At 72.7% G+C, this 56,841-nt stretch carries 50 protein-coding genes and 5 tRNA genes; 24 read left to right on the top strand and 31 right to left on the bottom strand.

Annotated features, from left to right (window positions below; genetic code table 11):
• Positions 1-189: 189 nt before the first annotated feature.
• Entirely contained in the window at positions 190-720 is a 531-nt protein-coding gene (locus ACIA47_RS28260) for a DUF488 family protein (RefSeq protein ID WP_396711402.1), read from the top strand.
• A 1-nt stretch (position 721) separates the two neighbouring features.
• On the opposite strand, the gene ACIA47_RS28265 is transcribed toward ACIA47_RS28260, so the two are convergent.
• The 3 genes from ACIA47_RS28265 to bioB are packed head-to-tail and all read right to left on the bottom strand — an operon-like array spanning position 722 to position 2,425.
• Positions 722-1,228 carry a GNAT family N-acetyltransferase gene (locus ACIA47_RS28265; RefSeq protein WP_091400729.1) on the bottom strand — a complete coding sequence of 169 codons (507 nt, stop codon included), beginning with the start codon at positions 1,226-1,228 and terminating at the stop codon, positions 722-724.
• Positions 1,229-1,232: 4 nt separating this feature from the next.
• Positions 1,233-1,424, bottom strand: a complete 192-nt coding sequence (locus ACIA47_RS28270) for a hypothetical protein (RefSeq protein ID WP_112675545.1) — start codon at positions 1,422-1,424, stop codon at positions 1,233-1,235.
• Positions 1,425-1,429: 5 nt separating this feature from the next.
• The gene (gene bioB / locus ACIA47_RS28275; protein WP_196927769.1) at positions 1,430-2,425 is read right to left on the bottom strand and encodes a biotin synthase BioB; all 996 of its coding nucleotides are present in this window, start codon (positions 2,423-2,425) and stop codon (positions 1,430-1,432) included.
• A gap of 155 nt (positions 2,426-2,580) precedes the next feature.
• Between bioB and ACIA47_RS28280 the strand changes: the two genes are divergently transcribed.
• From ACIA47_RS28280 to ACIA47_RS28295, 4 genes are read left to right on the top strand one after another with little or no spacing between them, the layout of a single operon-like run.
• On the top strand, positions 2,581-3,717 hold the full coding sequence (locus tag ACIA47_RS28280) for an 8-amino-7-oxononanoate synthase (protein WP_396711403.1): 1,137 nt from the start codon (positions 2,581-2,583) through the stop codon (positions 3,715-3,717).
• Positions 3,714-4,439 carry a dethiobiotin synthase gene (gene bioD, locus ACIA47_RS28285; protein ID WP_091400737.1) on the top strand — a complete coding sequence of 242 codons (726 nt, stop codon included), beginning with the start codon at positions 3,714-3,716 and terminating at the stop codon, positions 4,437-4,439. The genes ACIA47_RS28280 and bioD overlap by 4 nt, the downstream gene beginning before the upstream one ends.
• 54 nt (positions 4,440-4,493) lie before the next feature.
• A complete protein-coding gene (locus ACIA47_RS28290; RefSeq protein ID WP_396711404.1) occupies positions 4,494-6,065 on the top strand; it encodes a sensor histidine kinase in 1,572 nt (523 codons plus the stop codon).
• Positions 6,065-6,742, top strand: a complete 678-nt coding sequence (locus ACIA47_RS28295; protein ID WP_396711405.1) for a response regulator — start codon at positions 6,065-6,067, stop codon at positions 6,740-6,742. Before ACIA47_RS28290 ends, ACIA47_RS28295 begins: the two co-directional genes overlap by 1 nt.
• A gap of 34 nt (positions 6,743-6,776) precedes the next feature.
• Here ACIA47_RS28295 and ACIA47_RS28300 read toward each other — a convergent pair whose 3' ends face one another.
• The 5 genes from ACIA47_RS28300 to ACIA47_RS28320 form a co-directional block, all read right to left on the bottom strand.
• On the bottom strand, positions 6,777-7,547 hold the full coding sequence (locus ACIA47_RS28300) for an ABC transporter permease subunit (protein ID WP_396711406.1): 771 nt from the start codon (positions 7,545-7,547) through the stop codon (positions 6,777-6,779).
• Complete coding sequence (locus ACIA47_RS28305) at positions 7,544-8,476, bottom strand: ABC transporter ATP-binding protein (protein ID WP_396711407.1); 933 nt, start codon at positions 8,474-8,476, stop codon at positions 7,544-7,546. The genes ACIA47_RS28300 and ACIA47_RS28305 overlap by 4 nt, the downstream gene beginning before the upstream one ends.
• Positions 8,477-8,565: 89 nt before the next feature.
• The gene (locus ACIA47_RS28310; RefSeq protein ID WP_396711408.1) at positions 8,566-9,414 is read right to left on the bottom strand and encodes a polysaccharide deacetylase family protein; all 849 of its coding nucleotides are present in this window, start codon (positions 9,412-9,414) and stop codon (positions 8,566-8,568) included.
• Positions 9,415-9,438: 24 nt separating this feature from the next.
• Positions 9,439-10,629: a cytochrome P450 gene (locus ACIA47_RS28315; RefSeq protein ID WP_396711409.1), complete on the bottom strand. Its 1,191-nt coding sequence runs from the start codon at positions 10,627-10,629 to the stop codon at positions 9,439-9,441.
• Positions 10,630-10,638: 9 nt separating this feature from the next.
• On the bottom strand, positions 10,639-11,307 hold the full coding sequence (locus tag ACIA47_RS28320; RefSeq protein ID WP_396711410.1) for a class I SAM-dependent methyltransferase: 669 nt from the start codon (positions 11,305-11,307) through the stop codon (positions 10,639-10,641).
• Positions 11,308-11,457: 150 nt separating this feature from the next.
• On the opposite strand from ACIA47_RS28320, the gene ACIA47_RS28325 reads away from it, so the two are divergent.
• Complete coding sequence (locus ACIA47_RS28325; protein WP_396711411.1) at positions 11,458-12,354, top strand: hypothetical protein; 897 nt, start codon at positions 11,458-11,460, stop codon at positions 12,352-12,354.
• A gap of 42 nt (positions 12,355-12,396) precedes the next feature.
• On the opposite strand, the gene ACIA47_RS28330 is transcribed toward ACIA47_RS28325, so the two are convergent.
• Positions 12,397-15,327 (bottom strand): M36 family metallopeptidase, encoded by a 2,931-nt coding sequence (locus ACIA47_RS28330; protein WP_396711412.1) that lies wholly within the window; start codon positions 15,325-15,327, stop codon positions 12,397-12,399.
• A 220-nt stretch (positions 15,328-15,547) separates the two neighbouring features.
• Between ACIA47_RS28330 and ACIA47_RS28335 the strand changes: the two genes are divergently transcribed.
• A complete protein-coding gene (locus tag ACIA47_RS28335) occupies positions 15,548-16,681 on the top strand; it encodes an alkane 1-monooxygenase (RefSeq protein ID WP_396711413.1) in 1,134 nt (377 codons plus the stop codon).
• Positions 16,682-16,695: 14 nt separating this feature from the next.
• Here ACIA47_RS28335 and ACIA47_RS28340 read toward each other — a convergent pair whose 3' ends face one another.
• Both ACIA47_RS28340 and ACIA47_RS28345 read right to left on the bottom strand, forming a co-directional pair.
• The gene (locus ACIA47_RS28340; protein ID WP_396711414.1) at positions 16,696-17,277 is read right to left on the bottom strand and encodes a TIGR03086 family metal-binding protein; all 582 of its coding nucleotides are present in this window, start codon (positions 17,275-17,277) and stop codon (positions 16,696-16,698) included.
• An 82-nt stretch (positions 17,278-17,359) separates the two neighbouring features.
• Positions 17,360-17,962 carry a TetR/AcrR family transcriptional regulator gene (locus ACIA47_RS28345; protein WP_091400759.1) on the bottom strand — a complete coding sequence of 201 codons (603 nt, stop codon included), beginning with the start codon at positions 17,960-17,962 and terminating at the stop codon, positions 17,360-17,362.
• Between the two features lie 387 nt (positions 17,963-18,349).
• Between ACIA47_RS28345 and ACIA47_RS28350 the strand changes: the two genes are divergently transcribed.
• From ACIA47_RS28350 to ACIA47_RS28360, 3 genes are all read left to right on the top strand, one after another.
• Positions 18,350-18,422: transfer RNA gene (locus ACIA47_RS28350), tRNA-Gly, on the top strand.
• 34 nt (positions 18,423-18,456) lie between these two features.
• A tRNA-Cys gene (locus ACIA47_RS28355) sits at positions 18,457-18,527 on the top strand.
• A 13-nt stretch (positions 18,528-18,540) separates the two neighbouring features.
• Positions 18,541-18,615, top strand: a tRNA-Val gene (locus ACIA47_RS28360).
• Between the two features lie 64 nt (positions 18,616-18,679).
• On the opposite strand, the gene ACIA47_RS28365 is transcribed toward ACIA47_RS28360, so the two are convergent.
• A complete protein-coding gene (locus ACIA47_RS28365) occupies positions 18,680-19,153 on the bottom strand; it encodes a winged helix-turn-helix domain-containing protein (protein WP_203125567.1) in 474 nt (157 codons plus the stop codon).
• Between the two features lie 177 nt (positions 19,154-19,330).
• Entirely contained in the window at positions 19,331-20,065 is a 735-nt protein-coding gene (locus ACIA47_RS28370) for a GNAT family N-acetyltransferase (protein WP_396711415.1), read from the bottom strand.
• A 118-nt stretch (positions 20,066-20,183) separates the two neighbouring features.
• On the opposite strand from ACIA47_RS28370, the gene ACIA47_RS28375 reads away from it, so the two are divergent.
• The 3 genes from ACIA47_RS28375 to ACIA47_RS28385 all read left to right on the top strand — a co-directional run bounded on the left by ACIA47_RS28375 (position 20,184) and on the right by ACIA47_RS28385 (position 22,925).
• Entirely contained in the window at positions 20,184-20,765 is a 582-nt protein-coding gene (locus ACIA47_RS28375; protein ID WP_203125546.1) for a TetR/AcrR family transcriptional regulator, read from the top strand.
• An 80-nt stretch (positions 20,766-20,845) separates the two neighbouring features.
• Positions 20,846-21,955 (top strand): Gfo/Idh/MocA family oxidoreductase, encoded by a 1,110-nt coding sequence (locus ACIA47_RS28380; protein WP_396711416.1) that lies wholly within the window; start codon positions 20,846-20,848, stop codon positions 21,953-21,955.
• Positions 21,956-21,968: 13 nt separating this feature from the next.
• Complete coding sequence (locus ACIA47_RS28385) at positions 21,969-22,925, top strand: NADP-dependent oxidoreductase (protein WP_396711417.1); 957 nt, start codon at positions 21,969-21,971, stop codon at positions 22,923-22,925.
• Positions 22,926-23,096: 171 nt separating this feature from the next.
• On the opposite strand, the gene ACIA47_RS28390 is transcribed toward ACIA47_RS28385, so the two are convergent.
• Positions 23,097-23,339, bottom strand: coding sequence for a DUF6458 family protein (locus tag ACIA47_RS28390; protein ID WP_091400768.1), 243 nt, complete (start codon positions 23,337-23,339; stop codon positions 23,097-23,099).
• 147 nt (positions 23,340-23,486) lie between these two features.
• Here ACIA47_RS28390 and ACIA47_RS28395 point away from each other — a divergent pair.
• Together ACIA47_RS28395 and ACIA47_RS28400 are read left to right on the top strand one after the other, a co-directional pair.
• Positions 23,487-23,559 (top strand) — tRNA-Gly (locus ACIA47_RS28395).
• A 26-nt stretch (positions 23,560-23,585) separates the two neighbouring features.
• Positions 23,586-23,660 (top strand) — tRNA-Val (locus ACIA47_RS28400).
• A gap of 86 nt (positions 23,661-23,746) precedes the next feature.
• Here the strand turns inward: ACIA47_RS28400 and ACIA47_RS28405 are convergent.
• The 4 genes from ACIA47_RS28405 to ACIA47_RS28420 are packed head-to-tail and all read right to left on the bottom strand — an operon-like array spanning position 23,747 to position 31,326.
• Positions 23,747-26,506, bottom strand: a complete 2,760-nt coding sequence (locus tag ACIA47_RS28405) for an ABC transporter permease (protein ID WP_396711418.1) — start codon at positions 26,504-26,506, stop codon at positions 23,747-23,749.
• Positions 26,503-29,667, bottom strand: coding sequence for an FtsX-like permease family protein (locus ACIA47_RS28410; protein WP_396711419.1), 3,165 nt, complete (start codon positions 29,665-29,667; stop codon positions 26,503-26,505). Before ACIA47_RS28410 ends, ACIA47_RS28405 begins: the two co-directional genes overlap by 4 nt.
• Before the next feature lie 7 nt (positions 29,668-29,674).
• The gene (locus tag ACIA47_RS28415) at positions 29,675-30,397 is read right to left on the bottom strand and encodes an ABC transporter ATP-binding protein (RefSeq protein WP_091400774.1); all 723 of its coding nucleotides are present in this window, start codon (positions 30,395-30,397) and stop codon (positions 29,675-29,677) included.
• On the bottom strand, positions 30,394-31,326 hold the full coding sequence (locus ACIA47_RS28420) for an ABC transporter ATP-binding protein (RefSeq protein ID WP_396711420.1): 933 nt from the start codon (positions 31,324-31,326) through the stop codon (positions 30,394-30,396). The genes ACIA47_RS28415 and ACIA47_RS28420 overlap by 4 nt, the downstream gene beginning before the upstream one ends.
• A gap of 245 nt (positions 31,327-31,571) precedes the next feature.
• On the opposite strand from ACIA47_RS28420, the gene ACIA47_RS28425 reads away from it, so the two are divergent.
• On the top strand, positions 31,572-32,564 hold the full coding sequence (locus ACIA47_RS28425; protein ID WP_396711421.1) for an NAD-dependent epimerase/dehydratase family protein: 993 nt from the start codon (positions 31,572-31,574) through the stop codon (positions 32,562-32,564).
• Between the two features lie 15 nt (positions 32,565-32,579).
• On the opposite strand, the gene ACIA47_RS28430 is transcribed toward ACIA47_RS28425, so the two are convergent.
• A complete protein-coding gene (locus ACIA47_RS28430; protein ID WP_396711422.1) occupies positions 32,580-33,554 on the bottom strand; it encodes an Acg family FMN-binding oxidoreductase in 975 nt (324 codons plus the stop codon).
• A 193-nt stretch (positions 33,555-33,747) separates the two neighbouring features.
• Here ACIA47_RS28430 and ACIA47_RS28435 point away from each other — a divergent pair, with 193 nt between their 5' ends.
• A complete protein-coding gene (locus ACIA47_RS28435; protein WP_030488585.1) occupies positions 33,748-34,386 on the top strand; it encodes a response regulator transcription factor in 639 nt (212 codons plus the stop codon).
• Between the two features lie 7 nt (positions 34,387-34,393).
• On the opposite strand, the gene ACIA47_RS28440 is transcribed toward ACIA47_RS28435, so the two are convergent.
• From ACIA47_RS28440 to ACIA47_RS28460, 5 genes are all read right to left on the bottom strand, one after another.
• Entirely contained in the window at positions 34,394-36,067 is a 1,674-nt protein-coding gene (locus tag ACIA47_RS28440; RefSeq protein WP_396711488.1) for a GAF domain-containing protein, read from the bottom strand.
• A 94-nt stretch (positions 36,068-36,161) separates the two neighbouring features.
• Positions 36,162-37,145 (bottom strand): Acg family FMN-binding oxidoreductase, encoded by a 984-nt coding sequence (locus ACIA47_RS28445; RefSeq protein WP_396711489.1) that lies wholly within the window; start codon positions 37,143-37,145, stop codon positions 36,162-36,164.
• Between the two features lie 172 nt (positions 37,146-37,317).
• Positions 37,318-38,226 (bottom strand): universal stress protein, encoded by a 909-nt coding sequence (locus ACIA47_RS28450; protein WP_238411997.1) that lies wholly within the window; start codon positions 38,224-38,226, stop codon positions 37,318-37,320.
• Positions 38,187-40,580, bottom strand: coding sequence for a phosphoketolase (locus ACIA47_RS28455; RefSeq protein ID WP_396711490.1), 2,394 nt, complete (start codon positions 40,578-40,580; stop codon positions 38,187-38,189). The genes ACIA47_RS28450 and ACIA47_RS28455 overlap by 40 nt, the downstream gene beginning before the upstream one ends.
• Positions 40,581-40,647: 67 nt before the next feature.
• On the bottom strand, positions 40,648-41,508 hold the full coding sequence (locus tag ACIA47_RS28460) for a universal stress protein (RefSeq protein ID WP_203126387.1): 861 nt from the start codon (positions 41,506-41,508) through the stop codon (positions 40,648-40,650).
• Positions 41,509-41,660: 152 nt separating this feature from the next.
• On the opposite strand from ACIA47_RS28460, the gene ACIA47_RS28465 reads away from it, so the two are divergent.
• From ACIA47_RS28465 to ACIA47_RS28490, 6 genes are all read left to right on the top strand, one after another.
• The gene (locus tag ACIA47_RS28465; RefSeq protein ID WP_030336062.1) at positions 41,661-41,897 is read left to right on the top strand and encodes an HTH domain-containing protein; all 237 of its coding nucleotides are present in this window, start codon (positions 41,661-41,663) and stop codon (positions 41,895-41,897) included.
• Positions 41,897-42,475: a Clp protease N-terminal domain-containing protein gene (locus ACIA47_RS28470; protein WP_396711491.1), complete on the top strand. Its 579-nt coding sequence runs from the start codon at positions 41,897-41,899 to the stop codon at positions 42,473-42,475. The genes ACIA47_RS28465 and ACIA47_RS28470 overlap by 1 nt, the downstream gene beginning before the upstream one ends.
• A 93-nt stretch (positions 42,476-42,568) precedes the next feature.
• Positions 42,569-43,573, top strand: a complete 1,005-nt coding sequence (locus tag ACIA47_RS28475; RefSeq protein WP_396711423.1) for a diacylglycerol/lipid kinase family protein — start codon at positions 42,569-42,571, stop codon at positions 43,571-43,573.
• Positions 43,566-44,567 carry a YihY/virulence factor BrkB family protein gene (locus tag ACIA47_RS28480; RefSeq protein WP_396711424.1) on the top strand — a complete coding sequence of 334 codons (1,002 nt, stop codon included), beginning with the start codon at positions 43,566-43,568 and terminating at the stop codon, positions 44,565-44,567. Before ACIA47_RS28475 ends, ACIA47_RS28480 begins: the two co-directional genes overlap by 8 nt.
• Before the next feature lie 70 nt (positions 44,568-44,637).
• Complete coding sequence (locus ACIA47_RS28485) at positions 44,638-46,128, top strand: phosphatase PAP2 family protein (protein ID WP_396711425.1); 1,491 nt, start codon at positions 44,638-44,640, stop codon at positions 46,126-46,128.
• Positions 46,129-46,139: 11 nt separating this feature from the next.
• Positions 46,140-46,949 (top strand): endonuclease/exonuclease/phosphatase family protein, encoded by an 810-nt coding sequence (locus ACIA47_RS28490; protein ID WP_396711426.1) that lies wholly within the window; start codon positions 46,140-46,142, stop codon positions 46,947-46,949.
• 197 nt (positions 46,950-47,146) lie between these two features.
• Here ACIA47_RS28490 and ACIA47_RS28495 read toward each other — a convergent pair whose 3' ends face one another.
• Together ACIA47_RS28495 and ACIA47_RS28500 are read right to left on the bottom strand one after the other, a co-directional pair.
• Complete coding sequence (locus ACIA47_RS28495) at positions 47,147-48,022, bottom strand: alpha/beta fold hydrolase (RefSeq protein WP_396711427.1); 876 nt, start codon at positions 48,020-48,022, stop codon at positions 47,147-47,149.
• Complete coding sequence (locus ACIA47_RS28500) at positions 48,019-48,981, bottom strand: TIGR03557 family F420-dependent LLM class oxidoreductase (protein ID WP_396711428.1); 963 nt, start codon at positions 48,979-48,981, stop codon at positions 48,019-48,021. Before ACIA47_RS28500 ends, ACIA47_RS28495 begins: the two co-directional genes overlap by 4 nt.
• Positions 48,982-49,356: 375 nt before the next feature.
• On the opposite strand from ACIA47_RS28500, the gene ACIA47_RS28505 reads away from it, so the two are divergent.
• Positions 49,357-50,718, top strand: a complete 1,362-nt coding sequence (locus tag ACIA47_RS28505) for a cellulase family glycosylhydrolase (RefSeq protein WP_396711429.1) — start codon at positions 49,357-49,359, stop codon at positions 50,716-50,718.
• Positions 50,719-51,055: 337 nt separating this feature from the next.
• Here ACIA47_RS28505 and ACIA47_RS28510 read toward each other — a convergent pair whose 3' ends face one another.
• The 5 genes from ACIA47_RS28510 to ACIA47_RS28530 form a co-directional block, all read right to left on the bottom strand.
• Positions 51,056-52,279, bottom strand: a complete 1,224-nt coding sequence (locus ACIA47_RS28510) for an RNA polymerase sigma factor (protein ID WP_396711430.1) — start codon at positions 52,277-52,279, stop codon at positions 51,056-51,058.
• Between the two features lie 42 nt (positions 52,280-52,321).
• Positions 52,322-52,723, bottom strand: coding sequence for a YciI family protein (locus ACIA47_RS28515; RefSeq protein WP_396711432.1), 402 nt, complete (start codon positions 52,721-52,723; stop codon positions 52,322-52,324).
• A gap of 104 nt (positions 52,724-52,827) precedes the next feature.
• Positions 52,828-54,963, bottom strand: coding sequence for an alpha-galactosidase (locus ACIA47_RS28520; RefSeq protein ID WP_396711433.1), 2,136 nt, complete (start codon positions 54,961-54,963; stop codon positions 52,828-52,830).
• Positions 54,960-55,874 carry a carbohydrate ABC transporter permease gene (locus ACIA47_RS28525; protein WP_203121068.1) on the bottom strand — a complete coding sequence of 305 codons (915 nt, stop codon included), beginning with the start codon at positions 55,872-55,874 and terminating at the stop codon, positions 54,960-54,962. Before ACIA47_RS28525 ends, ACIA47_RS28520 begins: the two co-directional genes overlap by 4 nt.
• Complete coding sequence (locus ACIA47_RS28530) at positions 55,871-56,827, bottom strand: carbohydrate ABC transporter permease (protein ID WP_396711434.1); 957 nt, start codon at positions 56,825-56,827, stop codon at positions 55,871-55,873. Before ACIA47_RS28530 ends, ACIA47_RS28525 begins: the two co-directional genes overlap by 4 nt.
• Positions 56,828-56,841 lie beyond the last annotated feature (14 nt).

A 56,841-nucleotide genomic window follows, 5' to 3' on the forward strand; every position in this document is an offset into this window, starting at 1 on the left:
TCCTACATCAGCCTCATCCACACAACTTGATCAACAACTCATGACACAACTATCGGGACTTCCCCTTGACACATGTCTCGGGACAGCACAGTTCCACCCGGACGGTAACTGTCCAAGATCTGCGGCGCCCGGCCTTCGCGGGCGGACTCGGGTGGGATAGGTCGGCGGGATTCCGGGCAAGCCACGGTGGTGCGAGAGTTGCTGACCGTTGGGCACGGCGCGGCCGATCGGGGCCGGCTGGGAGACTTGCTGACCGGGGCCGGGATCGGCCAGGTGGTGGACGTGCGGCGATACCCAGCCAGCCGCACCAACCCGGACGTCCGCCGCGAGGAACTCGAACGGTGGCTGCCCGAGTGCGGCATCGACTACCGCTGGGAGCCGCGGCTCGGTGGACGACGGCACGTCCCGGCCGGGGAGCCGGAGCCGGACACCTGGTGGACGGTCGCGGCGTTCCGGGCGTACGCCGCCCACACGCGGACGGCCGAGTTCGACGACGCGCTCGTCGAGGTGCTCGCCGAGGCGGATCGTCGGACCACCGCGATCATGTGCAGCGAGAGCGTGTGGTGGCGCTGCCACCGACGGTTGATCGCCGACGTCGCGACGCTGGGCAACGGAATCCCCGTGGCGCACCTGATGCCGGACGGCCGCCTCAGCCCGCACCGGCCGGCCGAGGGCGCCCGCCGACTGCCCGACGGCCACCTGCTGTGGGACGACGCCTGAGTCACTCCACCAGGTCGTCGGCGAGCAGGTCCATCAACAGGCCGTCGTGCCAGCGGCCGTCCGCGCCGCGCTCGTAGCGGCGCAGCACGCCCACCGGGCGAAAACCAACCTTCGCGTACGCCCGGATGGCGGCGCTGTTCGCCGCGGCCGGGTCGATGGTGAAGCGGTGGTGGCCGTACTCGTCGATCAGGTGTCGGGCCAGGGTGCGGATGGCGTCACCGCCGAGACCGGCGCCGCGCTCCGCCGGGTCGAGGAAGACGTCCAGGCTGGCGTGCCGGTAGTCCGGGTCCGCCTCGGCGTACCACTGGATCGCGCCGATCACCCGACCGTCGTGCTCGATCGCGTACACGTGCAGGTCGTCGTCGGCGAGGTCGGCGCGCACGGAGTCGGCCAGGTCGTCGCCGCCCCGCCACCACCGGCGTACCTCCGGGTCGGCCCGGATCGCGGCGAGGGCCGGCACGTCCGCGACCGTCGCCGGTCGTAGTGTCACCGCCCGCCCTCGCAGCACCGGCTCAGCCCCGGATCTCGCCGTGCTCGACGCAGACCGCCGACCAGCCCACCGGCAGCACCTGCACCTTCATCCGGCGACGGCAGCGGGGGCAGAACCGGGGCGGCTCCAACTGGCGGGCCGACGCGCAGCCCGGGTGAGCGGTGGCCGTCGCCGACTCACCGCACCGGTCGCACCACAGCTCCGTCGTCGTCATGGTCGTCACAGCGTGGCAGAGAGCGCCTTGACCGGCATCTTCAACTCGTCCAGCAGCTCCAGGTCGGCGGTCGCCGGTCGACCCAGCGTGGTCAGGTAGTTGCCGACGATCACCGCATTGATGCCGCCGAGCAGACCATCGCGGGTGCCGAGGTCGCCGAGGGTGATCTCGCGACCACCGGCGTACCGCAGGATGGTGCGCGGCATGGCCAGCCGGAACGCGGCGATGGCCCGCAGCGCGTCCTTGCCCTCCACCACCGGACGGTCACCCAGCGGGGTGCCGGGGCGCGGGTTGAGGAAGTTGAGCGGCACCTCGTGCGGGTTCAGCTCGGCGAGCTGTGCGGCGAACTCGGCCCGCTGCTCGACGGTCTCACCGAGGCCGAGGATGCCACCGCAGCACACCTCCATGCCGGAGTCGCGCACCATCCGCAGCGTCTCCCAGCGCTCCTCCCACGAGTGCGTGGTGACCACGTTGGGGAAGTACGACCGGCAGGTCTCCAGATTGTGGTTGTAACGGTGCACGCCCATGTCGACCAGGTCGTCGACCTGCTCCTTGGTGAGCATGCCCAGCGACGCGGCGACCTGGATGTCGACAGCCGCCTTGATGGCGGCGACGCCCTCGCGCATCTGCTTCATCAGTCGGGCGTCCGGGCCGCGGACCGCGGCGACGATGCAGAACTCGGTGGCCCCGGTCGCGGCGGTCTGCTTCGCCGCCTCGACCAGCGACGGGATGTCCAGCCAGACCGAGCGCACCGGCGAGGTGAACAGGCCCGACTGCGAGCAGAAGTGGCAGTCTTCCGGGCAGCCGCCGGTCTTGAGCGAGACGATTCCCTCGACCTCGACCTCCGGGCCGCACCAGCGCATCCGCACGTCGTGAGCGAGCTGGAGGGCGGCGGGCAGGTGCTCGTCGGGCAGGTTCAGCACGGCGAGGACGCCGGCCTGATCGAGGCCGACACCGTCACCCAGGACCTGGGTCCGGGCCTGGTCGAGGATCTCTGGCATGGCTCGTACCCTACAAGGCCTCCCGATCAGCTGGAATGCCCTGGCAGTTCGCGGACAGCTCGCACCGAGTGGAATCGTCGGGCCGGTGACGGCGGGTGGTAATTTCGCCCGGCGGGTGTCGGGCTGACCGGCACGCACAGCGGGGGAGGGTGACGGTGGCGGACTGGCTGGCGGCGCTCGACCGCCGTGCGGAGCTGCGGGCGAAGGCCGGGCTCACCAGGCGACTGCATCCGCGTCCGGCCGACGATCAGATGACTGATCTGGCCGGCAACGACTACCTCGGTCTGGCCACCCACCGGGACGTCATCGCCGCGGCCACCGCGGCACTCTCGGCGTACGGGCTGGGGGCGACCGGGTCGCGCCTGGTCAGGGGCTCCACCGACGCGCACCGGGCGCTGGAGGAGGATCTGGCCCGCTGGCTGGGCACCGACGGCGCCCTGGTTTTCTCCTCCGGCTACCTGGCCAACCTCGGCGCGCTGCGGGCGCTCGTCCAACCTCGGACGCTGCTCGTCTCCGACGCGCACAACCACGCGTCGCTGATCGACGGCTGCCGCATCTCCGGTGCGGAGACGGTGGTCACCCCGCACGCCGACGTCGACGCGGTAGCCGACGTGCTCGCCGCCGCTCCCGGCCGCCCGGCGGTGGTGGTGACCGAGTCGGTCTTCTCGGTCGACGGTGATCTCGCCCCGCTGGCTCGGCTGCACGCGGTGGCCCGCCGTTACGGCGCGCTGCTGCTGGTCGACGACGCGCACGCGCTGGGCCTGACCGGCCCGGCCGGCGCGGGCGCGGTGGCGGCCACCGGGCTGGCCGGCGAGCCGGACGTGGTGGTGACCGCCACCCTGTCCAAGGCGCTCGGTGGCGCGGGTGGCGTTGTCGCCGGCCCGGCCGAGTTCGTCCGGCATCTGGTCGAGACCGGGCGCACGTTCATCTTCGACACGGCACTGCCGCCGGCGGTCGCCGCTGGTGTGCACGCCGCGCTGCGGCTCGCCCAGGCCGGCGACGACCTGCGCGCCGAACTCTCCGACCGGGTGGGACTGGCGGTCGGTCGACTGCGGGCGGCCGGGCTGACCGTCTCCGCCCCGGACGCGGCGGTGATCTCGGTGACCGCTCCGGGGCCGGAGGCGGCGACCGCCTGGGCCGCGGACTGCCGGGACCGGGGCGTCGCGGTGGGCTGTTTCCGGCCACCATCCACCCCGGACAGCCGCTCCCGCCTGCGCCTCACGGTGAGCGCGGGGGTGCCCCGGGCGGCGTTCGATCGGGCGCTGGACGTCATAGTGGACACCGCCCCATGACCGGGTGGGCGGGGTCGGTGCTGGTTACCGGGACGGACACCGAGGTCGGCAAGACGGTGGTGACCGCGGCGATCGCGGCCGCCGCGCAGGCCGCCGGGCTGCGGGTGGCGGTGGTCAAACCGGGTCAGACCGGTACAGCCGGCGGTGAGCCCGGCGACGTGGACGCGGTGAACCGGCTGGCTGCGCCGCTGACCGGTCGGACCCTGGCCAGCTACCCGGATCCGCTCGCCCCGTTGGCCGCCGCGCGGGTCGCCGACCTGCCGCCGCTGGAGTTGTACGCGGCGGTGGACGCCGTCCGCGCGGAGGCCGACAAGCACGACCTCGTGCTGATCGAGGGCGCGGGTGGGCTGCTGGTTCCGATGGGGCTGCGGCCGTCGGGGGAGCCGTGGACGATGGCCGACCTGGCGGTGTCGCTCGGCGCGCCAGCGGTGGTGGTCGCCCGCGCCGGGTTGGGCACGCTCAACCACACCGCGCTGACCCTGGAGGCGCTGGACCGTAGGGCGGTGCCGGCCGGTGTGGTGATCGGCGCCTGGCCGGCCCGGCCGGAGCTGGTGCACTGGACGAACCTCACCGATCTGGTGCCGAACCTGCTCGGCGCGTTGCCCGACGGCGCGGGCGCGATGGACCCGGGCGTGTTCCGGCGGTCCGCGCCGGGTTGGCTCACCCCGGCCCTGCACGGCGTGCTCGACGACTGGCGGGTCTGGGCCGAGGAGAGCGGCTGAACACCTGACTTTCGTCGGTGTCCGCGCAGGTCGGGCGTGGGTAGCCTGACCGCCGTGCGGATCCTCGACTTCCCGCCGCCGGGTTGGCTGCACCGGCGGCGTCGCCTGCTGCTGGACGTGCTGCTTTGGGCGGTGGTGGTCGCCCCGGTCGGCTACGCCGAGGCCAGCCCGCCCTATACGCGGTACACGTTGCCGCTGCTGGTCGGCAAGCTGCTGGTGCTCAGTGTGGCGGTGGTGGCGAGTCGACGTCAGCCGTTGGTCGCCCTGGTGCTGGCGGTGCTCGGGTCGTTGGTTGATGGCAACTTCGTGTTCGCCATTCCGGTCTTCAGTTATCTCGCCGGGCGGCGCAGCGCCACAGTGGGTCCAGCGATCATGGTCTTCGTACTGATCACGGCCGGTGGCACGGCGCTCAACCTGGGGCTGCTCGGTGCCGGCGCGGCCACCTGGTTCCTGCTCGCCTCGGTGCTGCTCTTCGCCGCCGTGTTCCCCTGGTTGGTCGGCCGGTACCGCCGCCAGCAGCAGGAGTTGACCGACGCCGGTCGCCGGCACGTCGACGCGCTGACCCGCGAGCAGCGGGGCGCCGCCGAGCGGATCCGGCTGCGTGAGCGGGCCCGGATCGCCGGGGAGATGCACGACTCACTCGGTCACGACCTCAGCCTGATCGCGTTGCGCGCCGCCGCCCTGGAGGTCGCCGCCGACCTGGACGACCGGCACCGGGCCGCAGCGGGGGAGTTGCGGGCCAGCGTCTCCGCCGCCACAGAGCGACTGCACGAGATCATCGGGGTGCTCCGCGAGGAGGCAGGCGCGTCGCTGCGTCCCAGCGGGGAGACCGTCGCCGACTTGGTCGACGGCGCCCGGGAGGCCGGCATGGCGGTACGGCTGGACACCGCCCCGGTGGTCGCGGACCTACCGGCGATGACCGGTCACGCGGCGCACCGGATCGTCCGGGAGGCGCTGACCAACGCGGCCCGGTACGCGCCGGGCGCCCCGGTCGACGTGCGCCTCAGCCGCGACGGTGACCGGGTCGAGGTGACAGTCGTCAACGACGCTCCGCCGGCCGGGCCGCTGCCCGCCCCGCCGTCGCAGGGCAGTGGGCTGGTCGCCCTCGCCGAGCGGGTCCGCCTCGCCGGCGGGACGCTCGACGCCGGCCACCGGGCCGGCGGCGGGTTCGCGGTACGGGCGGTGTTGCCGGCCACCGCGGCGCCGCCGGAGGCGATCGGGTCGGCGGCCGAGGCCGGGCCGACGTCCTGGTCCGACGAGCGACAGGGTCCGGCGGAGCGGCCGGTGGACGCCGAGCGGCGGTTGCACGACGCCAGGCGGCGGGTTCGACGCAGCCTGCTGGTGGCGCTCGTCGCCCCGGTCGGTTTCGCCCTGGTGCTCTCGTTCGTCTACTACCCGGTGGCGACCGCCGGGACGGTGCTGGACCGGGCCACCTTCGACCAGATGCGCGTCGGCGCGGCCCGGTCCGAGCTGGTCGGGCTGCCCCGGCGGCAGTTGGAACGCCCAACACCGGTCGACCGGGCCGGCTGCGAGTACTACACCGACGGCAACTTCCCCCTCGCCGCGCCGACCTGGCGGCTCTGCTTCACCGACGGCCGGCTGGTCAGCAAGGAGTGGATCGCGTAGTGGACACCGACACGACGGGGGCGCCGCCGATCCGGGTGGTGCTGGCCGACGACGAGGCGATGATCCGGGCCGGCGTCCGGGCCATCCTCGCCAGCGATCCGGGCATCGAGGTGGTCGCCGAGGCCGGCGACGGGCACGCGGCGGTGGAGCTGGTCCGTGCCCACCGACCCCGGGTCGCGCTGCTGGACATCCGGATGCCGCGGCTGGACGGGTTGGCCGCCGCCGCCGAGATCCGCCGGGTCGTGCCGGACACCGCGACGATCATGCTGACCACCTTCGGCGAGGACGACCACGTGGCCCAGGCGCTCGGGCACGGTGCCAGCGGGTTCCTGCTCAAGGCCGGCGATCCGCGTGAACTGATCGCCGGTGTGCACGCCGTCGCCGAGGGTGGGGCGTACCTGTCGCCGAGGGTGGCCCGCCGGGTGATCGAGCTGGGGGCCGACCGGCTGGCCCGTCGACCCGCCGCCCGGGAGCGTGCGGCCGGGCTGACCGAGCGGGAACGGGAGGTGCTGGCCCTCGTCGGGGCGGGCCTCTCCAATGCCGAGATCGCCCGCCGGCTGCACCTCGTGGAGGGCACCGTGAAGAGTTACCTGACCAGCATCTTCACCCGGCTGGACGTCCGCAACCGGGTGCAGGCGGCGATCCTGGCGTACGAGGCGGGGTTAGTCGACGGCTGAGCGGGGGCCGGGGGCCCCGCTCAGCCGACATCCCTCACGCGTCGCGGCGGCGCAGTGCGGCCCGGCCCAAGAGCAGCGCGGCGGCGGCCCACCCGGCGAGCAGGAGCAGCCCGACCAGGGGCGGGTACGGCTCGGTGTCGCCGGCCAGGAAGTGCCCGCCGGCCACGCCGGGGAACACGTCGGCGATCCGGTTCAGCACGTCGATGTCCGGCTCCTGAAGCGACAGCGGCACGATCATCAGGGTGGCGAGGAGCACGGTGAGCGTGAGCACCGCGCTGCGCAACGCGGCGCCGAGGCCCAGGGCGAGCACGCCGACCAGCGCGAGGTAGGTCGCCACCGCCACGATGTCGCCGACCGTGTCGGCGGCCGGGGCGCTGCCCCACTCGCCGAGGACCGGCCGGGCGACCAGGGCGCCCACGCCGCCGAGCAGCAGCCCGAGCGCGAAGGTGACCGCCCCGGCGACCGCGGCCTTGGCCAGCAGTACGCGACCACGGGACGGGGTGCACTGCAACGTCGTGCGGATGGTGCCACTGGTGAACTCGGCGGTGATCGCGAGCAGGCCCAGCGCCAGCACCACGTACTGGGTCAGCTCGACCGAGTCGATCAGCACGCTGCCGACGGTGACGATCCCCCGGTCGTCGGTCGGGTCGTCGTTGGTGTTGTCGTTCGCGGCGTAGATGGCCAGCTGGCCGGCGCTCGCCGCCATCACCAGCAGCCCAGCCAGCGCCGTCCACCAGGAGCTCCGCACCGAGGAGAGCTTGGTCCACTCGGCGGCCACCGCGCCATGACGGGTGCTGACGCTCATCGTGACCCTCCTCCGGTCGTTCCGCCGGCGTACTCGACGCTGTCGGCGGTCAGCTCCATGAACGCCTGCTCCAGCGACGCGGCGTGCGCGCTCAGCTCGTGCAGTCGTACCCCCAGTTCGTGGGCCAGGTCGCCGACCTGGTCGGCGGTGGCGCCGGTGACGGTGAGTTCGTTACGGTCGGCCGCCTCGACGGTCGCCCCGGCGGCCGTGAGGCGCGCGGCGAGCGCGGCCAGCCCGTCCGGGTGCGGGCTGCGGACCCGGACCGCGACAGTGCCGCGGGCGATCACCTCGCCGATCGGCGAGTCGGCGAGCAGCCGTCCCCGACCGATCACCACGAGTTGGTCGGCGGTGAGCTGCATCTCGCTCATCAGGTGGCTGGAGACGAAGATTGTCCGTCCCTCGTCGGCCAGCGAGCGCATCAGCTGCCGCACCCAGCGCACCCCGTCCGGGTCGAGTCCGTTCACCGGCTCGTCGAACATCAGCACCGGCGGGTCGCCGAGCAGCGCGCCGGCGATGCCGAGCCGTTGGCCCATGCCGAGTGAGAGTGTTCGCCCCGGCTTACCGGCGGCCCGTCCGTCCAGCCCGACGGTGTCCAACACCTCGTCGACCCGGCGGGTCGGGATGCCGTTGCTGTGCGCCATGGCCCGCAGGTGTGCCCGGCCGGACCGGGCCGGGTGGATGGCCCGGGCGTCGAGCAGCGCGCCCACCTCGTGCAGCGGCCGGCGCAACTCCCGGTACGCGCGCCCGCTCACCAGGGCCTGCCCGGCGGTGGGACGGTCCAGCCCGAGGATCATCCGCATGGTGGTGGACTTGCCGGCGCCGTTGGGGCCGAGGAAGCCGGTGACCCGGCCGGGCGCGATGTCGACGGTCAACGCGTCGACAGCGACGGTCGACCCGAACCGTTTCGTCAACCCACGTAATGTGATCATGTGCTGACGCTAGGCGAGCGGCCTGCCACCCCGCCGCGCCCGAACGGCACCACCCACCCCTGACTTTCGTCAGGCCGGTGGCGGGCTGATCACCGTACGTACTGCTCCAGCAGCGCCGGGGTGAGCCCGGCCCGGTGGATCGCCTTCAACGCCGCGAGCAGGTCGTCCATCAGCGCCGGTCGGAAGTGCATCAACAGCACGTCGCCGGGTTGGACCAACTTCTCCGGGGTCTGGTAGCGCACCTTCCCCTCGTGGACGGTCTCGGTCCAGTGGAAGACCGCCTTCGCGCCGCAGTCGTGTGCGGCCTTCAGCGTGGTGCTGTCATGCTCGCCGAACGGTGGCCGGAACAGGGTGGGCCGCTTGCCGAACAGCTCCTCCAACCTGTCGGCGGCACCGCAGATCTCCCGCTTCTGATAGTCGTACGACCGGCCGGCCAGCGAGTTGTGCGTGATGGTGTGGTTCTCCACGACCCCGCCCACCGCCTCGATCTGCCGGAAGTAGTCGGTGTGTTCTGCCGCCGCCGGCGAGTTGAGGAACATCGTCACCGGGATGCGCGCCTCCCAGATGAAGTCGATCACTCCCGGCGGGCGGGCCAACCCCCCGTCGTCGATGGTGATGAAGGCGACCTTCTGGTCCGTCGGCAGGCGGTGCCAGAACGCCGCCGAACCGGTCGTGGGCAGCGTCACCGGTTGCGGCTGCGGTGCCTCGGGAAACGTCGGCACCTGGGACACGTACCAGGCCAGGCTCTTGAACGCGGGTTTCGCGGTCGGGGACGGCGAGGCCGAGGGGGTCGGTGCCGGTGCGGACGGAGTCGGCTGGGCCGCGGTGATCTGTCGAGCGTGCGCCGGGTGGCTGGGGCGGACTGTGCAGGCAGTCAACGCCAGCAGGGCCAGAAGCGTTACGACGACAGGGATCCGACGGGTGGGGATGGCTGACACGCCCGGAAACATACCGAGCGGATGTCAGGATCCGGGCAGCCCGGTGACCCTGGGGGAGCGGCGGACCACGAACGCGTCCGGCATCCGGAAGGTGAGATTGTCCGGGCACCAGGGCGGACGGAGCACTGTCACCCCGTCCAGCAGCGGCGCGGCCTCGGCCACCACGACGGCCGCCTCCATCCGGGCCAGCACGTCCCCGACGCAGCGGTGCGCGCCCGCCCCGAACGCCAGGTGTCGGCGTGATCCACGCTGGCCCGGACGGAACTCGTCGGGCGACTCGACGACCGCCGGGTCCCGGCCGGCGCGGCCCAGCCACAGCACGAGGCTGCTGCCCGCCGGCACCTGCGTGCCGCCCAGCGTGCTCTCCGTCGTCGCCACCCGCCGCCAGGTGACGATCGGTGGTTCCAGCCGCAACCCCTCCTCCACCACGTCGGCCACCGCGACCTCGCCGGTGCGCAGGCCGGCCCGGACCACGGGCTCGTTGGCCAGCCGGTGCAGGAGCAGGGTGAGGAACTGCGAGGTGGTCTCCTGCCCGGCGACCAAGAGGAAGAAGAGCGCGCCGACCACCACGTCCGGCGGGTGCCCGGCCGCGCGCAGCTCGGCGGCCAGACCGCCCCCGACGGCCGCGAAGTCACGCAGTACCCGGTGGAACCGGCCCACCTCGGCGGCGAGCGCCACCTGCCGGTCGGCGTCCAGTGGTGCCCAGAACAACTCCAGCGCGGCGCGGGCGAACTCCTTGACCGCGCCCACCGGCGCGTCCGGCAACTCGACCAGCCGGGCCAGCACCAGCAGCGGCAGGTCAGCGGCGAGGTCCGCGTACAGGTCGATCGGCGTACCGGCGTCGAGCGCCGCGCCGATCCTGGCCACCCGGTCCCGGACCAACGCGGTGAGCCACTGCCGCTGCGCGGCCACCCGGGCGGGGTGCAACGCCTCCGCGACGATCGCCCGGATCTGCGGATGGCTGACGCCCGAGTTGTTCGCCAGGGTCGGCGGCAGCCGGAACCGGTGCCCGGCGAGCACCCGCAGCGCGGTCACCGGCATCGGTGTCACCGCGTCCAGCGCGTTGTCCGGCCGGTAGGTGGTCGGGTCGGCGAGCACCTGGCGGACCAGCGCGTGCCGGGTCACGACCAGGTGGGTGCCGCCGACGTGGTCCGGCACCCGGGCCACGTCCGGCCATGCGGGGTCGGCCACCTGCGCCCAGCTGCGGAACAGCACCCGGACACGCTAGCCGGAGGCTCCCGGCAGCCCGGCCCGCAGCCGCCAGACGGTGGTGCGCTTCACCCGCACACTCTCCAGCGCCTCCGGCACCGGCACGTCGTACCCGGCCACCTCGTCGAAGCGGTCCCGGGGCAGGAACGCCCGGCCGGGGTCACCGACCAGCGCCGGCGCGCCGGCCCGGGCGGCGCGCAGCAGGAACCGCAGCACCCGGCGGGCCAGCGCCTCGCTGTAGAAGACGTCTCCGGCGAGCACCACCTCGGCGTCCCCGGCGTCGCCGTCGAGGATGTCGCCGAACTCGGCGTCGACGCGTACCCCGTTGGCCTCGGCGTTCAGGGCGACCGCCGCCACCGCCAGTTCGTCCACCTCGACGGCCCGCACGGACGCCGCGCCGGCGCGGGCGGCGGCGATGGCCACCAGGCCGGAGCCGGAGGCGAGGTCGAGCACCCGCCGGCCGGCGACCAGCTCCGGGTGGTCGGTGACGTGGCGGGCGAGGGCCTGCCCGCCGGCCCAGGCGAACGCCCAGAACGGCGGCGGTCGGTCGCTGGAGAACTCTCCCTCGGTCAGCTCCCACAGGCCGATCGGCTCGTCCGCCTGGTGCAGCCGCACCTCGGGCACGAAGGGGACCGGGGCCAGCCGGGCGTGCAGCCGGACGAACGTGCTGGAGAGCTCGGACACGGCGTGATTCTCGCAGCGGCCCGGCTCCCGGCGTGTCGCGGGGGAGTGGTGACCGGTTCATCACGGTCGGTGAAAACCCGCCCCGTCCTTGCCGTCCGGTGCGAACACACCCGTCTGGTCGGGCCGGTGCTCCGCTTCTAGCGTTGCGGGGTGGAGGCGACCGAACGGAGGACGGCGGTGGTGACGGTGTGGCGGTATGCGCTGAGGGCAGGGGTGGTGCTGGCCTGTCTGAGCGGGGTGGAGCTGGCGGTGGCCGCCCCGGCACAGGCGGCCTTCACCACCGAGATGAGCGGCCTGCCGGGACGGTTCACGGCCGGCGAGCAGGTGCGGACGATCTCCGCGGTGGTCTCCCAGACGGATCGACGCGCCAGGTGCGCGAAGGTGCGCTGGTCGATGGTGCTCAGCGTGCAGGGGGGCCTCCGGCTCGACCAGGTGAAGATGGACCGGGTGGAGGAGACCGGCGACTTTCCGCTGGAGATACGTACCGAGGGTGACGTGGCCCGGTTGACCGACCGGCAGCTCGATCCGGGCACGCTCTGCCCGGGCCGCACTGTCACGGCCCGCTACCGGGTGGCCTTCGCCGAGGACGTCACCCAGGGGCGGGTCACCCTCGCGGCCGAGGCGTACGACGCCAACCTGCGCCTGCTGGCCCGGCAGACCGCCACCCGCTCGGTGGTGGGGGCGGGCGGCGCTCCGACCAGTACGCCGAAGCCGACGGCGACCCCGCCGGAGCCCACCGAATCCGCGAGCGCGCCGGCCGAGGGCGAGAGTACGGCGACGGAGGAGCCGGTCGCGGAGTATCCGGCCGAGGCCGCGCCACCGGCGGCCAACCGCCCGGTCTCGCAGTCCGGTGCGTTCGGCGTCGTGCAGGTCGCCTTCCTGCTCGGCGGGCTGCTGCTCTTCCTCGGGGTGGGGCTGCTGCTGCGGCTGCGGCAGCTGACCCGGGCCGCGGCCGGGGGCGCCGACGAGGCCGACGACGACCCCCCGGTGGACCGGCGCTGGGAGCGTCCGGCCGCCGCCGATCCATGGCGCCGAGCGCACCGTTGATCGAGACCGTGGGGCCGGCGGACATCCGCCGGCCCCACGGTGTCACTTCGCGAACGCCTGGAACTCGGCGATCCTGACCTGGCTGCGGGCCGGGCTGGCGGTCGCGCAGTCCGTCGTCGTGGCCGGGTCGTCGTCCTGCTCGCCCGCGTAGTGCGGGCCGCCGGTGCACTGGCTCGCCAGCACCTCGAGGCGCAGGTGGGTGGCGAGGGTGGTGGGTACCGCGAACGTCCGGAGGTTGATGTCGCGGCTGTACGCCCGGTACGCCCCGCCGGGGAACGCGTCCCCCGCGCTGGTGTAGATGCGCTGCCAACGCGTCGGGTCCGCGCAGTCGGTGGTCGTCGCGTTGCAGGCGGACACCGCGAACGAGCGCAGGGCACTGAGCGCGTTCTGGGCGCCGGTGTCGGCGTCGCCGGTGATCGCCGGGCGCAGCATCGCGCTGACGTTCACCCGCTTGACCGTCTGTGGGGCGTCCCCCGGCAGCGCCACTGTGAGCTGCCGGCCGGCGACCCCGTCCAGGGAGGCCCAGTTCGTCGCCTCGGTGTCGTCGACGGCCCGGTCCAGGTTGACCCCGTCGCCGGTGACGGTGGCGCCGGAGGCGGTGGAGGCGAGGTTGCGGCTCATCCGCAGATCGATGTACCTGTCCTGACCGGCCTTGGCGACCACGCTGAGCCGCTGGTGCCCGAACCCGGGGGCCACGGCGAGCAGGTCGTACGTGCCGGCCACCATCTCCACGGTGTCCGGGATCGGCGTCGCCGGGTCGGTGTCGGCCACCGGCACGGCCCGCGCCTCGTACGCCCCCACGTACACCCGGATCGGCGCGTCGGCGCTGTCCCCGCGCGGGCGCAGGGTGAGCGTCGCGTTGCCACCGCTCGGTGAGGCGAAACTCGGCGTCGGGTCGGTGTCGCCGGCACCGTTGGTGGCGGCGTCCCGGCCCATGCCGGAGCGCGCGAACTCGGCCCAGATCAGGTCCTGGTTCGCGCCGCCGAAGCGGAGCAGGTCGGCGGTGAGCATGTTGTCCCGCATGTCGAGCATGCTGACCTGGCTGGCGGCCTGGAGCAGGAACGAGTCGAAGACCAGCTGCGACCAGCGCCGGTTGCCCGGGCACTGATCTGCCGCGACCTTCCCCTGTGCGCAGTTGAGCTGCCGTTGCGGTGTGCCGAGGCCGTACCGCTTGACCAGGGCGGAGCGGACCCGGAAGTTGGTGGCGCCCCAGATCTCCCCGTCGGCGTGCACCGCCGGGCCGGCCGTGTTGTAGCCGATGTCGGAGTAGTTGAGTGGGCTGCGGCTCAGGTCGTAGTTGCGGATGCCGCTGACCAGGTTGCCGGTGACGTAGCCGCCGGTGATGAAGGGCGTCTCGCCGGGCGCCCGCAGCCCGTGCTGGAAGAGGTACTCGGCGGCGAGCAGGTCGCCCCACGACTCACCCATCGCTCCACCCTGGTGGCCGCCGATCCCGCTGTCCGGGCCGGCGATCATCCGGTTGGTGATCGCGTGGGTGTACTCGTGGCCGATCACCGTCATGTCGTAGTCGCCGTCAACGCACGGCGGGTACGGCCCGCCCGCCTGCGGCTGCCAGAGGTACATGTTGGTGGTCGGCGGCAGCCCGTCGCGCGGGGTGCCCTGGTTGGCGTTGTTCCGGTTGCCGGTCAACGCGCCCTGCTGGGCACGGCCCTGCTCGGCGTCCCCGCCCAGCCCGGACGGGGTGAGGTTGACCGCCTGGAGGTTCCACGCCGACTCGGTGAAGCCCAGCTGGTACGACCAGTCGTGCATCCGGTTGTGCATGGCGAAGAGGTTGGCGATCGACGCGTCCGCGTCGTTGCGCTGGGCGGAGGTGAACACCCCCGGGTTGCACCGGGCCTGGTGCCACTGGTCGGTGAAGGGGTACTCGTAGCGGCGTTCCGGGCTGGTGGGGGCCGGCACGACCGGGGTGTTCGCGCCCCAGGACAGCACCGTGTTGGCCGAGTTGCCGCGCGAGGTGAAGGTCGGCGTGCCGGTGGCCGCGTCGACGTCCCACGGTTGGCCGGTGGCCGGGTCGCGGAAGGCGGCCTGGCAGCCGGGGGCCGGGTCGCCGCACCAGCGCACCCGGGGGTCCTGCCCGGGGCCGAGGTCGCGAGGCGGGGTGGCCGGGAAGACCGCCCAGCTCGGGTTGTCGGAGTCGTAGTCGACGAGGTCCTCGCGGACCAGCACCTGCCCGGTGCTGCCGTCCACGTAGCTGGTGAACGCGGCCGGGTGCTCGGTGTCCGCGCCGATCATGGTCACCTCGTAGGCGGCCCGTGGCCCGTCCAGCGGGGTGGGCACGGCCACCGCCCGGACCGTGTGGCTGGCCACCGCGTCGGCGGTCAGCTTGGCGTCGGCGAGTGCGGCGGCGTACGCCTGCTCGGCGGTGCGGGTGGCCGGCGCTGGCGCGTCGGTGTTCCGGGCCAGCGAGGAGCTGACCGAGAGCACCGCGCCGTCGTCGACCGCGAGGGTGACGAGGCCGTCCGGCCCGGCCGGCAGGTCGCCGAAGCGTTGCCGGAGGGTGACCACGGTGCCGCTGCCGATCGGCCGGACCAGCACCCGTTCCATGTTGGCCACCGCGGCGGCGTCCATCCCGAACAGGTGGCGGTTGGCGGCCAGGTAGGCGCGGGCGGCGGCCTCCGGGTCGGCGGGCAGCCCGCTGGCCAGCGGGGTGCGACCGGGGCCGAGCGCCTGTGGGGTGCCGAGCCGGTTCCACCGGACGTCGGGGTCGACGGCGCGGGCCATGCCGCGTTGGCGGGCGTCAGGTGCCGCCGTACCGGTGCGGTTGTCGGCGTCGGCGGGTGCGTGCCCCTCGGCGAACGGCCCGGACCGGCGCTCGGCGGACGCCGCGCCGCCGGTGGGGGCCGCGGTGCTCACACCGGTGGGGAGCAGCGCGGCGACCGTCGCCGTTGTCGCCAGGATGGCAATGAGCCGGCGTCGACGCCGGCTCATCGGGGGTGACCATTCCGGTTGTGGCACGGGACCTCCTCGTGGGAGCGGGATGGCCGGCGATCGCCGACCGTCGCTGCGTGGTGACGCATGCGCATCTGTGGATATCAGTCCGTCGAGGTCGCGGCAAGGTCCCGGGCCGGCGCCGCACCAACAGATCGAGATAACTCAACTTTACAAAACCGCTGCTCTTGTAAAAGCGCCGGCCGGCTGTCAGGGTCGACGCAGGACGTGAGAGTGGAGGTTGGTCGTGGACGTCGATGCCGATCGGACCATCGAGCCCGCCGCCTGGCGGGACCCGCGCAAGCCGCTCTGGCCTCTGGCGCTGCTGGTGCCGACGCTGCCCTTCGCCGGCTTCGTCCTGTGGCGGGCCGGCGGCGGGGCCTGGGCCTGGTGGTTCACCCCGGTCGTCGTCTTCGGCCTGATCCCGGTGATCGACCTGCTGCGCGGCGACGACCGGCAGAACCCACCCGAGGAGGCGGTGCCCCGACTGTCGGCGGACGGCTACTACCGGTGGCTCACCTACCTCTACCTTCCGGCCCAGTACGCCGCCCTGGTGCTCTGCTGCGCGGTGTGGACCCGCGACGGGCTCTCGGTGGCTGGCGCGGCCGGCCTCGTCGCCACCATGGGCGTGGTCAACGGCATCGCCATCAACACCGCTCACGAGCTGGGCCACAAGCGGGAACGGGTGGAGCGCTGGCTGTCCAAGGTGGCCCTGGCGCCCACCGGCTACGGGCACTTCTACGTGGAACACAACCGGGGCCACCACGTGCGCGTCGCCACCTGGGAGGACCCGGCCAGTTCCCGGCTGGGGGAGAGCTTCTGGGCGTTCTGGCCGCGTACCGTCTTCGGCAGCCTGCGCTCGGCCTGGCGGTTGGAAACCAGCCGGTTCCGGGTCCGTGGTCGGTCACCCTGGACCCACCGCAACGACGTGCTCAACGCCTGGGCCATGACCGTAATGCTGTACGCGGCGCTGACCCTGGCCTTCGGCCTCGGCGTGCTGCCATTCCTGGCCCTCCAGGCGGTGGTCGGCTTCTCCCTACTGGAGGCGGTCAACTATCTGGAGCACTACGGATTGGCCCGGCAGCGCACCGCCGCCGGCCGTTACGAGAAGGTCGACCCACGGCACAGCTGGAACAGCGACCGCACGGTCACCAACGTCTTCCTCTTCCAACTCCAGCGGCACAGCGACCATCACGCCAACCCGCTGCGCCGCTACCAGACGCTGCGCAGCTTCGACGCCGCGCCGCAGCTGCCGGCCGGTTACGCCACGATGCTGGTCGTCGCGCTGGTGCCACCGCTGTGGCGCCGGGTGATGGACCACCGGGTGCTCGCCCACTACGACGGCGACCGGACGCGGGCCAACCTCCACCGCCGGAGCTGACCGCCGCGCCGTGATCAGTCGCTCGGCGCCCAGTCGGGGTCGCGGCCGAACGCGGCCAGCAGGTGGTCCTGCTCGTCGGCGTCGTCGGGCACCCGTACCCCGGTGTGGACCAGGTTGTTGCGCTGGTAGGCCTCGATCTGGCCGGCGAACCACTGGGCGGCGGCGTGCACCGCGTCCGGGTCGAGCTGCGGCTGCGCGCCGATGGCCACCGCCACGTCCCAGCCGTGCACGAGGTGCTCGGCGAGGAGTTGCCGGAGGTACTCGATGGCCGGGGTGTCGCCGCCGGAGAGGTGCACGGTCCGGTCGATGGCGCCGGGGTGGGTGGCGGCGATCTCGGCCTGCGCGGCGGCCTCCCGAGCCGTCGCGATCGGGTCGGCGCCGAGTTGGTCACCGTCGAGCCGGTCGCCGACCTCGTCGATGGTCCGGCCGGCGAGCAGCGGAACGCTCCACCGGTCCTCGGTCACCACGTGGTTGACAAGCGTGCGGACGTCCCAGTCCGAGCAGGGTGTCGGGTCGGACCACTGGCCGGGCTCGATCTGGTCCACCCGGTCGATGAATTCGGCCAGGCTCCGGCGGTACGCCTCCAGGAGATCCATGCTGCCGATTGTTCCGGTCGACGGGGCGGACTGAGCCCGTTTTGCCCGGCCCGGTGTGGGGGATCGGTGCTGGCTACCCAGCTCAGTCCAGGTCGGCCGGGTCCAGGCCGAGCTCTCGGGAGGTGACCAGCCGGACCCACTCGCCGAACTGACGGCGGGAGATCACCCGGTCGTGCACGGCGAGTTGGACGGCGAGGCCGTCCATCACCGCGCTGATCCGCCAGGCGGCCCCGTCGGGGTCGGCGCACTGGAAGGTGCCGTCGGCCACCCCGGCGGTGATCACGGCGGCCAGGTCCTGCCGCCAGCGCAGGTCGAGTCGCCGGGAGACCTTCTCCAACTCCGGGGTACGCAGCGATTCGGACCAGCCGTCGATCCACATCGACCAGGAGGTCGCCCGCCCGGCCGGGGTGTAGAGCTTGAGGATCCGGCGGAGCTTGGTCAGCGGTGCGGCCGACGAGCGGGTCACCGCGTCGAGCCGGGCCAGATCCTGCTCGACCGCGTACGCGAAGGCCTGTGCGAGCAGGCGCTCCTTGGTGGCAAAGTGGTAGAAAACCAACGCCTGACTCACGCCCGCGGCATTCGCCACGTCCGCCGTCCGGGTGTTGGCCAGACCGCGCTCCACGATCACGTCGCAGGCGGTGCGCAGCAGGGCATCCAGGCGGATCTCGGCCGCACGTCTCGTCACGACCGTTACCGTAGCCCATCCGACTGAACACGAACAGTTACCACCACGCGCCGATCCACGCGGCGACAGTCGGAAGCCGGACACTTCCTCGGGGTGTCGTCGGTCGTTCAACTCAGAGTGTTCGTCGAGGTCCGCTGCCCAGTGTCGGGGGGTGGAGGCGTCGATGGTCGGGCATGCGACGCGGTGATGACGATCATTTCCTGGTGATGTCAGAGTGTCACGGTCAGTGCCGGATGCGGGTATCAGGTCAGCCCCCTAGGAAGCCCACCGATGGTGGCTCCGGTCCAGCGCCGGACACGCGGGACGCGCCGAGGCGACCCCGAGTTGGCAGTCAAAGACCGGCTCGGCTAAAGTTCTCATCCGTCACCCGGGAACGTCCGGGGGCGTGCGGACGTAGCGCAGCTGGTAGCGCATCACCTTGCCAAGGTGAGGGTCGCGGGTTCGAATCCCGTCGTCCGCTCGGAGCTGCCGCCACGCATGACGGGGGCAACCTCGGTGGGGTGGCCGAGAGGCGAGGCAACGGCCTGCAAAGCCGTGTACGCGGGTTCAAATCCCGTCCCCACCTCGGCAACAAGCACGGGCGATTGGCGCAGTGGGAGCGCGCTTCCTTGACACGGAAGAGGTCACTGGTTCAAACCCAGTATCGCCCACCAGAGCGAAACGGCTCGTTACCGGAAGACCCGGTGACGAGCCGTTTCGGTTGTGGCGCGACGGCCATCAGTCGACGCTGAGCCGGTAGCCGATGCCCCGCACGGTGTGCACCCGCAGGGCATCGTCGACGGCGTGCAGTTTGCGACGTAACCGCTTCACGGCCGAGTGCAGGATCGACGTGTCGCCGAGGAACGCGCAGCCCCAGACCGATTCGAAGAGCCTCTGGTACGTCCAGACTCCGACCGGTGCGGTGGCGAGTTGGGTGAGCAGGTTTCGCTCGAGCCGGGTCAGGGCCAGCGGTTCTCCGCGCCACGCCACCCGGTGGTCGAGCGGGTCGATGGTGAGGTCACCGAGGCTGATCTGGCCGGCCACGCCGACGGCTGGAGCGGCTGCGGCTACGGCCGGAGCGTGGACGGACGCGGTGGTGGGGGTGGGGGGTCGCGCAGGCCCCCCGATGACCGGCCCGCCGATCATTGCCTGCAACTCCGCGAGGTCGGTGCAGATCACCAGGGTGCCGAGTCCGTCCAGGCGCCGCACCATCCGCTCCCGCACGGACACGTCGGCGGTCACGCAGAACACGAGGGACACATCGTCGATCACTGTCGTACCTCCCCAGGCGCCAGTAAAAGACAACGCTGTCTGAACCCCGTAGTCAATGGTTTCCGTCGGGTGGCCACCCCGTGATCCAGTCTGGTTCGCCGGGCCTCGCGCTCGCCTTCAGAAGGTCAACAGGCGGAACTCGCCCACTGGCCGGAAGCCGAGGCCGTGGTAGACCGACTCGCCGACGGCCGACGAGGTGAGGGCGGCGGTGCGGGCGCCCCGCTCGCCGGCCAGCTGAAGGGCGGCCCTGGTCATAGCCGCGCCGATGCCCCTGCGTCGCTGCTCCGGCTGGGTGCCGACGAAGTAGAGGGTGACCAGACCGTGGCTGATCCAGGCGACGGCCGTTGCGACGACCCGGCCGTCATCGAGGCGACCGGCCAGCCGGAGCACTGTGCCGTCGCCGGTGAACGCCTTCTCCCGTTCGATCGTCGCCGCCACGCCGTCCGCCGGGATTCCGGACACCCGGGCATAGGCCGGGACGAACGTGGCGAGGTCTGTGGTCTCGGCGATCCGCACGCCAGCGGGAGTCGGGACATCGGCCGCCGCCCCGATCCTCACCGTCATGATCGGCATCCGGGCGACCTGCACCGCGCCGAGGGAGACCAGGCCGTCCGCGGTGCCGGCGTCGCTGTCCGGGCCAACCCACCAGATCCGGGGTACGCCGTGCAGGCGCTGCCGGGCCTCGGCGAGGGCGTCCTGTGGCGTGCGCCCGGCCACCCGCAGTACGCCGTTGAGGGGTGCGTGCGGCACCTCACTGCGGTAGGTCGGGAGGTCGGGACCCCCGGCGACACCGATGTTCCAACCGAGCAGGTACGCCCGGTGCGCGGCCAGCACGGTGTCGAGAGACTCCATGATCTGGATCGTAACGCGGCGTCTGGGATCCCTGTCAGCCAGCGCAAACGGCTCGATTCGTCGGCTGTGATCGGCGGTACTTTGTCGATCGTTCCAGATAGCGGGTAGCGTCTCCGGCATGGCCCGCACCCGTGAGTTCGACCTCGACGCCGCGGTCAACGCTGCCATGAACGTGTTCCGGAGCAAGGGCTACGAGGGCACCTCCATGCGTGACCTCTCCGAGGCGACCGGTTTGGGCAGCGGCTCGATCTACGCCGCGTTCGGCAGCAAGGACGGCCTCTACCTGGCGGTGCTCGACCTGTACCGGCAGCGCTACGCCGCACCCATGGTTGATCTGCTGCGCTCGGGCAACGATGCGCGAGCGGTCATCCGTGAGGTGTTCATCGGTGCGGTGGACGACATCACCGGGGACGGCCGGCACCTCGCCTGCCTCATCGTCGGGGCCTCGATGGAACGGGCCCACCAGGATGTGCGGGTCGCCGAGCGGCTCCGCTCGACCACCCAGTCCCTGGAGTTGGCGCTCTACGACCTGCTCGCCGAGGCGCAGTTACGGGGCCAGATCAGCACCGACCGCAGCGCCACCGACCTGGCCGGCTTCCTGGTGACCAGCCTCCAGGGTCTGCGGGTGATGGGCGCCATCAACCCGGATCGGGCGGCGCTGACGCGTTACGCCGAGGTCGCGCTCACCTGCCTGGACTGACGTCCGCCGGACGACGTGGTCGGCCCATCGTCCAACCAACGTGCGCTTTTCCGATTTATCCTGTTTTGAGGAGATGGAACATGTCCAAAATCGGCGTCGGCATCATTGGCGCGAGCACCAGCGGATGGGCCTCCACCGCACACGTGCCCGCCATCGCCGCGACACCCGAGTTCACCCTGCGCGCGGTGAGCACCTCCCGTCCGAGCAGCGCCGAGGCGGCAGCGGCCAGGTACGGCGTGCCCGCCTACCACGACCACCGCGACCTGATCCGCCATCCCGGCGTCGACCTCGTGGTCGTGGCGGTGAAGGTCACCGAGCACTTCAAGCTCATCTCCGCGGCCCTGGACGAGGGCAAGATGGTCTACAGCGAGTGGCCGCTGGGCAATGGCCTGGTCGAGGCCCAGCAGTTGGCAGACCGGGCGGCGAAGGTTGGCGTCCGCACGGTGGTCGGCCTCCAGGGGCGGTACGCCCCCGAGGTCCGATACGCCCGGGAGTTGATCCGCGACGGGTACGTCGGCGAGGTGCTCGGCACCACGATGGTCGGCTCGGGGATGGTCTGGGGTGGTGAGGTTGCCGACCCCAGCCAGGCGTACTGGTTCGACAACGCCAACGGCGCCACTCCGCTCACCTCAGCCACCCTGCACGCCCTCGATCCGCTGCACTTCGTCCTCGGGGAGTTTGACTCGGTGGCCGCGAACCTCGTCGTCGGCCGCAGGCAGGCGACGGTCGCGACGGACGGCAGCACCATCCCGGTCACCGTGCCGGACCAGGTGGCGGTGATCGGTGCCCTCGATGGCGGCGCGGCGGCGTCCATCTTCTACCGGGGCGGGGTGTCTCGTGGGGACAACTTTCGGTGGGAGATCAACGGCAGCGAGGGCGACCTGGTGCTGACGGCCGGCTGGGGCAACATGCAGGTCGCCGAACTCACTCTCGCCGGAGGCCGGGGCACGGACAGCGCCGTCCGACCACTGGAGGTGCCGGCGTCCTACCTGGACGGCGTGCCCGCCGAGCTGAGTCGTTCCGTGGCCGGAGGTGTGGCGCGGCTCTACCGGCAGCTCGCCCGGGAGTTGGCCGACGGCACCCGGACCGTCCCCGACTTCGCGCACGCCCTCGGTCGGCACCGGCTCATCGACGCGATCGAGCGGGCCTCCGCCACCGGCATGACCCAGCCCTTGGCCCGACCCGAATGACGAGGAGTCGAGCATGAGAGCAGTTGGACTACTCCGCTACGGCGGGCCCGAGGTGCTGCGGGTGGTCGAGCTTCCGACGCCGCACGCCGGCCCTGGTGAGGTCCGCATCCGGGTACGCGCCGCGGCGGTCAACCCCGCGGACACGCTGATCCGGGCCGGTATGACGCCGGTGCGACTGCGCGGCGGCGACCCGCTGCTGCCCGGTCAGGACATCGCCGGCACCATCGACGAGGTGGGTTCCGGGACCAGTGGTGCTCTCGCCCAGGGTGACCCGGTGATGGCCATGATCAATCCGACCCGGGCGGCCGGCGGTGGGTACGCCGAGTGGGTAGTGCTCCCGGAGACCTGGGTGGCGCCCGCGCCGGCGGGCGTGTCACCCGCCGAGGCGGCCACCCTGCCGTTGAACGGGTTGACCGCCCTGCACGCCCTGGACCAGTTGCGGCTGCCGCCGGGCAGCACCCTCGCGGTGACCGGAGCGGCCGGCGCCGTCGGCGGATACGCGGTACAGCTCGCCAAGGCCGCCGGACATTGGGTGTTGGCCGACGCGGCGCCCGACGACGTCGAACTGGTCACCGCGCTCGGCGCCGACGTGACGGTGACCCGAGGTCCCGATGTCGCCGACCGCTTCCGCGAGCACGCCCCGGACGGGGTGGACGCCGCTGTCGACGCCGCGTTGCTCGGCGGCGCGTTGCTGCCCGCGGTGCGCGCGGGTGGTGCCGTCGCGCTGCTGCGCGGCGGGCCCGATCCGGTGCTGCGGGCGCAGGCCGACCAGCGGAGGATCGACATGGTGTCCGCGTACGTGCACGAGTACGACGGGCGCCGCGACAAGCTCGACCTGCTTCGGCGGCTCGCCGAGGAGGGTGCGCTGACCCTGCGGGTCGCCGCTCGGTTCCCGCCGGAGGAGGCGGCCCGGGCGCATCAGCTCCTGGAGGCCGGAGGGGTACGCGGCCGGTTGGTCATCGAGTTCTGATTCCGCCGCCGGCACCACCGGAGCATGCCGGCCCACTCGCCGGCCGCGACGCCTACCCGACGTCTGCTGCGGCACGAGGTCGCCGGTGCGACGGGTCGGCCGCCTTCGGCGAGGCGGCCGACCCGGAATCACGTTGATCTGGCAGCTCTGCCAGCGATGGAAGCGGTCGTGTCACAGCGGAGGCGCGATGTCCCGCCGCTCCTCGACCTGCCGGTACTCCACCGGCTGCTCGGTGGTGGTGACGACCTGGCGTCGGCGACCCCAGATCAGCGTGGTCATGATCAGGCCAAGGACGCCGGCGCCCATCAGGATCCAGCCGACCACGTCGAGGTTGATGCCGCCGACGCTCGCGTCCAGTGCGAAGGTGAGGATCGCGCCGAGCGCGATCAGGAAGATGCTGGTGCCGATACCCACGACAGCCTCCTTAAGGGGGTGTGGTGCGCTGTCGCGTCCTTCAGTACCCCGGCCGGGACCAGCGCAACCGCGACCGGCCAGGGTGCCGTGCCAAGCGATCTTGGCATCGGGTAGAGTTCATCTGTCGCCGGCGCTTGCCGGGGACGTGCGGACGTAGCGCAGCTGGTAGCGCATCACCTTGCCAAGGTGAGGGTCGCGGGTTCGAATCCCGTCGTCCGCTCGCGATGCGCCCCACGGGGCCGCCACGGGCGATTGGCGCAGTGGGAGCGCGCTTCCTTGACACGGAAGAGGTCACTGGTTCAAACCCAGTATCGCCCACCATCTTTACAAGCGGATCAGATGACCCGTCACCGGATATCCGGTGACGGGTCTCGCCGTTTCTGCTTCCGGCATGGGGAGACAGTCGGTCACTCACCGGCGCGGAGTACCTCGCTCAGCCGGTCGCGTCGCCGCAGCGCCGACTCGACGGGTACGACCATGGCGGCCGTCGCCAGCAGCGCCACGCTCACCAGGCCCAGCAGCCACCACGGCAGGACCGCCGCCGGGTCGGCGGCCTGGCCGGTGAGCAGCCGCAGGTGGAGCGGGCCGAGCGTCAGGCGTGCGAGCAGGGCCCCGAGTAGCGGGCCGCACACCGCGGCGACCACGACCGGCGGCAGGAGCTCTCCGGCGGCGACCCAGCGGACGTCGCGTGGCCGCAGGCCGAGGGTCCGCAGCCGGGTCAGGGTCTGCCACCGCTGCGAGGCACCGGCGGCTGCGGCGAGCGTGAGGCCGAGCAGTCCCAGCGCCAGCAGCACCGCCGCGGCCGTCCACGCCAGCCGTACCAGCCCTGCCGTCAGCGGAGCCACCCGCTGCGCCCGCAGGACGTCCGCACGCAGCACGACGTCGGAGGCGACTCCGGTGTTCGACACGGCCCGCCCCGCACCGGAGCCGGACACCCAGACGGTATTCGGAACGGCGGGCAACCCGGCGTCGGCGAGGGCCGCGGCGTCCACAATGATGACGTCGTTGGCGCCGCCGACGGAGGGAGCGGTACCGACGGCGACGAGACGAATCGCCGGGGCGTCGTCCCGGGGTAGCTGCAGCCGCGTACCGGTCCGCAGATCGCCGTCACTCGAGCGGACCAGCGCTGGGACCTCCCCGGGGCCAGGACCGGGTGCCGTGAGCCGGGCCAGCGCCGGCGCGTCGGGCAGCGGGGTGGTGGCCAGCAGACGCTGGAACGCTGCGGTGTCCACGATGACCAGGCGTGGGGTGAGCAGCGTCGAGTCGGTGAAGACGCGTGCCGAGTCGGTCACCTGCGCGACGACAACCTGCTCCACCCCGGGTGCGGCGGCGATGCGCTCGGCGAGTGCGGCCGTGGCGGCCTCGGCGTCGGCGCCGACGTCGAGGCGGGCGTCGGCGCCGACGGTGCTCCACGCGCCGTCGGTCAGGCCCCGGGTAACGGTGGCGCCGAGGATGAGCGCGAACGACGCGAGCGCCGTGGTGCTGACCAGAACCAGCAGCGGCAGCGCGCGCCCGGCCGTTGTGGCCGCCTGGGCGGCACCGAACACGGCCAGCGGGCGGCGCGAGCGCAGGGCCTGTCGGAGCGCGAACCGCGCCCCGAGGGGCAGTAGCCGGAGCAGGACGAGCCCGCCGACGAGCGCGCCCAGAGCGAGGGCGCCGATCGGCAGGATGAGGTCGCCGGTCAGCTCACCGGTGTCGCCGTCGGAGGCGACGGGCAGGAGTCCGCGCTGGTGCAGTGTGACGAAGGCGGCGACCGCGGCGATCAGGACAGCGGCCTCCACGGCGGCGCGGCGCAACTGGCCGGTGGCCCGGATCCAGCGCCGAGCGGCCGGGTTGGCGGGTTGACGCCGGTCACGGCTGGCACGGGCGGCGGCGAGGGTGCCGAACGCCGGCCCGGCGACGGCACCGGCCAGGACCACGGGAACGGCCCAGGTCCAGGAGACGCCCGGAGCGGCCGCGCGCGCGATCGCGAGCCCGACGGCGGCGGCCGACAGGGACACCACTGTGGACTCGATGATCAGTTCCGCACCGAGGTCGGGTAGCGCCGCCCCGCGCTGCCGGGCGGCGCTCAGCACCGGGGTACGGCGGCGGACCAGCAGGTCGGCGGCGAGCAGCAGGACCAGCACCGTGGCGGTCAGTACACCGGCGAGCAGGACGGCGGCCTGTGCGGAAGCGGCGCTGTTCCGCGTGCGGGCGTCGCGCAGTGCGGTGTCGAGCTGCGATTCCCACTTCAGGGATTGCTCGCGGTCGCTTGATGAGCCGGAGGTCGCCTTGAGCTTGACCACCTGGCTGGCGAGCGTCGCGGTGGCGTCCCAGGTGAGCGCGTCGGAAACGGGTGCGAAGTGGACGGTGCGCCGCAACTGGTCCTCGTCGACGGCGAGCCGGGCGTCCGGTAACGACTCGCGCGACAGCAGGCCGGCGAACCGGGTGGTCCCCACGCCGTCGGCCCCGGGCACGGGACGCAGTAGCGCCGGGGCGAGCCGCCAGGCTGGGTCGGCGCTGTCCGCGGGTCGGTAGATCCCGCTGATCCGGACGTCCTTGTCGCGACCCTGGCCGTCCCTGACCGGGATTCGAGCGCCGGGGCCGAGGTTGAGCGCGGCGGCGTCCGCCTCGGAGAGGCCGACCTGCACCGGCCAGGGCGGTCCGTCGTAGGGGGTCTCGACGTACTGGTCGGAGACGGCGGAGCCGGGCGGGCTGCCGGCGACCCAGGTCACGTCCGGGCCGCCGAGGTCACCGGCCAGGTAGGTGAACTGGAAGGTACGCGGCACGCTGCCGCCGGTGATGCTGAGGATCGGGCCGTTGACGGCGGCGACGGGCGGGAGCAGCGCGGCGTCCAGGTCGGGCCCGAGCGCGTTTGTCGCCCGGGCGCGGAAGGCGTCGACGTCCTCGGCGAGGTGGGGCATCCGGACCCGCCCGCCGGTCGGCCCGTCGTCGCGTTCCCAGTTGGCGTGGACGAGGACGTTCGCGTCGTTGCCGGCGCGGCGGACGGTGTCCTGGACGGCGTTGTCGGCGGCGGCGCGGAGCAGCGCCGGCGCGGCCCCGGCGAGCAGCGCGACGGCCGCGATGACGGCGGCGGTGAGCAGCAGCGGTCCGGCGTCGGTACGGCCACGGCCGCGGATGCTGGGCCAGTGCAGCGCCGGCCACCGGCGGGTCAGCCACCGGTTCACGGGGCCACCCGCAGGTGCGCGGCGTCGGCCCGGCGGACCTGGACGGTGACCACAACGGCGACCGCCAGCATGCATCCGGCCAGTAGTACGGCAAGCAGTGCGGCCTCGGCCGGCCACGGCCAGTGTGGCTGGGTGGCCGGGACGGGCGCGGCGCCGGTTTCGGAGCGCACGAGCAGGGGAGCGACGACGCGGGTGGCGAGCGCGCCGACGGCCGTGCCCGCCGCGAGCAGGGGCAGCAGAACGCTGGCGTGCTGGCCGAGCAGCACGGCCCGGATGCCGCGCCGGGACATCCCCAGGCCGCGTAGCCGCGTCACCTCGACGGCGCGGACCTGGAGATCACAGGTGACGTGCAGGACGACGCCGGCGAGCAGCAGCAGGGCGGCGGCCGGGACGATGAGGCCCAGCGCGGCCGGCAGCCCGGCGCGCAGCGGGCCGCCGGTGAGGCGGGCGGTCTCCGCCTCGCGGGTCGCGACGGTGCCCAGGTGCAGGGCGGTGGCCCGCTCGACGGCACCGGGGCCGGCTGGGTGGCCGACCCACCAGGCGTCGACCGGGAACGTCAGGTCGCCGGTGACGGCACGTGCGCGGGACAGCGTGTCCAGGTCGGCCAGGACGGCGACGGCGCCGGGGGCGGACGGTACGGTCGGCACGACCTCGGTGACGACGACCGGGACGGGCGTGATGCCGACCGTGACGCTGAGCTTGCTGCCGCTCTCGGCACCGACCTCGCTGGCAAAGCGGGCGGAGACGGCGACGGGCACCGGGCCGGGGTCCGGGAAGGCGGTGGCGACGAGGGTCCGGGCGGCGTCCTCGGCGCCGCCGAGATCGACGGTCGCGGCCATCCGCAGCGTGGTTCCCGTCGGGGTGGCGGACACCATGACGGTCGGGTCGCTCAACCTGCTCGGGACCGGCGGCGCGGACGTGGCGGTCCAATCCGATCCGTCAGTGGGCCTCTCCGCCGACTCGGCGGGCGGCACGGTGAGTGTGACGGCTACGGCGACGCGTCCGCCGACGGCGTCGGCGGTGACCGGCAGGACGACCGCGACGAGGCGCAGCCCGTCAGCCGTCGCGCAGGCGGGCAGCCGAAACTCCTGGCCGTCGAGAGGTACGGCCGGACCGGTGCAGGACGTGCGCAGGCCGGTGGCGTCCTGCAGCATCAGCCGGGGCGTCACGGCGAGCGGGGTGTCGCCGGCGGCGGTCCCGCTCAGGACGAGCGGGGCGCCGGTCGGAATGGCGAGGCCGGTGACCCGGGTGCGTGGTGCCAGTGTGGCGCCCACGTCCGCCCATCCGCGGTCGTTGTCCAGCCGCCCGCGCAGCAGCGCGTCGGCGCGGGTGGTGTCGACGGCGACCAGGCGCGGCGCGTCGCCGGCGTTGCCGAGCCACTGACCGACGGCGGTACCTCGGTCGAGGGCCGGACTCACGGCCCCCGCGGTGGCCGCGCTGACGACCGCGCCGTCTCCGGCCACCGGCGCCGTGCTGAGGGTGAGTGCCAGGTCGGTGCCGACGGCGAGCGCGGCCTGGTCGCGCTGCGACTGGTGCCACGTGTCGTCGAAGGCGAGGCCGAAGGTTCCGGCCGCGCAAGCCAGTCCGACGAGCAGCCCGGCGGCGACCGCTCGTGGCCGGCGGGCGGCCTCGGAGACCGCCAGCGGAAGCGCCAGCCCACGGGCGCGGTACGCCAGCCGGTCGGCACCGCGGAGGGCGGGCAGTACCACCCGGAGAGCCAGAGCGACGCCTGCGGTGAGCAGCAGCGCCGGCGCGAGCATCCGGACGGCGTCGGCGCGTGGGCTGGCGGCGGTGGGCTGCGCGTACAGCTGCCACCATCCGGCGGCGGCGAATACCGCGAGCATCAGGTCGGCGCCGGATCGGGCCAGCAGTTCGCGGCGGGTGCGCTGGTCGCCGGCTGCCGGGACGGGCCGGATCGCCAGGACGATGAGGACAGCGGCGAGCACCAGCGCGCCGCCGGCGACCGCGAGGACCTGGGCGCCGGCGATGGCCGGCCGGACGGTCAGGCCGGCGGCGTCCAGCGGTGGCAGGTGGGTCAGGCCGGCGTGCAGGGCCGACGAGGCCGGTATCGCGAGCGCGGCGGCGACGGCGGCGACGAGCCCGGCCTCGAGTGTCGCGGTGGCGGCGAGTTGGCCACGGCTGGTTCCCAGGGCGGACCGCAGGGCGGTCTCGTCGGCGCGTATGCCAGTGGTCAGCCGACCGGCGAGGACGAGTGCCGACGCGGCCAGGACACCGGCGAGGACGGCGATGGCGAGCACGACGGCGGCGGTGACGTGCCGTTGGTCGTCGGCGGCCCGCAGGGTCAGCGGCAGTTCGGAGGCGACACGTGCGAGCCGGACGCGGTCGCCGAGGGTGCCCGCCAGCCGGCCGTCGGCACCGTCGACGGCCGCGGCCACGGTCTCCAGGTCGTGGCGGTTGCTCTGGGACAGGTCCGGATGGGCGGTGACCTCCAACCGGTCGACTGTGGCACCGGTGGTGACCAGGTCGGCAAGGTCGACGAGGAACGGGCCGTAGGCGTTGACCGGCTGCTGGAAGCGGCCGTCCCGGTAACCGGTGGCGGAGCCGGCCGCGGCCAGCGGGTCGCGGTCCCAGCCGCGCCCCGGCAGCGGGCGCACCACACCGACGACGACCACGTCGATGGCCGGGACGGGCGCGTGGGCCAGCTCGGCGCCGAGGCGTACCCGGCGACCGGGGGTGAGGCCGAGCAGTTGTGCGGTGGACTCCAGCAGCACCGCGTCGCCAGGGTGCTGTGGCCAGCGCCCGGTGACCAGCTCGCCTCGGGTCGGCAGGTCGTCCAGCCCCGACAGGTACGCCTGGGCTCCGACGGTGGTGCCCCTGGCGAGCCCGGGCGGCAGCGCCCGCAGCACCGTCGACGCCCGCGCGGTTGTCGTCACCGGGAACGGTGCGAGCGTGGAGGCCACCACGGCGCGGGTGTCGGCGGCGACCGACGGCGCGTTCTGGCCCTCGACGGCACCGGTGTAGACGGTCACGTCGACGGCGGCGGGGGCGGCGCGGGCCATGGCGACCTCCAGCGCCCGCTCGGCGGTGCGGGTGACCAACAGGGTGCAGGTACCCAGCGCTGTCGCGCCGATCGTGACGACCCCGAGCAGGGCTGCCAGCAGCGGCCACTGCGCGCGGGCGCGCCGGCTGACCAGCCTCATCGTCGCGTCACCCGGCGTCCGGCACTGGCGCGTACGGCTGCCCGGCCGCCTGTTCGTCGAGGTGCCCGTCGTGGATGCGGATCACCCGGTCGGCCAGGGCCATCATCACCGCGTCGTGCGTCGACACCAGGACGGTGACGCCCTCGGATTCCACTATCCCGCGCAGCAGGGCCATCACCGACAGGCCGGTCTCGGCGTCCAGTTGCCCGGTGGGCTCGTCGGCGAGCAGAAGCTGGGGCGAGGCGGCCAGCGCGCGGGCGATCGCCACCCGCTGCTGCTGGCCGCCGGACAGCTCGGCCGGCCGCTGCCGGGCGTGGTCGGCCAGGCCGATCAGCTCCAGCAGCAACTCGACCCGCCGCTCGCGCTCGGTCGGGGCGACGCGGGCCATCCGCAGCGGGGCCGCGACGTTCTCCGCGGCCGACAGCACCGGGATCAACCCGAAGCTCTGGAAGACGTACGACACCTTCTCGCGCCGCAGCCGCGACAGGCCATCCTCGTCGAGCGCTGTGACGTCGGTGCCGTCGACGTGCACGGTGCCGGCGTCCGGGCGGTCCAGGCCGCCGATGACGTTGAGCAGAGTGGTCTTTCCCGAGCCGGACCGGCCGACGAGCGCCACCATCGAACCGGCGGCCACGTCGAACGACACGCCGTTCAGGGCGTGTACGACGGTCGGCCCGGTGCGGAAGCGCCGGTGTACGCCGCGCACGCTCAGCAGCGGCTCGCTGCTCATTCGCCGCTTCCCGAGTCGGGGCGGATCGTGATGTGGTCGGGTTCCAGGGCCAGCCGGACCCGTCGGGTCAGCGCCAGCGCCTGGCGGAACTCGCGGGGCACCTGGACCCGCCCGGCCCGGTCCATCACGGCGTACTCCTCGGCGATCATGTGCGTGTCGCCCTCCGCGTCGGTGGTGGTGCGGCGCAGCACCTCGCTGCTGGTGCGTCCGTCCCGGATCGCGACGGTCCTTTCGACCTGGCCGCTGACCTCCGGATCGTGGGTCACCACGACGACCGTGACGCCGTAGCGCCGGTTGACGTCCCGCAGCACGCCGAAGACCTCAGCGGACGTGGCGGCGTCCAGCTCGCCGGTCGGCTCGTCGGCGAGCAGGACCCGCGGCTGGTTGGCCAGCGCCACAGCGATCGCGACCCGCATCTGCTGCCCGCCGGAGAGTTGCCCGGGGCGCCGATCGGCGCAGTCGGCGACACCGAGGCTGTCCAGCAGTTCGGCAGTGCGCTCCCGGCGCTCCTTCTTGGCGGCGCGGGCCGCCGTCATCGGCAGGTCCACCATCTCCCGTGCGGTCAGGTAGGGGATCAGGTTGCTCGCCGTCTGCTGCCGTACGAACCCGACGGTGTGCCGCCGGTAGTCCACCCGGTCCGCGCGGGACATCGCCAGCAGATTCCACTCCTCGACCCGGACCCGCCCGGCGGTGGGGGCGTCGATGCCGGCCAGGATGGAGAGCAGCGTCGACTTGCCCGACCCGGAGGCGCCGACGACGGCGACCAGCTCACCGCTCTCCACGGCCAGGTCCAGCCCTTGTAGTGCCTGCACCTCGATCGAACCGGTCTGGTAGATCCGCACCAGGTTCTCGCAGACGATGAGCGCGTCCCGGCCGAACTCGGGGGCCCGCGCGGTCGGCTGCGGCAGGGACAGCGGTGTGCTGGACATTGCCTTCTCCGTCCGGGTCGTGCGCCTCGATCGCCCGTGCTGACGCAGATTGAAGCAGTTTCGCAATCGGCGGCTCCGTTGACCATGCCCCGGGCGGCTTTCCTGCATGCTGGACGAGGCTCCGCTGGTGAACCAACCGAGCGGGATCTCCCGACCACCTGACCCCGGCGGGTTCTGCCACGGGCAGATCCGCTGCCGGTGAACAGGGGTGTCCTGCGCCGACCCGGGCCGGCACTGTGGAGCGCATGAGACTGCTGGTGCTGGGCGGTACGGGCTTCGTGGGCGGGGCCACGGTCAGCGAGGCCGTGCGCCGCGGCTGGTCGGTGACGGTGTTCAACCGGGGGCTGCACGGGACGGTGCCGTCCGGCGTACACCGGTTGCGGGGTGACCGGACCGCTCCGGACGGCCTGGCGGCGCTGGCCGGCGGTGAGTGGGACGTCGCCGTGGACACCTGGGACGGTGCGCCGCGGGCCGCCGGCGACGCCGCCCGCGCCCTGGTCGACGCCGTGGGTCACTACGTGTACGTCTCCAGCGGCTCGGTCTACACCGACCAGGCCGGCGCGGGCCTGCATGAGGACTCGCCGGTGGTGGACGCCGACCCGGCCTCCGTCGACGGTGACTACCCGCAGCTCAAGGCCGGTGCCGAGCGCGCCGTGCGGGACGTGTTCGGTCGGCGCGCGCTGGTCGCCCGGGCCGGCCTGATCCTGGGCCCGGGCGAGGACATCGGCCGGCTGCCCTGGTGGCTACGGCGCGTCGAGCGGGGCGGGGACGTGCTCGCCCCCGGGCCGGCCGACCTGCCGGTGCAGTACGTCGACGTCCGCGACCTGGCCGGGTGGATGCTGGACGCGGGCGCCCGGCGGGTGGGCGGCACCTTCAACGCGATCGGTCGTCCGACGCAGACCACGATGGGCGAGCTGCTCGACGCCTGCGTGGCCGCCACCGGTGCCGACGCCCGGCTGCGCTGGACCGATCCGGCGTCGATCCTCGCCGCCGGGGTGCAGCCGTGGAGCGACCTGCCGATCTGGCTGCCGCGCGGCCACCCGTACCGGGGGTTGCTGGAGCAGGACGTGACGCGGGCCCTCGCCGCCGGGTTGACCTGCCGCCCGGTGACCGAGACCGTCGAGGACACCTGGCGCTGGCTCCGTGAGGTCGGCGCGGTCCCGCCGCGCGCCGGCCGACCGCGACGCAGCTCGATCGGGCTGGACCCGACCCTGGAGGCCGCGGTGCTCGCCGCCTGACCGTGCACCGGCGGGTCAGGCGGGCACCACCGGCAGGTCCAGCACCTCGTCGACGTCCCGTCGGGGGGTCGGCCGACCCGGCTGGCCGTACCCAATCCGCAGTGCCATCTGCGGTGTCCCGATCCGGCCCAGGGACAGCCGCAGTTGTTCCCGCGCCGTGGGCACCTCGATGGGCTGGGAGAGCATCGACACGCTGAGCCCAGCGTCCGTGGCGGTGAGCAGCAGGCGTTGCAGGGCCTGCCCGGCGATCACCTGGTCCACGGCGGTGTTGCCCACCGAGCCCAGCACCCCCACCAGGGGTTCCGGTTCGAAGTCCCGCCCCGGGGCGCGGTCGCGCCCACCGTAGCCGCGCGTCGGGAGGACGTCCTGCGGCTCGCCCCGCGGACCTCCGGCCGAACCGGGCACGCCGTCCGGGGTGGGTTCCCGGCGCAGCCACCGTTCCCGTTCGGCCCGGTAGGCGGGGTCGCGCTCCAGCACGCGGTGCGCGCTGCGCGCGAGCTCCCCGAACGCGGAGACGGCGCTCACCCCGATCAGCAGCTCCAACCAGCACTGCTCGGCATGGGCCGCCTCGCCGAGGCGCCACCGGGCGTCGGCCGGCACCGGGTCCGGCCAGAACGGCAGGCGGTTGCTGAACCGGCGCGGGATGGCCCAGTACAGGCCCTGCTCGGCGGGGGTGGGTCGGCGCGGAAGGTCCGGTACCAGCCGGGCCAGCAGGTCCGGCTCGGCCGGGTCGGGGCGCAGCCGCACCCGGGCCGGGACGCCGGCCACGGCCAGGGCGATCCGCAGGTTGAACAACGCCGCACCGCAGGCGATCCGGACAGCCCACCCGCTCGGGTCGGTTGCCGGCAGCCGGCGGGTGGGGTCGGCCAGCACCTCGATGCCGCCGTCGCGCAGCCGTAGCCGCCACGGTTGGGTGTTGTGCAACGACGGTGCCCGGACCGCGTCCACGGCGGCGGCCCGTAGCTGGACTGCGGTGTAGCCGATGTCCATGGCGGTGCTCCTCTCCCACTGGGCCGGCGGCGGGTGGTGCCGCGGTGCCGGCGTACCTTCACGGTCCATCGTTCGGTGGTCGCCGAGCAGGGCCGGACGTCCCGACCAGTCGGGTCCGAGCGCCCGCCCGCCGCGTGCCGATCGGGACCTTCGGCCCGTGCGGTGGGCCAGGGGCAGCGGGTAGAAACGAGGGATGATCCGTGTGTTCCTCCTCGACGACCATGAGGTCGTCCGCCGTGGCCTGGCCGACCTGTTGCAGAGCAGCGGCGACATCGAGGTGGTCGGCGAGTCCGGCTCGGCGCAGGAGGCGGCCCGCCGCATCCCGGCGTTGCGGCCCGACGTGGCGATCCTCGACGCACGGCTGCCCGACGGCAACGGCATCGACGTGTGCCGTGACGTCCGCGCCGTCGACTCGTCCATCAAAGGACTGATCCTCACCTCCTACGAGGACGACGAGGCGCTGTTCGCGGCGATCATGGCCGGTGCCGCCGGGTACGTGCTCAAGCAGATCCGTGGCACCGACCTGGTCGACGCGGTGCGCCGCGTCGCGGCCGGGCAGTCGCTGCTCGACCCGGCGATCACCACCCGGGTTCTGGAGCGCATCCGCAACGGCGTCGAGCAGCCGCGCGAGCTGAGGTCGCTCACCGAGCAGGAGCGGCGGATCCTGGAGTACGTGGCCGAGGGGCTGACCAACCGGGAGATCGCCGGGCGGATGTTCCTGGCGGAGAAGACGGTGAAGAACTACGTCTCCAGCGTGCTGGCCAAGCTGGGCCTGGAGCGCCGCACGCAGGCCGCCGTGCTGGCCACGCGTCTGCTCGGCAAAACGCCCTGACCCGGGGTCAGTCGCGCAGCGGCACGGCCCAGCGCACCTCGGTGCCGTGCGGGTCGGCCGGGGCGATCGTGAAGGTGCCGTCGAGGCGGCCGGCGCGTTCGCGCAGGTTGACCAGGCCACCCCGGGCGGCGGCCGGGTCGCAGCCCACCCCGTTGTCGGTGACTGCCACGGTGACCTGGCCGGCGTCGACGCGTACGGCGACGTCGACGCGGGTGCACCGCGCGTGGCGGACCACGTTCGACAGCGCCTCGCGCAGCACGGCGGTGAGGTCCGGGCGGATGGCGTCCGGCACGGCGCTGTCCACCGGCCCGGTCAGCTCCAGGTGCGGCCTGAAGCCCAGCGCTTCGGCGGCCGCCTCGATCTCCGCACGGATCTCGGTGCGCAGCTCCGAGGTCATCGGCGTACGCAGCTCGAAGATCGTCCGGCGGATGTCCCGGATGGTGGAGTCCAGATCGTCGACGGCCGCGTTGATCCGCTTGGCCACCTCGGGGCGGGCCATCGGGGCGGCGCTCTGAAGTTGCAGGCCGGTGGCGAAGAGCCGTTGGATCACCACGTCGTGCAGGTCGCGGGCGATCCGCTCGCGGTCCTCGAGGACCACCAGCAGTTCCCGTTCCTCCTGGCCGCGCGCCCGTTCCATTGCCAGCGCGGCCTGCCCGGCGAAGCTGCCCAGCAGTGTCAGATCCTCCTCGCTGGCGCCACCGCCACGCTCCGGCCGGTGTGCCACGATCAGCACGCCGTGCAGGGTCTCGGCGGTGGTGAGTGGCGAGATCATCGCTTGGCCGGTGTGCAGCAGGGCCGGCCACGGCGCGGCGTGCGCCAGGTCGTCCACCTGGTCCTGCCGGCCCTCGGCGACCGCTGCGCCGAAGCTGGTGTCGACGGCGGGCAGGATCGCTCCGACGAGCGCGAGGGCCTGCTCGTCGGCGCCGTCGACCACCTCCACGGAGAACTGCTCGGTGTCGTTGTCGTAGAGCAGCACCAGCGCCAGCTCGGCCTCGGCGACCTCGCGGGCTCGGCGGGCGACCAACGCCAACGCGTCGGTACGACGTACCTCACCGAGCAGCACCGTGGTGATCTCGGCGGTGGCGGCGAGCCAGCGTTCCCGCCGGTGCGCCAGGGCGTACAGGCGGGCGTTCTCGATGGCCACGCCGGCGGCGGCGGCGAGCGCGACGACGATCTCCTCGTCGTCCTCGGTGAACTGCGCACCGCCCTTCTTCTCCGCCAGGTAGAGGTTGCCGAAGATCTGGTCGCGGATGAGGACCGGCACGCCCAGGAAGCTGTGCATGGGTGGGTGGTTGGCCGGGAACCCGTAGGAGCGGGGGTGCTGGGTGATGTCGGGCATCCGCAGCGGCCGGGGATCGTCGATGAGCAGGCCGAGCACGCCCCGCCCGTGCGGCAGGTCGCCGATCCGCTCATGCTGCTCGGGCGTGATGCCGTAGACGATGAAGTCGTGCAGCAGCCGGTCCGGGCCGACCACGCCGAGCGCGCCGTACCGGGCGCCGACCAACTCGCAGGCCGCCTGCACGATGCGTTGCAGGGTGGTGCGTAGATCCAGGTTGGTGCCGATGCCGACCACCGCGTCGAGCAGGGCCCGCAGGCGCTCCCGGCTGGTCACCACCTCACCGACCCGAACCAGCATCTCCTGCAACAACTCGTCGAGACGGACCCGCGACAGCGGGCTCAGCCCGAGCGACGGTGCCGGGGACGGCTCCGGACGGGGCAACGGCACGCTGGTCACCGGGGGATGGTAGCGCCGGTGCCGCGCGTCGCCAGACCCGTCAACCGACGGCGGAGGTGTCGACCACCTGTGCGGTGGTCAACCGCGGCGTGTGCGGCGGGCCGGAGTGTGCCGGGTCCGCGATGCCCAACCGCAGCACGAGGTACGGGAAGCCGATCCCGGAGAGCAGCTGCCGCAGGGTCTGCCGGGTGCCCGGCACCTCCACCACCGCGCTGAGCGGCACCACGGACACGCCGAGCCGGGTGGCGGTCAGCCAACCGGCGGAGAGCGCCTCGCCGGCACGCAACCAGCTGTCCCGTTCGTCCTCGTCGCCGTGCAGCATCGCGTACACCGCCATCCGGTCGTGGCCCGGGCCTATCGGCAGGCTGCCGGGACGGCCGAAGTCCCGACCCGGCACGGTGGTCTGCGCGGGCTGCTCGGGCAGCACCTCCGCCGGCAGGCCGGTGCCCGAGCCGGCCCGGCTGGTCCAGTACGCCAGCTCGGTGCGCAGCTCCGGGTCCTCGGCCTCGACCGTGTCGGCGTGCGCGGCGGTGGCGGCCAGCTCCAGAACCTGGTCACGGTCGAGGATCTGCAACCGGCAGCCCTCCGCGTTGACCGCCCGCGTGATCTCCTCGATCGCCGAGGGCGGAACCGGCTCGTCGCTGACCGGCCGCCGGTCGGTGTGTCGCACCCGCATGCACTGCACCACGCGCATGGCGTCCGGGTCGGCCCCGGTGTGGCTGAGGTCGGTCAGCCGGGCCAGCAGCTCGTTGTCGCCCGGGTCGGGCAGCCGCTCCACCACGGCGCGCCACCCCTCGGCGGCCAGCGCCAGTCGGGCGTGGTGCAGGGCGGTGCCGCAGCTGACCGCGAGCAGTCTCCCCGCGGGGTCGCTGGCGGCGAGCTGTCGGTCGGCGACGGAGCGCAGCTCCAACGCGTCGGGCAGCACCCGCCAGCGCCACGGCTGCGTGTTGTGCACCGAGGGGGCGTGGCCGGCGGTGGCGGCGGCCTCCGCCAGCGCGGTGGTCAGCTGGCTGTCCTGACTCATGGTCACGACCTCTCCGTCTCTGCTCATCGTGCCGTACAGCGCCGTGGGTTGCCGCCTCATCCTGTGGCCTTCGGCGCTGTGCCCGCAGGGCCACAGGTCCTGATCCCGTCGGGTCGTTGGGCCCGCTGTGGCCCGCCCGCTGGACCTGGCCGCCGCGACGATGACGCTGTGGTCAGCGTTCGCGGACCACAGCGACCGGGCAGGCGGCGTGTTGGATGAGCTGTTGACTGACCGAGCCGAGCAGCATGCCGGCCAGCCCACCCCGGCCGCGGCTGCCGACCACGACGAGCCGCGCGTCCCGGCTCGCCTCGATCAGCATCGCCGACGGGCTCGTCGACTCCAGGTCGACGGTCACCGCCAGCTCGGGGAATGTTCGCCGCCATGGCTCCAGCGCCTGCTCCACGGCGGCCCGCTCGTCGGGCACCCCGGCCGCCCCGCCGGGGCCCTGTGTCCAGGCGTGCAGGACGCGCAGCGGCAGTTGCCGCTGCGCCGCCCGTTCGGCCGCGAAGCCGAGCGCCACCAGCGACGGTTCCGAACCGTCCACCCCGACCGTCACCGGGCGGCCCGACGTGTCGGTCGCGGCGCTGCCGGCCCCGTCCCGGACCACCACGACCGGGCAGTGGGCGTGCGCGGCGACCGAGACCGCCGTCGACCCGGCCAGCAGGCCGCTGAAGCCGCCGTGACCCCGGCTGCCCAGCACCAGCATCCCGGCCTCCGCCGAGCGTTCCTGCAACACCAGCGCGGGCGGCCCGTCGTACACCTCGCCGGTGATCCGCAGCCCGGGGTTTGCCGCGGTGGCGTCCGCCGCGGCCCTGCGGACCAGGTCCTCGACCTGCCGGCGGGCGGTGTCGTCCGGCCACACGCCGGGGGCCACGCCCGGCCCGACCCAACTGGCCACGGTCAGCCATTCGAAGACGTACGCCAGCCGCACCGGCTGGCCACTGTGCCGCGCCTCCTCCAGGGCCCAGTTCAGGGCCACCGAGGCGTCGGTGGAGCCGTCGTAGCCGACCAGGATCTCCGCGTCGCGCACGTCGTCCTCCTTCAGGGGGTGGTCGGGTCGGTCTCGCGGATCCAGCGCCATTCGGCGACCTGGGGGTCGTCCTCGCCGTACTGGCGGGTGTAGTCGCGGGCCGCCTGTCGGGCGTCGACCATCCGTTGGCGCAGGTGCGCGGCGCTGGCGGCCAGCCCGGGCACTCGGTCGATGACGTCGATGACCAGGTGGAAGCGGTCCAGGTCGTTGAGCATCACCATGTCGAACGGAGTGGTGGTGGTGCCCTCCTCCTTGTATCCGCGCACGTGCAGGTTCTCGTGGTTGGTGCGGCGGTAGGTGAGTCGGTGGATCAGCCACGGGTAGCCGTGGTAGGCGAAGATGATGGGCCGGTCCTCGGTGAAGATGGTGTCGAACTCCCTGTCGGTCAGGCCGTGTGGGTGCTCGGTGTCCGGCTGGAGTCGCATCAGGTCGACCACGTTGACCAGGCGCACCTTCAACGTTGGGAGGTTCTGGCGCAGCAGCTCGACGGCGGCCAACGTCTCCAGGGTGGGCACGTCTCCGCAGCAGGCGAGCACCACGTCCGGCTCGGTGCCGCCGTCGTTGCTGGCCCACTCCCAGATGCCCAGGCCACGCCGGGTGTGCTGGATCGCCTCCGTCATCGTCAGCCAGTTCGGCGCCGCCTGCTTACCGGCCACCACGACGTTGATGTAGTGCCGGCTGCGCAGGCAGTGGTCCATCGTGGCGAGCAGCGTGTTCGCGTCCGGCGGGAGGTAGACCCGCACCACCTCGGCCTTCTTGTTGACGACGTGGTCGATGAAGCCCGGGTCCTGGTGCGAGAAGCCGTTGTGGTCCTGCCGCCAGACGTGGCTGGACAGCAGGTAGTTCAGCGAGGCGATCGGCTGTCGCCAGGGGATGGCCCGGGTCACCTTCAGCCACTTGGCGTGCTGGTTGAGCATCGAGTCGACGATGTGGATGAACGCCTCGTAGCTGGTGAACACGCCGTGCCGGCCGGTCAGCAGGTAGCCCTCCAGCCAGCCCTGGCACAGGTGCTCGGAGAGCACCTCCATGACTCGCCCGTCGGGGGAGAGGTGGTCGTCGCCGGGCACGGTTGCGGCCACCCAGGCCCGGTCGGTCACCTCGAACGCCGCACCCAGTCGGTTGGACGCGACCTCGTCCGGGCCGAACAGCCGGAACGTCTCCGGATTGGCGCTGATGACGTCGCGGATCCACGGGCCGAGCACCCCGGTCGCGCCGGCGACCGGCGTACCCGGCTCGGGAACCTCCACGCCGTAGTCGCGGAAGTCCGGCAGGGTCAGGTCGCGCAGCACCACGCCGCCGTTGGTGACCGGGTTGGCGCTCATCCGCCGGTCACCGCGCGGCGGCAGCGTCAGCAGCTCGTCCACCGGCGCGCCGGTGGCGTCGAACAGCTCCTCCGGCCGGTAGCTGCGCAGCCAGTGCTCCAGCTCGGCCAGGTGCGCCGGGTTGTCGCGTACGCCCGACAGGGGCACCTGGTGGGCGCGGTAGGTGCCCTCCACCTGGGTGCCGTCGACCTCAGGTGGGCCGGTCCAGCCCTTCGGCGTCCGCAGAATGATCATCGGCCAGCGGGGACGTTCGACGAAGCCTCCGGAGCGGGCCCGCCGCTGGATCTCGGCGATCTCGTTCAACACGCGGTCCAGCGTCGCGGCGAGGGTCCGGTGCACCCGGGCCGGCTCGTCACCGGCCACCACGTACGGCTGGTAGCCCGATCCGCGCATGAGGTCGAGCAGGTCGGCCTCGGGGATCCGGGACAGCACGGTCGGGTTGGCGATCTTGTAGCCGTTGAGGTGCAGGATGGGCAGCACCGCGCCGTCGCGCGCCGGGTTGAGGAAGACGTCGGAGAGCCAACTGCCGGCCAGCGGCCCGGTCTCCGCCTCGCCGTCGCCGATCACGCAGGCCACCAGCAGGTCCGGGTGGTCGAACGCGGCGCCGTAGGCGTGGCTCAACGCGTACCCGAGCTCGCCGCCCTCGTGGATCGAACCCGGCACGTCCGCCGCCACATGGCTGGGGATGCCGCCCGGGAAGGAGAACTGGCGGAAGAGCCGGGACATCCCGGCCTCGTCGCGGGCCACGTCGTGGTAGCGCTCCGACCAGGTGCCCTCCAGCCAGGTGTTGGCCACGATGGCCGGGCCGCCGTGGCCGGGGCCGGTGACCAGCATGGCGTTGAGATCACGCGCCACGATCACCCGGTTGAGGTGGGCGTAGATCAGGTTGAGGCCGGGGCTGGTGCCCCAGTGCCCGAGCAGCCGGGGTTTGATGTCGTCGGGGGTCAGCGGCTCGCGCAGCAGCGGATTGTCCAGCAGGTAGATCTGCCCGACGGTGAGGTAGTTCGCGGCGCGCCAGTAGGCGTCCAGCCGGCGCAGCTCGTCGTCGGTGAGGGCGCGGTGCACGTCGAGAGCGGAGTCCATCATGCTGCCTCTCGCGGGTAGGTGTGGGGCGTCCGGGTTCAGCCTGGTCGCCGTGGACGCCCCGGGGTCAGGGCCGTTGGTCCCGCGTCGGGCGGGCACCAGGCCCGGCCAGTGGCGTCTCGGCCAGGCCGCGGACGACGACGACCGGGGCCGGTGAGTGGTACAGCAGGGACTGGGCGACCGCGCCCAGCATGGCCCGGCCCGGTTCGTCGCCGCGGGCGGCGACCAGCGCCACCTGCGCGCTGCGGGAGGTGTCAATCAGCACCTCGGCGGGGTCACCGCGCACCACGCGACACTCGGTCGGCACCGCGCTGTGGCGGTCGACGTGCCGGGCCAGCGCCTCGGTGAGCTGCTCGGCGACCGCGTCGGTGTCCTCGTCGTACTCCACCACCCGCAGCGCCAGCAGTCGGGCGCCCCGGCGGGCCGCGCACTCCACGGCCCACTGGAGGGCGAGGTGTGAGCTGGGCGAGCCGTCCACTCCCACCAGCACCGGGCCCTGCGGCGGCGGCTCACGCCGGACCACCAACAGGGGGCAGCCGGCCCGTGCGGCCAACTGCACGGCGGTCGTCTCGGCCGGAACACATTGGCCGCTGCCCGCCATTCCGCTGTCGCCGACGGCCAGCAGGAAGGTGGCCTCCGAGCGGCGGATGAGGGTGGGCAGCATGGCGCTCTCGACGATCTCCCCGCGTACGGTCAGCCCCGGCTCGGTCTGGTGGGCGAGCTGGGCGGCGCGGGTGATCAGCTCCTCGGCCTGGTCGCGGGGCGCGGCGACGGTGTCCGCGGCGAAGGCCGCGCGCCAGTCGAAGGTGTGCAGCAGGTGCAGTGGCCGGCCGTGTCCGGCGGCCTCCTGCGCGGCCTCTTCGACGACCGGAAGGTCGAGTTCCGACCCGAGGCCGACCAGCACCGCTGCGTCGGCGGGTGCGGCCATCCGATATCACCTCCCGGGCGTCGCGCCCGGCACGACCAAGCTGTCCCTGACCGAGGGTAGTCGGATGAGCGCGGTGGCGGGTGCGATCCGCTGTGGTCGCCGCTCGTCAACCAGGGTTGACAGTCAAGAGGTTGTCAACGTATGTTGACGGCATGAGTCAGGCGACAGAACTCGCGGCGGCAGCCGGCAGCACCGACCCCCGGGTCGGGCTGCGCGCCGTCCGCGCGCTACGCCGGCTGCTCGAGCGGCTTGAGGTGGTCCAGGTGGACAACGCCCGACGACAGGGCTGGTCCTGGCAGGAGATCGCCGACACGCTCGAGGTCAGCCGGCAGGCAGTGCACAAGAAGCACGCCGGGCGACCGGCGGTCAACTCATCCTGGGAGGCGTGATGTTCGAACGATTCACCGACCGGGCGCGCGACGTGGTGCGACGGGCGCTGGAGGAGGCGCGGGTCGAAGGCCAGCGCCCGGTCGGCACCGAGCACCTGCTGCTCGCCCTGCTCGCCGACGAAGCCGGGCTGGCCAGCCGGGTGCTCGCCGACGCCGGGGTACGCGCCGACGACCTGCGCGAACGCATCCGCCGGCACACCGCCAGCGGCGGCGCGGGCCTCGGTGACGCGGACGCGGCGGCGCTGCGGGAGATCGGCATCGACCTGGCCGCGATCGTTGCCCGCATCGAGCAGTCCTTCGGCCCGGACGCGCTACGGGAGGCGGTGCCGGCGCCGCGCCGCCGCTGGGGGCGTAAGCGGTACCTCGGCGGCCCGTTCTCGCCCCGCTCGAAGAAGGTGCTGGAGCTGTCCCTGCGGGAGGCCCTGCGCCTGCGCCACCACCACATCGGCACCGAGCACATCCTGCTCGGGGTGCTCCGGGAGGGCAACGGGCTGGGGGCTTTGGTGCTCACCGAGTCCGGGGTCGACCTCGACGATCTGCGCCGGCGGGTGGAGCTCGCACTGCGGGCGGCGGCCTGACGGGTGGGGCCGGGTTGAAACCTGTCTGTGGCACTTCCGACGCGCGCCGGTCGCCGGGTCGCTGAAGCCGTCCGGGTGCTGCACACTGGCGCCGTGGATGCTGGACAGGACAGGCGGCCCTCGGGCGGCGACGGCGGGTTGCGCTCCGCAGTGGTGGTCAACCCGGTCAAGGTCGACGATCTCGGCGAGTTGCGTCGTACCGTCGACGACGCCCTGACCGCGGCCGGCTGGCCCGCGCCGCAGTGGTACGAGACGACCGTCGACGACCCGGGTCGCGGCCAGACCGAGCAGGCCCTCAAGGCCGGCGTCGACCTGGTCTTCGCCTGCGGGGGCGACGGCACCGTGATGTCCTGCGTCAGCGGGTTGGTCGGCACCGATGTCGCCCTCGCCGTGCTGCCGCAGGGCACCGGCAACCTTCTCGCCGCCAACCTGGGGCTCTCCACCGACCTGGCCGCCGGGCTGGAGATCGCTGTCGAACGCGGTCGGCGGCTGCTCGACGTCGGGGCCGTCGAGGACAAGTACTTCACAGTGATGGCCGGCATGGGCTTCGACGCCCAGATGCTCGAAGCCACAAACGAGACCACCAAGGCCCGCATCGGCTGGCCGGCGTACGTGATGGGTGCCGCCCGCCACCTACGGGACCGGCCGATGCGGGTGCAGATCCGCATCGACGACCGGCCGCCGTTGCGCCGCCGGGCCCGTTCGGTCCTGATCGCCAACGTCGGCCGCCTACAGGGCGGCGTGACCCTGCTGACCGAGGCCGAGCCGGACGACGGCTGGCTCGACGTCGCAGTGCTCACCCCGCGCAACCTGCGACACTGGCTCGCGCTCGGCTGGGCGGTGATCCGCCGCAGCGGCCGGGTGCCGCAGCTGGAGGTGTTCCGGGGTCGGCGGGTGGTGGTCACCAGCAACCGGCCGCAGCCTCGGGAGTTGGACGGCGACCTGATCTCCCCGGGTCGGCAACTGCGGGCGGAGATCCGGCCCCAGGCGCTCTGGCTCTGCGTCCCCCAGCCCGAGGACACCCCGGACCTGGCCGTCGACGCGCAAGGCGCCGGGGAGCGGGGCGAGCAGCTGATCGAGGAAGCACGCCGTGAGTAGTACCAGGATCGTGCCGGAGACCCGGCTGATGGCCGACGAGGAGCTGTCCGCCGACGACGCCTGGCACACACTGCGCGGGCAGGGTGGCTGGCACCTGCTGCGGGACGCGTTCATCCGGTTCCGCTACGGCGACGGGTTCAGTCACTCCCGGGCCTTCGCGCTGCAACTCTGCCTCGCCGTGGTGCCCTTCCTGATCGCCCTCACCGGCCTGATCAGCGAGCTGGGCGTCGAGGAGGGCGGCCAGGTGGTCGCCGACACCGTGCTGGCGCTCACCCCCGGGCAGAGCTCGCAGATGGTCGCCGAGCTGCTCGGCGAGGGCGAACGCGTCGAGGACGCGGGGGAGCTGGCGCTCACCCTCGGTCTGCTCACCGGCCTGTTCGCGCTCACCACCACGATGGCCCAGATCGAGCGGGGTGCCAACCGCATCTACGGCGTGGAGCGCGACCGCCCGGCGCTGAGCAAGTACCTGCGGGCCGCCGTGCTGGCAGTCACCGCCGGCCTGCCCGCGCTCGCCGGCTTCCTGATCCTGGTCGGCGGCGGCGCGATGGGCGACTCGGTCCGCGAACACTACGAGTGGGGCGAACTCGCCAACGGGATCTGGGACGTGATCCGCTTCCCGCTGAGCCTCGGGCTGACCGTCGTCGCCGTGGCCGTGCTGTTCCGACACGCCCCGCGCCGCAACCAGCCCGGCCTGTCCTGGCTGTTTTTCGGGGCCGGCATCGCCACGGCGCTGTGGTGGCTGGCCAGCCTGCTGCTCGCCGCGTACGTGCGGTTCAGTGACGGTTTCGGGCAGACCTACGGTGCCCTGACCGGCATGATGGCGCTGCTGCTCTGGGCCAACCTGACCGGGATGGCGCTCTTCGGCGGGCTGTCCTTCGCCGCCCAACTGGAGGCGCTGCGCATCGGTGTGCAGGAGCCCGCCCAACCGGACCTGTGGGAGCCCGACCCGGACCGCGCCGAGCTGTACGACACCGGTGACATGTCGGCGCTGTAGGGGCGTCGGCGTGTACGAGGGACGCGGATCGGGTAAAGCGCCTCGCCAGAGGCGACAAGGGAGGTGCGGGGTGACCGCGGTCAAAGAGGTGGCGCGGCGTCCGATCGGTCATTTCGCCGAACGGAGCATTGCCGGTCTGGTGGCCGTCACCGGTGCCGGGGTGGCCTTCGGGCTGCTGTTGTTGCTCGTCCGGGTGCAGTGGAGCCCGTTGCAGGATGTCGACCACGGGATCGCCGAGTGGTTCAACGGGCTCGTCGCCCCGCATCACGCGCTGGTCACCGTGCTCCAGGCGGTGACGGACCTGGGCGGCCGACCGATCCTCATCTGGCTGGTCACCATCGCCGTGGTCGGGCTGCTGATCCGGCGCCAGCCCCGACTCGCCGTCTACCTGATCATCACGGGGGTCGGTGGCCTGATCCTCGACCCGTCACTGAAGACGCTCGTCGGCCGGCTCCGCCCGGTCGTGGACGTGCCGATCGCCAGCGCGCCCGGCAACAGCTTCCCGAGCGGGCACGCGCTCGGCTCGTTCGTCGCGTACGGAGCGCTGCTGTTGGTGTTCCTGCCGGCGATGGCACTCCGCTGGCGCAAGCCGGCCATCGTCGGCTTCGGTGTGCTGGTGGCACTGGTCGGGCTGACCCGGATCGCGCTGGGCGTGCACTTCGTCTCCGACGTGCTGGCCGCCTGGCTGCTCGGGGCCGCCTGGCTGGGCGTCACCGCGTACGCCTTCCGACTGTGGCGGCGAGAGCGGGGCCGGCCGGTGCCTCCGCTGACCGAGGGCCTGGAGCCGGAGGCGGGGCACGACATCGCCCCCGCCCCGGCCGAGGAACACGTGCTGGCCCACCCCCGCTCGGCGGTGGCCGAGCTGCTGGTCGGCTGGGTGATCGTGTTCGGCGCGCTGTACGGCTTCGGCACGTACGTCAGCTACCACGCCAAGGGCACCTTCTTCGACACCCTCGACACCCAGGTGCCGCAGTGGTTCGCCGAGCGGCACACCGAGGTGCTGACCGACGTCAGCTGGTGGTGGAGCAAGTTCGGTGACACCCATGCCATCCTGCTGATCTCGCTGGTGTTCTGCCCGCTGGTGCTGGCGGTGTGGCGGCGCTGGCGCCCGGTGCTCTTCGTGGCGCTGGCGATGGTGGGGGAGTTGACGCTCTTCCTCGCGTCGGCCCGCGCGGTCGACCGGCCGCGTCCGCCGGTGGAGAACCTGGACGGGCAGATGCCCACCTCGTCGTTCCCGTCCGGGCACATCGCGGCCACGATCTGCGTCTGGCTGGCGATCACCCTCGTCGTCTTCCCGCGTACCGACCGGTGGTGGCGTTGGATCTTCGTGGCGTTGGCAGTGCTCATGCCGGTCGGGGTGGCCACCTCCCGGATGTACCGGGGGATGCACCACCCGACCGACTTCATGGGCGCGATCCTGCTCTCCGCGCTCTGGATCGGCTTGCTCTACCTGGTGATCCGGCCTAACGAGGACCTGAAGGAAGGCAATCGACCGGCCATCGAGTCGGAGGACGTGGGCACCCTCGACGACGAGCTGGCACGCGCCGGCCGAGCCGACTAGGCGCCGCCGTCGTGCTGCGGGTGATGACCTGGAACATCCGCACCGGCGGCCGGGATCGCGGCGGCCTCGACCGGCTGGATCAGGTGGTCCAGGTCGTCGACGAGCAGGCACCGGACGTGCTGGCCCTCCAGGAGTTGCGCGGCTTCGACCGGGACGGGCTGATGGCCAGCCTGGCGGGCCGGGTGGGGATGATTCCCCACCTGGCCCGGTCCTGCTTCGGGCAGCCGGTGGCGGTGCTGGTCCGGCCGCCGTACCGGGTCATTGACGCGGGGTCGGTGCGCCGTCCGTTCCACCACGCCGCCGCCCGCGTCGTGGTGGCCACGTCCGCCGGCCCGTTCACAGTGCTCGGCACCCACCTCTACCCGTACTCCGGGGGCCGGCGGCGGATGGAGGTCGACTGGTTGGTCGCCGCGATGCGCCGCGACCAGGGGCAGCTGACACTCATCACCGGTGATCTCAACTCGCTCGACCCGACCGTCGACCACACCGCCCGGCTGGCCGGCATGCCCGCCCTCTACCGACGGCGGCACCTGCGTCGCTCCGGCGGCGCCGTGGACACCCGCGCGATCGCCCGGCTGCTCGCCGCCGGCCTGGTCGACCTCTGGCCGTCGGGCAACGTCGACGCGCCGGAGGCCACCGGCCACACCGTGCCCACCCGGCTCGGCGGGGCCGAGTTCGCCGGCATGCGGTTGGACTACCTGCTCGGCAGCCCGGCGGTGGCGCAGCGGGCGCACGACTGTCGGGTGATCCGCGACGGCGCGGCGGCCACCGCCTCCGACCACTATCCGCTGCTCGCCACGCTGGAGTTGTCTCCCGGCTGACGCCACCCGTCAGTTCGCGCTGCCGGCGTCACCCGGGGCGTGGCGCGGGCCGATTACCGTGCCACCCGGGGCTCAGAGCACCAGATTCAGCAGGACGGTCAGCACCACCGACGCCACGATCGAGAAGAGGATCATCAGGAGGCAGCCGAGGCCCCCGCCGAGCGGGCGGATCTCCGTGTTGCCGAAGCGCATGATGTTCACCTGTCCGTGAGTGCGGTATGAGGGGCGAGCAGGTGCCGGATCGCATCCGCGACGGCAGTTGGGGCGGTCGTGACCACGTTGTGCGCGGCACCGGGAACGACCACCAGGGCCGCCTCCGGCACCAGCCGCGTCGCCTCGTCCCGCCATCGTTGCGGCACGACCGGGTCGCGGTCGCCGGTCACGACGGCGGTCGGCGCGCTGACCCGGACGAGGTCCGCCTCGATGGCATTCCGCACCGAGTGCGACAGCGTGGCGAGGACCCGCCAGGGCCGGGCGTTCCAGACGTCCCGCACCAGGATCGGGGCCTGTAGCGGCGCCTCGCGCAGGCTGTCCACCAGCCAACGACCGAACTGGCCCCGTCGGGACCGGGCCGCCGGGTCACTTGTCGGTCCGGCCAACACCAGCGCGCGTACCGCGTCGGGGTGGGTTGCGGCGACTGCGGCGGCCACCTCCGCGCCGAACGAGTGCCCCAGCAGGCAGACCGGCGGCAGTTGGTACGCGGCCAGCCAGGCGGCCAGGTGGTCGGCGTGCCGGCGGACGTCGTACGCGCCCCGGGGGTGTTCGGTGAGCCCGAAGCCGGGCAGGTCCGGCACGTACACCTGATGGGTGGTGGCGAGCGCGACGGCCAGCGGGGTGAGATACCGGTGCGAGACCGCCAGGCCGTGCACGAGCACCACGGGTGGCGCCCCGGTCCCCGGGTCGGCGCTGCGGCGGGTGTGGGTGCGCAGTCCGTCGACGACCCGCCACTCGCTGGTCAGCCCCCCGGCTGGCCGGGGCGCGGCCATGGCGAGCCGCAGCTCGGCCGGCCCGAACCGGCCGACGGCGCTGCGGCGGGTCGACCCGGGCGGCCGGGGTGCCGCGCCTCGGTTCACAGCTCACGCAACCGGGGGAGCAGTTGCTCCTGCGCCCAGTCGAGGAACATCGGCTGGGTCTCCCCGCCCACCTGGATGATCGCCACGTGGGTGAAGCCGGCGTCGACGAACTTGCGGAACGCCTCGACGTGCGCGTCCACGTCCGGGCCGCAGGAGATGCCCTCGGCGACGTCCTCCTCGCGGACGAACTGGGTGGCGGCGGCGAAGGACTCCGGGCCGGGCAGGTCGGCGTTGACCTTCCAACCCATTCCGAACCAGCGGAACTGGTCGTGCACGATCTTGCGGCACTCCGCCTCGTCGGGCCCGTAGCAGATGGCCACCTGGCCGTAGCGGGGCTGGCCGGCGCCCCCGGCGTCGTCGTACATCTCGATGATGTGCCGGTCGGGTTCGGTGGAGATGAGGCCGTTGCCGTACTCGGCGGCCAGCGTCGCGGACTGTCGACCGGACGCGGCGACGGCCATCGGCACCGGCTGGTCCGGGCGGTCCCAGACGTAGGCGTCGGGCACGTCGAAGTGGTTGCCGGAGAAGGTCAGCGTCTCCCCGTTGAGCAACGGCCGGATGATCTGCAACGCCTCCTCGAACATCTCGTGCCGCTGCTGGACGTGCGGCCAGCCGCCGACCACGTGCTCGTTCAGGTTCTCCCCGGCGCCCAGGCCCAGGGTGAAACGGCCGCCCGAAAGCGCGCCGATGGTGCTGGCCTTCTGCGCGACCACGGCCGGGTGGTAGCGGCGGATCGGGCAGGTCACGAACGACATCAGCTGCGCGCGGGAGGTGGCGTGGGCGACCGCGCCGAGCACCGACCAGGCGTACGGGGAATGGCCCTGGGAGTCCAGCCAGGGGTAGTAGTGGTCGGACATCACCAGTTGGTCGAAACCAGCCGCCTCGGCGCGTACCGCATGGTCCACCAGCTGCTTGGGCCCGGCCTGCTCGCTCATCAGGGTGTAGCCGACGCTGACCATCCTGGTATCCCCTCTCGCTGACGGATCGTTCCCGGGATACCCCGGTGCACGGCGGTCAACCCTCCCGTCCGGTTCGCCTGTCGCGGTGCTTGACGGATCGAGGTCACCTGCCTACCGTCGCTCTTAACCGGTTAAGAGCCGGGTGTGGCGCACATCCTGTGGTGGGGATGACCGCCCCGTGACGGCCCGCGTTCGCGTGGGCCGTTGCGGCTGTCCGGGCTGTGGGCCCGTTAACTGAACCGGTTGCGAGGACCAACCCATCGTCCTACGCTGATGCCTGCGCCGGGAGTAGGGCGCGGCTGCCGGGCTGCAGCCGCCTTCCCCTGTCACGTCCCCACCCCTGTCGGGCACCGGGGGTCCTCCCTGAGGAAGGCCATGAAGACTCGACTCTCCGCCGCCGGCGCGACAGTGCTCGCGTTGCTCGTCACGGTGCTGGTGTTCGGCCAGCCGGCACACGCCGCGGCTGGCTTCTCCGTCGCTGGCGGCAAGTTGTACGACGCCAACGGCGCCGAATTCATCATGCGCGGCGTCAACCACGCGCACACCTGGTACCCGCAGCAGACCAGCTCGTTCGCCGACGTCAAGGCGCTCGGCGCGAACACCGTGCGGGTGGTGCTCTCCAGCGGCGACCGGTGGACCCGCAACACCAACGCCGACGTCGCCAACGTCATCTCGCTCTGCAAGGCCAACCGGCTGATCTGCGTGCTGGAGGTGCACGACACCACCGGGTACGGCGAGCAGAGCGGCGCGATCACCCTCGACCGCGCCGTCGACTACTGGCTCAGCCTCGCCGACGTCCTCGCCGGTCAGGAGAGGTACGTCATCGTCAACATCGGCAACGAGCCGTACGGCAACCAGAACTACGCCACGTGGGCCGCCGACAACGCCAGTGCGATCAAGCGCCTGCGGGCCGGCGGGTTGACCCACACGATCATGGTGGACGCGCCGAACTGGGGGCAGGACTGGTCGTTCACCATGCGCGACAACGCCGCGTCGGTCTTCGCCGCCGACCCGGCCCGCAACACCGTGTTCTCCATCCACATGTACGGGGTGTTCGACACCGCCGCGGAGATCAGCGACTACCTGGGCCGGTTCCGCACCGCCGGGCTGCCCATCGTGGTCGGTGAGTTCGGCTTCAACCACTCCGACGGGAACCCGGACGAGGACGCCATCCTCGCGTACAGCCAGGCCAACGGGATCGGCTGGCTGGGCTGGTCGTGGAGCGGCAACGGCGGCGGCGTCGAGTATCTCGACCTGGCCACCAACTTCAACCCGGCGAGCCTGACCGACTGGGGTCAGCGCCTCTTCAACGGCGTCAACGGCATCCGGCAGACCGCCCGCGAGGCCAGCGTCTTCGGCGGCACCCCGCCGCCGACCACCCCACCCCCGACGACGCCTCCGCCCACCACGCCTCCGCCCACGACGCCCCCGCCCGCCGGTGGCTGCACGGCGACGTACACGGTGACCAACCAGTGGCAGGGCGGCTTCCAGGGTGAGGTACGGGTGACCGCCGGCGCCAGGGCGATCACCGGCTGGACCGCCGGGTGGACCTTCGCCAACGGCCAGCGCGTCACCCAGTCGTGGAATGTGGCCCTCACCAGCAGCGGAACCACGGTGACCGCCCGCAACACGGACTACAACGGACGGCTGGCCGCCGGGGCCAGTGCCAGCTTCGGCTTCCTCGGCAGTTGGACCGGCGCCAACAGCCCGCCGGTGGTGAGCTGCACGGCGAGCTGACCGTCGGACCGGTGGCCGGGTCCACGTCGGACCCGGCCACCGAAGACCGCAGTACTCAGTGCTCTCCGGCCAGGTTCACGATGACCACCCCGGCGATGATCAGCGCGATGCCGGTGAGCTTGGCGAGCCCCACCGACCCACCCAGCACCCACCCGCGCCGCTGTCGCGGGCCGCGCCGCCGTTCCTCGCGCCGTCGCCCCCGGTAGTGGCGTGGGAGAGGCTCGCGGGGTAGATCTTGGACACTTCCCGTTCCGCGGAACGGAAACTGTCCAAGATTGCCCGCTGTGGCGGGTGAAGCTGCCGGCTCACGCCGCGGGAGACCAGGTGATCTCTGTCTTCACGGGAGATCAACGGGCTGGGCGGCCAGTCGGGCAGCTCGCATGGTCAGGTAGAGCTGTTCTGGGCGGCTGCTCGTACGGGCGGCGGCGATCCGGTAGTCGACGATCGCCTGAGCCTGCTCGCCGGCCATCTCGTGCAGGTGGGCGCGGGCGGCGGCCAGCCGGTGGTGCCCGGCCAACTGGGGGTCGTGGGCCAACGCGTCGAGGGCGGCCAGCCCGGCGGCGGGTCCGTGCACCATGGCCGTCGCCACGGCCCGGTTGAGGGCCACCACCGGGCTGCCGGCCAAGCGTTCCAGCACCTCGTAGAGCGCCAGGATCTGCGGCCAGTCGGTCTGCTCGGTGCTCGGTGCCTCGTCGTGCAGGGCGGCGATGGCCGCCTGCACCTGGTACGGACCGACCGGCCCGCGCGGCAGGGCCCGGGTGACAAGTGCGACGCCCTCGGCGATCGCCGTCGCGTCCCAGCGGCTGCGGTCCTGGTCGGCCAGTGAGATCAGCTCGCCGGAGGGCCCGGTCCGCGCCGGGCCGCGCGCCTCGGTGAGCAGCATCAATGCCAGCAGCCCGGCCGATTCGCTGTCGTTCGGCAGCAGTGCGTGCAGCGCGCGGGTCAGCCGGATCGCCTCCGTTGCGAGGTCGACGCGGCGCAGGTCCGGGCCGGTGGTGCTGGTGTGCCCCTCGGTGAAGATCAGGTACAGCACCTGTCGGACGGCGATCAACCGGTCGGCCCGATCCGCCGGCTCGGGCATCCGGAACGGCAGCCCGGATGCCCGGATGCGCTGCTTGGCCCGACTGATCCGCTGCGCCATCGTCGCCTCGGGCACCAGGAACGCGCGGGCGATCTCGGCGGTGCTCAAACCACCGACGGCGCGCAGGGTCAGCGACACCGCCGATGTCAACGCGAGCGCCGGGTGGCAGCAGAGGAAGAGCAGGACCAGCGTGTCGTCCCGCTCGGCGGTCAACTCCTCGTCCGGGGCTGGCGCGTACCGCTGGTCGTCCGGATCCCGGCGGGCGACCAGGTCCTCCCGGCGGCGTCTGGCCTGCTCACCGCGGACCAGCTCGATCATCCGTCGGTAACCGACCTGGATCAGCCAGCCACGAGGGTTCGTCGGTAGCCCCTCGGTCGGCCACTGGGTGGCGGCGGCCAGCAGCGCCTCCTGCACCGCGTCCTCCGCCGTGGCGAAGTCACCGAAGCGGCGGCTGAGCGCGCCGAGTACCTGCGGCGCCAACTCGCGCAGCAGGTCCTCGATGCGGGGATCGGTGTTCAGCCCTCACAGCTCCTGCGGCGGGGCGGACATCACCGGGTGTACCTCGATCGGCATGTTCAGCGGCCGGCCGCCGGGGCCGGGCGCCGTGGAGATGTGCGCGGCCAGCTCCACGGCCCGCTGCTGGCTCTCGCAGTCGACGATCCAGAAGCCGGCCAGGAACTCCTTCGTCTCGGCGAACGGCCCCTCGGTGACCACCGGCACCCCGCCCTCACCGGCGCGGACGATCCGGGCCTGCTGCGGGCCGCCGAGGCCCTGCCCGTCGACCCACTCGCCGGCGGCGGTCAGCTTGGCGTTGACCTCGCCCATGAAGGCGATGTGCGCCCGGACCTCGTCCTGGGTCCAGGTGTCGATGCTCGGGAAGTCGGTCCCGGCGGCGCTGAACTGCATCAGCAGCATGTACTTCATGGTTGGCTCCTCACGCCTGCGCACCCTCGTCGGTGCTCTCACAGTGAGGTAGAAGCAGGCCCCGCCGTTCTCGACACCCCGGCCGAAGATTCTCCAGAATCTTGTCAGTCGACGGCGTCGACCTCCAGCACCAGGCTCTGCTCCGGGTGCAGGGCGGGCAGCTGCACACCCACCCGGGCCAGCGCCGCCCCGGTGAGGGTGAGACCACCCGCCAGCCAGGTGGGCGGAGACAGGTCGATGCTCGCCGGGGCTGGTACGCCCGACACCTGTCGCACCCGGTACCGCCGGCCCGGGTCGAGGCCGGGCAGCCGCACCGCGCCGGGCACCTGCGTCACCGAGGTGGTCAGCCGGGCCACCGCGTACACCGCTCGGGTGTTGTCGTGATCGACCACGCCGTGCGCCCAGACGGCCGGGTCCGGGTGATCGACCCGGACCACCCGACCAGCGTGCAGCAGCGGGCGCAGCCGCTTGTGCAGCGCCACCCAGGCGGCCAGCTCGGTCTGCTCGGCGGCGCTGATCGAGGCGATGTCCCACTCGATGCCGTGGTGGCCGAAGAGCGCCGTCGCCGCCCGGAAACCCAGGTCGTGTACGCGGTTGGTGGTGTGCGAGCGTTCCGGGCCGACGTGGGTGCCGATCAGCTCCGGTGGCAGCAGCAGCCCCGTCCAGCGTTGGATGCTGAGCCGCTCCAGGGCGTCGTTGCAGTCGCTGGCCCAGACCCGGTCGGTACGCGCCAGGATGGCAAGGTCCACCCGGGCCCCGCCGGACGAACAGCTCTCGATCTCCACACCCGGGTGCCGATCGCGCAACTCGTCGAACAGCCGGTAGGCCGCCAGGGTCTGCCCGTGCACGCCGGGGCGGCCGTGATGCCCGGCCTCGGTGAGGTCCCGGTTCTGGTCCCACTTGAGGTAACGGATGCCCGGGTGGTCGGTGAGCAGCGTGTCGAGGCGTTCCAGCACATAGTCGTACGCCTCGGGGCGGCCCAGGTCGAGCACCTGCTGGTGACGCCAGGCCGGCGGCAGCCGCCCCGGCACGGCGAGCACCCAGTCGGGGTGCGCGCGGAACACGTCCGAGTCGGGGTTGACCATCTCCGGCTCGACCCAGAGGCCGAACTGGAGGCCGTGGCCGGTGACGTGCTCGATCAGCGGTTGCAGGCCGTCCGGCCAGACGCCCTCGTCGACGTACCAGTCGCCGAGCCCGGCGGTGTCGTCGCGCCGGCCGCGGAACCAGCCGTCGTCGAGCACGAACCGCTCCACGCCGATCTGGGCGGCCCGGTCGGCGAGCGCCCGCAGCCTGTCCAGGTCGTGGTCGAAGTAGACCGCCTCCCAGACGTTGAGGGTCACCGGGCGGGGGGAGCGGGGGTGCCCGGGGCGGGCCCGCAGGTGGGTGTGCAGCACGTCGCTGAGCCCGTCCAGCCCGGTGTCGGACCAGACCGCGTAGAGCAGGGGAGTCTCGTACGACTCGCCGGGGCCGAGCCGGATCTCCCCGGGGGCCAGCAGCTCGCCGCCACCGAGAGTGGACTCGCCGGTGGGCCGACGTTCGGCGAACGTGACGTGGTCGCCGCTCCACGCGGTGTGCACCGCCCAGACCTCGCCGTGGCCGAAGCCGAACCCGGGGGTGCCGGCCACCAGCAGCAGAGTGGCGTCGTGCCCGGTACGGCCGTGCCGGCCCTCGCGGACCCAGGCGCCGTGCTGCCACGGGTGCCGCTGTGGGGACCGTTCCCGACACCACCGGCCGGTCAGGTCGAGCAGCTCGGTGGCGACCGCCGGCACCGGCAGCACCGGTGTCAGCTCCCGCAGCTCGTACGCACTGGCGCCGTCGTTGCGCAGCCGGTGCCGAACGGTCAGCAGGCCGTACGGGTCGAGCGTGATCTCGATGGTCACTGTCAGCCCGGCGGCCGGGTCCGACGCCCGGACGGTCACCCGCGCCGGTCCGTCGGCGGGCTGGTCGACGTCGAGACCGTCCAGCCGGAACGCGGTGGACCAGCCGGCACCGTCGCGGTGCCCGGCCAGGCCGGGCCGCCCGCTCCAGCCGGCGCTCGCCTCCGGCAGCACTGACAGCACGGTCGACTCGTCGAAGCTGCTCGGTACGACCGGCGGTACTGTCGCGTCGGTGAGCTGGCGCAGGCCGTCGTCGTCGAGGTCGCCGACGTCGCCGCCCCAGTGCACGACCCGGGGCAGCCCCGGGCCGCGCGCGTCGAGCACCAGGCTGGTCCGCGCGCGGCGCAGGTGCAGGATCGTCATCCTTTGGAGGCTCCCAAGGTCAGGCCCCGAACGAAGTGTCGCTGGAGCATAAAGAAGATCACCAGGGTGGGGATCGCGACGAGCACGCTGCCCGCCGAGACCAGGTTGTTGTCGGTGAAGAACTCACCGCGCAGGTTGTTGAGCGAGCTGGTCACCGGGAACTTGTCGCCGGTGCGCATCAGGACGGTGGCCCAGAAGAACTCGTTGTAGATCCAGGTCACCTCCAGCGTCGCCAGCGCGGCCAGAGCCGGCCGGCACAGCGGCATGGTGACCTGCCAGTACTGTCGCCAGATGCTCGCCCCGTCGACCATCGCCGCCTCGTACAGGTCACGGGGCAGCGCCTTCATGTAGTTGCTGAGCACGAAGACACAGAAGCCGCACTGGAAGGCCACGTTGATCAGGATCAGGCCCCAGTAGCTGTCGTAGAGCAGCTCCGAGTCACTCATGAACTCCGGCAGCGGCACCTCGGTGAACAGCCGGAACAGCGGGATGAGCAGCGCCTGCTGGGGCAGCAGGTTGGCCGCGGTGAAGATCCCGAGCAGGACGAGGTTGAGCTTCCAGCTGAACCGGGCGATGACGAACGCCACGCAGGAGGCGAGGAAGAGGGTCAGCAGCACCGCCGGCACGGTGATGTACACCGAGTTGAGGAAGTGCTGCCCGAACTCCGCCGTCCGCCAGGCGGTGACGTAGTTGTCGAAGGTCCAGCCCCCGAAGGAGACATAGCCGTTCGCTGCGGTGTAGTCGTACGAGCGCAGCGAGGTCAGCACCGCCCAGGCGATCGGGAAGAGCCAGGCGAGCGAGACGACGATCAGGAAGCCGTGCAGCAGCATCCGTAACGGGGTCAACTTGCGGCGGCGCGGCGGCGCGTCGGCCCCGCCCTCCGTACGCCGGGTGATTGTCGCGGTGCTCATTCCCGGTTCTCCCTCATCACGGTCGCCAGGTAGATGGTGATGAAGACCAGCGAGACGACCAGCATGATCGTTGCCAGTGCCGAGCCGAAGCCGATCCGGCTCGCCTCACCCACCACGTTCTGGGTGACCAGCGCGGAGATCAGCTCCAGCCCGTTGCGGCCCTTGTTGACCACCCAGACCAGGTCGAACGCGCGCAGCGACTCGATCACGGTCACCACCAGCACGATGATGTTGATGGGCCGCATGACCGGGAACACGACCCGGAAGAACGTCCGGCGCTCCGAGGCGCCGTCGACCGCCGCTGCCTCGCGCAGCGACGGATCGACGCCCTTCAGGCCGGCGAGGTAGAGCAGCATGATGTAGCCGACGTGCCGCCACCCGGAGGCGACCATCACTGCCCAGATGTTGACGTTCGAGTCGCCGTACCAGTCGATGCTGCTGCCGAAGACGGCGTTGATGAGCCCCTGGTCCCGGGAGTAGAGCAGCTGCCAGACGAAGCCGATGAGCGCCAGCGAGAGCACCACCGGCAGGTAGAGCGCGGTCTGGTAGAAGCGGCTGCCGCGCAGCTCCTTGTCCAGGAGCACGGCCAGGAACATGCCGAACGGGGTGGCGACCACGAACAGCGCCGCCAGCCAGAGCAGGTTGTGTTGGATCGCGGGCACGAACGGCGGGTAGATGTTCACCACGTCGCTGTAGTTGCGGGCGCCGACGAACTCAATCTCGTTGAATGGGCCGATGCCGTCCCAGTTGGTGCCGGAGAGCAGCACGGTGGCCGCCGCCGGCAACCAGACGAACCCGGTGACGAGCAGCAGCGGGACGAGCACCATCAGCGTGATGACCACGCGGTCGGTGCGGGACAGGAGCCGTAGCCGCCGGCGACGACCACCAGTGGAGGTGGTCGCGGCCGGCGGCGGCACGGCGCGATCCGCTTGGATCAGGGGCAGGTCGGACACGATGTCCTCCCCCT

Origin of the sequence: Micromonospora sp. NPDC051227 (assembly GCF_044455385.1) — a bacterium.
Lineage (GTDB): Bacteria > Actinomycetota > Actinomycetes > Mycobacteriales > Micromonosporaceae > Micromonospora.

Coding starts and splice junctions, on each gene's coding strand:
- ACIA47_RS28270 (WP_112675545.1), bottom strand. CDS start 1,424: ATGACGACGACGGAGCTGTGGTGCGACCGGTGCGGTGAGTCGGCGACG.
- bioB (WP_196927769.1), bottom strand. CDS start 2,425: ATGCCAGAGATCCTCGACCAGGCCCGGACCCAGGTCCTGGGTGACGGT.
- bioD (WP_091400737.1), top strand. CDS start 3,714: ATGACCGGGTGGGCGGGGTCGGTGCTGGTTACCGGGACGGACACCGAG.
- ACIA47_RS28300 (WP_396711406.1), bottom strand. CDS start 7,547: ATGAGCGTCAGCACCCGTCATGGCGCGGTGGCCGCCGAGTGGACCAAG.
- ACIA47_RS28305 (WP_396711407.1), bottom strand. CDS start 8,476: ATGATCACATTACGTGGGTTGACGAAACGGTTCGGGTCGACCGTCGCT.
- ACIA47_RS28340 (WP_396711414.1), bottom strand. CDS start 17,277: ATGGATCTCCTGGAGGCGTACCGCCGGAGCCTGGCCGAATTCATCGAC.
- ACIA47_RS28365 (WP_203125567.1), bottom strand. CDS start 19,153: ATGGTGCGGCGCCTGGACGGACTCGGCACCCTGGTGATCTGCACCGAC.
- ACIA47_RS28370 (WP_396711415.1), bottom strand. CDS start 20,065: ATGGAGTCTCTCGACACCGTGCTGGCCGCGCACCGGGCGTACCTGCTC.
- ACIA47_RS28375 (WP_203125546.1), top strand. CDS start 20,184: ATGGCCCGCACCCGTGAGTTCGACCTCGACGCCGCGGTCAACGCTGCC.
- ACIA47_RS28380 (WP_396711416.1), top strand. CDS start 20,846: ATGTCCAAAATCGGCGTCGGCATCATTGGCGCGAGCACCAGCGGATGG.
- ACIA47_RS28385 (WP_396711417.1), top strand. CDS start 21,969: ATGAGAGCAGTTGGACTACTCCGCTACGGCGGGCCCGAGGTGCTGCGG.
- ACIA47_RS28410 (WP_396711419.1), bottom strand. CDS start 29,667: ATGAGGCTGGTCAGCCGGCGCGCCCGCGCGCAGTGGCCGCTGCTGGCA.
- ACIA47_RS28415 (WP_091400774.1), bottom strand. CDS start 30,397: ATGAGCAGCGAGCCGCTGCTGAGCGTGCGCGGCGTACACCGGCGCTTC.
- ACIA47_RS28420 (WP_396711420.1), bottom strand. CDS start 31,326: ATGTCCAGCACACCGCTGTCCCTGCCGCAGCCGACCGCGCGGGCCCCC.
- ACIA47_RS28425 (WP_396711421.1), top strand. CDS start 31,572: ATGAGACTGCTGGTGCTGGGCGGTACGGGCTTCGTGGGCGGGGCCACG.
- ACIA47_RS28430 (WP_396711422.1), bottom strand. CDS start 33,554: ATGGACATCGGCTACACCGCAGTCCAGCTACGGGCCGCCGCCGTGGAC.
- ACIA47_RS28435 (WP_030488585.1), top strand. CDS start 33,748: ATGATCCGTGTGTTCCTCCTCGACGACCATGAGGTCGTCCGCCGTGGC.
- ACIA47_RS28445 (WP_396711489.1), bottom strand. CDS start 37,145: ATGAGTCAGGACAGCCAGCTGACCACCGCGCTGGCGGAGGCCGCCGCC.
- ACIA47_RS28450 (WP_238411997.1), bottom strand. CDS start 38,226: ATGGCGCTGGATCCGCGAGACCGACCCGACCACCCCCTGAAGGAGGAC.
- ACIA47_RS28455 (WP_396711490.1), bottom strand. CDS start 40,580: ATGGACTCCGCTCTCGACGTGCACCGCGCCCTCACCGACGACGAGCTG.
- ACIA47_RS28460 (WP_203126387.1), bottom strand. CDS start 41,508: ATGGCCGCACCCGCCGACGCAGCGGTGCTGGTCGGCCTCGGGTCGGAA.
- ACIA47_RS28465 (WP_030336062.1), top strand. CDS start 41,661: ATGAGTCAGGCGACAGAACTCGCGGCGGCAGCCGGCAGCACCGACCCC.
- ACIA47_RS28470 (WP_396711491.1), top strand. CDS start 41,897: ATGTTCGAACGATTCACCGACCGGGCGCGCGACGTGGTGCGACGGGCG.
- ACIA47_RS28500 (WP_396711428.1), bottom strand. CDS start 48,981: ATGGTCAGCGTCGGCTACACCCTGATGAGCGAGCAGGCCGGGCCCAAG.
- ACIA47_RS28505 (WP_396711429.1), top strand. CDS start 49,357: ATGAAGACTCGACTCTCCGCCGCCGGCGCGACAGTGCTCGCGTTGCTC.
- ACIA47_RS28515 (WP_396711432.1), bottom strand. CDS start 52,723: ATGAAGTACATGCTGCTGATGCAGTTCAGCGCCGCCGGGACCGACTTC.
- ACIA47_RS28520 (WP_396711433.1), bottom strand. CDS start 54,963: ATGACGATCCTGCACCTGCGCCGCGCGCGGACCAGCCTGGTGCTCGAC.
- ACIA47_RS28525 (WP_203121068.1), bottom strand. CDS start 55,874: ATGAGCACCGCGACAATCACCCGGCGTACGGAGGGCGGGGCCGACGCG.